Genomic DNA, 55,933 nt, shown 5'->3' on the forward strand with positions numbered 1-55,933 from the left:
GCTCCCACCCCGGCGCGACGTGGTGATGCTCATGGCAGTGGAATCGCCTGTTGCAGAAGCGATCTCCCGTATCCCAGATCCCGAGGTTCCCGTGATCAGCATCGCCGACCTCGGCATCCTGCGATCCGTCGCGGTCGACGACGACGCCCACACCCTCGTGGCGACGATCACGCCCACCTACAGCGGCTGCCCGGCCATCGAGGCGATCGCGTCGCGCATCGTCTTCGAGGCCGGCCGACGGGGGTATTCCGCCGACGTCCGCACGCAGCTGTCACCCGCCTGGACGACCGACTGGATGACCGACGAGGGCCGGGCGGCGCTCGAGCGGTTCGGCATCGCGCCACCCGGCGCGGTGGCGGGGGAGACACGTGGGCCGGTGGCGGTGAGCCTCAGCAGGCACGTCGTGGCCTGCCCGCGGTGCGGCTCCACCGACACGAGCGAGATCGCCCACTTCGGCTCGACGGCGTGCAAGGCCCTGCGCCGGTGCAACGCGTGCCTCGAGCCCTTCGACGAGTTCAAGGCCATCTGAATGACCGACGTGACGACCCCGCCTGCCGCCGTGCCCTCCGCGACGACCTCCGAGACGCCCGGCACCGCGCTCGCCTCGGCGTCCGCGCGGCACCGGGCGCGCTTCCACCCGCTCACCGTCGCCTCCGTCGAGCGCCTGACCGACGAGTCCGTCGCCGTCACGTTCGAGGTGCCAGCCGAACTCGTCGACGAGTTCGCCTTCGAGCCCGGTCAGCACCTGACGCTGCGGGCCACGATTCTCGGCGACGACGTCCGCCAGTCCTACTCGATCTGCCAGTCGCGGCGCGCCGACCCCACCGGGCGCCGTCTGCGAGTGGCGGCTGCCCGCGTGCCCGAGGGCCGGATGTCCAACTGGCTCAACGACGTCGTCAGCGCGGGCGACGTCGTCGACGTCATGACCCCGCAGGGCTCGTTCACGTGCCCGACCCAGCCGGACGGCATACGTCATCACGTCGCGATCGCGGCGGGCTCGGGCATCACGCCCGTGATCTCGCTGCTCACGAGTGCGCTCGAGGAGGAGCCCGGCTCCCGGGCGACGCTGCTCTTCGGCAACCGGCGGACGAGCTCGATCATGTTCCTCGAGGAGCTCGAGGACCTCAAGAACCGCTTCCCCGGGCGCTTCCACCTCGTCAACGTGCTCTCGCGGGAGGCCCAGGACGTCGAGCTGTTCCACGGCCGCCTCGACCCTGAGCGGCTCACGGCGATCTTCGCCGCGCTGCTGCCCCTGGAGTCCGTCGACGAGTGGTACCTGTGCGGCCCGTTCGGCATGGTCACCGGGGCCGAGGCGCTGCTCAAGGAGCGCGGGGTCGACGAGCACCACATCCACCACGAGATCTTCCACGTCGACGACGGCACGGAGCCCAGGCGCAAGGTCGTCGTCGACGACTCGGCGCCGCCGGAGGCCACCGTGACCGTCAACCTCGACGGCCGCACGACCGTGATCCCGATGCCCAGCCGCGAGGAGACGATCCTCGACGCGACGCTCCGTGCGCGGCCCGACGCGCCGTTCTCCTGCACCAACGGCGTGTGCGGCACCTGTCGGGCCCGTCTCGTCTCGGGAGAGGTCCGGATGGATCGCAACTACGCCCTGGAGCCCGAGGAGGTCGAGGCCGGCATCGTCCTCGCCTGCCAGAGCCACCCGGTCACCGACGAGGTCAGCCTGGACTACGACGCCTGAGCCGTTCGCGGGCTCGCCGCCGTGACGGGCGACGGTGCCCGCCGACATCCCTGTGCACTGCGGCGTGGAACACGGGCGGCAGCAGGCGTGTTGGACGGGGCGTGGACGTGGTCGAGGTCGTGGTCATCGGGGCTGGGCAAGCCGGTCTCTCGGCAGCGCACCACCTGAAGCGGCTCGGAGTCTCGCCGTTCGTCGTGCTCGACGCCAACGAACGGCCGGGCGGCGCCTGGCAGCACCGGTGGGACAGCCTCACGATGTCGGACGTCCACGGCATCGCCGAGCTGCCCGGCATGGCCGTCCCCGAGCACACGCCGGCGGACCGGGCCAACGTCATCGTGCCGCGCTACTTCGCGGAGTACGAGCGGCACTTCGACCTCCCGGTCGTGCGGCCCGTGCGTGTCACCTCGGTCGCTCCCGTCGACGACGACCCGGATGGCCTGCTGCGGGTCGAGACGACCCGAGGCACGTGGCTGACCCGGTCGGTCGTCAACGCGACCGGCACCTGGGAGACGCCCTTCATGCCGTACTACCCGGGCATGGGGAGGTTCCGGGGCAGGCACCTGCACACCGTCGACTACCGAGGGCCCGACGAGCTCGCCGGCAAGCGTGTCGTCGTCGTGGGTGGGGGAGCGTCCGCGGTGCAGCTCCTCGGCGAGCTCACGCCGGTGGCGCACACCATCTGGGTGACACGACGTGAGCCGGTCTGGCGCACGGTGGAGTTCACGCCGGACGTCGGCCGCCGGGCCGTCGCACTCGTCGAGGAGCGCGTGGCTCAGGGCCTGCCACCCCGCAGCGTCGTCAGCGTCACCGGCCTCGTGCTCCGCCCCCAGGAACAGCGCGCCGCCGAGCTCGGCGCCTATGAGCGGCGCCCCATGTTCGCCCGCATCGAGCCGGACGGCGTGCGGTGGTCGAGCGGGTCGTTCGAGCCGGTGGACGTCATCATCTGGGCCACCGGCTTCCGCCCGACGGTGGGGCACCTGGGAGCCCTCCACCTCAGGAGCGAGCACGGCGGCATACGCCTCCTCGCACCCTTCGACCAGCACACGTTCACGACGTCGACCGCTGACCCCCGCATCCACTTCGTCGGTTACGGACCGTCGGCGTCGACGATCGGAGCGAACCGTGCCGGGCGGACGGCCGCCCGCGCCGTCCAGCGGCAGCTCACGGGCGGCCGAGAGGCCGTCGCCTAGATCGCCGAGTGCCGTGGGCGTGACAGCAGGAAGTAGGAGAGTGCCGGGCTCGCCGTGACGTCCTTGCACGGGTAGCCGAGGTCCTCGACGTGCCGGCGGAAGTCGTCGGCCTCCGCGGGGTTGTCGTCGACGCCCTCGAAGGCGCAGAGCATGCGCCCCGAGTCGGCGCCGTGGCTGCGGTAGTGGAACATCGTGATGTTCCAGCGAGTGCCGAGCTGGGTGAGGAAGCGCAGCAGGGCGCCCGGGTACTCGGGGAACTCGAACGAGTAGACGCGCTCGCGGCACTGTGGTGGATGCCCGCCGATCATGTAGCGGACGTGGGTCTTGGCGGTGTCGTCGTCGGAGAGGTCGATCACCTCGTAGCCGGCCCCGGCGATCTCGGCGATGATCTCCGCGCGCTCGGCGAGCCCCCGAGTCAGCTGCACGCCGACGAAGATCCGTGCCTCGAACGTGTCGTCGAGGCGGTAGTTGAACTCCGTAACGGCCCGCCCGGCGAGGGCCCGGACGAACGTCAGGAACGAGCCCTGCCGCTCCGGGATCGTCACGCCGAGCAGGGCCTCACGGTGCTCCCCGACCTCCGCGCGCTCGGAGATGTAGCGCAGCGTGTGGAAGTTGACGTTGGCGCCCGAGAGGACGTGGGCGAGGCGCTCGCCGTGGATGTCGTGCTCTTCGACGTACTTCTTGAGCCCGGCGAGGGCGACGGCTCCGGCCGGCTCGGCGACGGCCCGCACGTCCTCGAAGATGTCCTTGATCGCCGCACAGATCTCGTCAGAGCTCACGGTGACGACGTCGTCGAGGTGCTCGCGGCACAGCTCGAAGGTCCGGTCACCGATGCGCTTGACGGCGACGCCCTCCGCGAACCTGCTCACCTCCGGCAGCTCGACCGGTCGCCCGGCGGCCAGGGCCGCGGTGAGGCACGCGGCGTCGTCGGGTTCGACCCCGATGACCTGCACAGCCGGCATGAGGTACTTGACGAGCGTGGCCACGCCCGCAGCGAGCCCGCCGCCACCGACGGGGACGAAGATGCGGTCCAGGTGAGCGTCCTGCTGGAGCAGCTCGAGACCGAGCGTGCCCTGTCCGGCGATGACGAGCGGGTCGTCGAACGGCGCGACGTAGATGCGTCCGCGCTCGTCGGCGAGTCGCAGTGCCTCGGCCTTGGCCTCGTCGAACGTGTCGCCGTGGAGGACCACCCGAGCCCCGTGCGCGCGGACCGCGTCGACCTTGATCGGGGCCGTCGTGACCGGCATGACGACGTCGGCCTCGATGCCGAGGAGAGCGGCCGAGAGCGCGACGCCCTGCGCGTGGTTGCCGGCCGACGCGGCCACCACGCCCCGGGCCCGCTGCGCGTCGTCCAGCTGCCGCATGAACGTGTAGGCGCCGCGCAGCTTGAACGAGTGGATCGGTTGCCGGTCCTCCCGCTTGACCTCGATCGTGTTCCCGAGGCGCGTCGAGAGCGACTCCATGACCTCGAGCGGCGTCACCACAGCGGCCTCGTAGACCGGGGCGCGCAGGACCTCACGCAGGTGCTCCGCGCCTGCTGCCGCCGCCGCCGCGGTGCCGCCCTCGACGGACACGGTCGCCATGCCTCCGAGACTAGGGCCGCCCCGCTGCTCCCGTCCGCTGGGACCAGTGCACGAGACGCGCCCGCGCGCCCGGCGGCATACGCCTGCGTGCCTGGGCGGGACTGTCGGGCGCCGGGGTTAGGCTGCGGGCGTGCGGCAGTACCTTGACCTCCTCGACCACGTCCTGACCCACGGTCAGGAGAAGTCCGACCGGACCGGCACGGGCACCCTCAGCGTGTTCGGCCACCAGATGCGCTTCGACCTCGCCGACGGCTTCCCGGCCCTGACGACGAAGAAGCTGCACCTGCGCTCCATCATCGGCGAGCTGCTGTGGTTCCTCCGCGGCGACACCAACGTCCGCTGGCTGCAGGAGCGTGGCATCTCGATCTGGGACGAGTGGGCCGACAAGGACGGCGACCTGGGCCCGATCTACGGCTACCAGTGGCGCTCGTGGCCCACGCCCGACGGCCGCCGCGTCGACCAGATCGCCAAGGTCATCGAGCAGATCCGCACCAACCCCGACAGCCGCCGGCTCATCGTGTCGGCGTGGAACGTCGCCGACGTCGACGACATGGCGCTGCCGCCGTGCCACACGATGTTCCAGTTCTACGTCTCGCCGCCCGGGCACGACGGTCGGCGCCGGCTCTCGTGCCAGCTCTACCAGCGCAGCGCGGACATCTTCCTCGGCGTGCCGTTCAACATCGCGTCCTACGCGCTGCTCACCCAGATGGTCGCCCAGCTGACCGACCTCGAGCCGGGCGAGTTCGTCCACACCCTCGGCGACGCGCACCTCTACCTCAACCACCTCGAGCAGGCCCGCACGCAGCTCACTCGCACGCCCCATGCGCTGCCGACGATGCGGATCAACCCGGACAAGCACGACATCGACGAGTTCGACCTCGACGACTTCGAGCTGCTCGACTACGTCGCCGAGCCGGGCATCAAGGCACCCATCGCCGTCTGACCTCACCCGTCTGCGATTCTTGCCCGCATGACCGAGGTGATGCACAACGTCACGCTCATCGCCGCCGTGGGACGCAACGGCGTCATCGGCGACGGCCTGAGCATGCCCTGGCACCTGTCCGAGGACCTCAAGTTCTTCAAGCGCACGACGATGGGCCACCCGATGGTCATGGGTCGGCGCACCTTCGACTCGATGGGCGCGCTGCCGGGCCGGCGCAGCGTCGTCGTGACCCGCCAGCGCGACTGGAGCCATCCCGGCGTCGACGTCGCGCACTCGCTGCCCGAGGCCCTCGCCCTCGTCGGCGACGCCGACGAGGTCTTCGTCGTGGGTGGGGGAGAGGTCTACCGACAGGCCATCCCGTATGCCGCCCGCCTCCTCGTCACCGAGGTCGACCTGTCCCCGGAGGGCTCGGTGACCTTCCCGCACATCGACCCGGCCGTCTGGGTCGAGACGGCCCGAGACGATCGCGACGGCTTCGCGTGGGTGACCTACGAGCGTCGGGACTGAGCTCACCGCGGCCGCATGGTGCCTCGCACGAAGAATCTTGCTACTCGCGTGTAACACCGCCGGAGCGCGTGCGATGTAGGGGGTGGCGAGGCACTACTCGGACCCCCGAGCGAGTAGTGCCTCGCCTTCTGCATGCCGGGGGCCCCCTTTTCGCGCGCTCATGCCTGGAGCGCGCGATCCGCCGCCGAGGCGCGCGAGATGGCGCGCGCTCGACCTCACGAGCGCGCGTTCCGAGTGCGAGCGCGCGAAACATCCCAGGTCCGGCGGGGCTGCCGGTGGGCGCGCCGGGATGATCGCCGGACACTGGCGCTAACCTTGGCCCCATGGCTGCCGCACCCGTACTCGGACGTGTTCTCTCGGCGATGGTCACGCCCATGCGGGCTGACGGGTCGGTCGACCTCGACGCGGCGCAGCGAGTGGCGACGCATCTCGTCGACGCGGGCCACGACGGCCTCGTCATCTCCGGCACGACCGGTGAGTCGCCGACCACGTCCGCCGACGAGAAGGACGAGCTCCTCCGGGCTGTCATCGAGGCCGTCGGCGACCGCGCGGTCATCATCGCCGGTGCGGGCAGCAACGACACGGCCAAGAGCATCGAGTCGGTGCGTCTGGCGCAGAAGGCCGGCGCCGACGCCGTCCTCGCGGTCACCCCGTACTACAACAAGCCTCCGCAGGCGGGCCTCGTCGCCCACTTCACGGCGCTCGCCGACGCGAGCGACCTGCCCGTCATGGTCTATGACATCCCCGGCAGGTCCGGCATCGCGATCGCCCGCGAGACCTACCTGCGCATCGCCGAGCACGAGCGCATCGCTGCCGTCAAGGACGCCCGCGGCGACCTGTGGTTCGCGAGCGAGATGATGCAGGCGACCGGCCTCGACTGGTACTCCGGCGACGACGCGATGAACCTCGCCCACTTCGTCAACGGCGCGGTCGGCTTCGTCGGCGTCACCTCCCAGGTGGCGCCCACGGCATACCGGGAGATGGCCGACGCCGTCCTCGAGAGCCGGTGGGAGGACGCCCGAGCCGTGCACCGGCGTCTGACGCCGATCGTCAACGCCGTCATGAACGTCACCCAGGGCGCGATCATGGCCAAGGCCGGTCTCCTCGCCCAGGGCCTCATCGAGTCGGCGGCCGTTCGCCTGCCTCTCGTCGAGGCCGACGACGCGCAGGCCGCGCTCGTCCGCGAGGCCCTCTCGGCGGTCGGATGACCGCCCCATGACCTCTGACCGGAGCCCGCGACGGCCCGGCAGCACCACCGAATGACAGGACACCTGTGAGCCACCCCCATCCTGAGCTGACCACGCCCCCCGCCCTCCCCGACAACGGCCTGAGGGTCGTCGCGCTCGGCGGGCTCGGGGAGGTCGGACGCAACATGGCCGTCCTCGAGACGAAGGGAAAGCTCCTCGTCATCGACTGCGGCGTGCTCTTCCCCGAGGACCACCACCCGGGTGTCGACCTGATCCTCCCGGACTTCACCTACATCGAGGACCGCCTCGACGACATCGAGGCCATCGTCCTGACGCACGGGCACGAGGACCACATCGGCGCCGTGCCCTACCTGCTCCGCCTCAAGAGCGACATCCCGCTCATCGGCTCGACCCTGACCCTCGCCCTCGTCGAGGCCAAGCTCAGGGAGCACCGCATCCGGCCGTACTCCATGGCCGTCAGGGAGGGGCAGCGAGAGCGGGTCGGCGTCTTCGACCTCGAGTTCGTCGCGGTCAACCACTCGATCCCCGACGCGCTCGCGGTGTTCGTGCGCACCGAGGCCGGCACGCTGCTGCACACGGGCGACTTCAAGATGGACCAGCTGCCGCTCGACGGCCGCCTCACCGACCTGCGCGCCTTCGCGCGGCTCGGCGAGGAGGGTGTGGACCTCTTCCTCACGGACTCGACGAACGCCGACGTCCCCGGCTTCACGACCCCCGAGCTCGAGATCGCCCCGGCCATCGACAAGGTGTTCCGCCACGCGCAACGCCGCGTCATCGTCGCCTGCTTCAGCAGCCACGTGCACCGTGTGCAGCAGGTCCTCGACGCCGCGGAGAAGGCAGGCCGCAAGGTCGCCATGGTGGGTCGCTCGATGGTGCGCAACATGGGCATCGCGGCCGAGCTCGGCTACCTCAAGGTGCCCGACGGCATCCTCATCGACATCAAGAAGATCGAGAGCCTGCGCGACGACGAGCTCGTCCTCATCTGCACGGGCTCGCAGGGTGAGCCGATGGCTGCCCTGTCGCGGATGGCCAACCGCGACCACCGCATCGACGTCGGCCCCGGTGACACGGTGCTCCTCGCGAGCAGCCTCATCCCGGGCAACGAGAACGCCGTCTACCGCATCATCAACGGCCTGATGCGCCTCGGCGCCAACGTCGTGCACAAGGGCAACGCGAAGGTGCACGTCTCGGGCCACGCGAGCGCCGGCGAGCTCCTCTACTGCTACAACATCGTCAAGCCGCGCAACGTGCTGCCCGTACACGGCGAGTGGCGCCACATGTACGCCAACGCCCAGCTCGCGGTCGCGTCGGGCGTCCCCGAGCGCAACGTCGTGCTCGCCGAGGACGGCGTCGTCGTCGACCTCGTCGACGGCCAGGCGTCCGTGGTCGGGGTCGTCGACTGCGGCTACGTCTACGTCGACGGCAGCAGTGTCGGCGGCGCCGACGAGGCGCTGCTCAAGGACCGCCGCATCCTGCGCGACGAGGGCTTCATCACGTGCATCGTCGTGCTCGACGCCGCGACCGGCAAGATCGCGAGCGGGCCCGAGATCACGGCTCGCGGCTTCGTCGAGGACGAGGAGATCTTCCAGCAGGTCATCCCCAAGGTCGAGCGGGCCGTCGAGGAGGCCGTCGCCAACGGGGTGCGCGACGACCAGCAGCTCCAGCAGGTCGTGCGCCGGGCCGTCGGCTCGTGGGTCGGTGGCAAGGTCCGCCGTCGGCCGATGATCATCCCGGTCGTGCTGCAGGCGTGACGTGATCGTCCAGACGGCCCCGGGGGAGGCCGGTCCAGACCGCACCGGGGACACTGGTGATTCCGAGGTCGACGACTCCCTGCGAGACGAAGACGCGGCCGCGGACACCGCACTGGTGGCGCGCCGGCGGCGGCGGCTCCACCGGCTGGCGGACGTCACCATCGGGCTCGCCCTCGCCGTGCTCGCGGGTGTCGGGGCGCTGCGCTGGCTCGACTCGACGGCCTACGTCGTGGTCGTGCTCCAGACGGCAAGCCCGTTCGTCGCCGTCGGGCTGGGGCTGCTCTGCGTCGCGACACTGCTGCTGCGGCGCTGGTGGCTGCTGCTGCCGGTCGTCGTCGCGCTCGCCGTCGCAGCCACCGTCGCGGCACCGGCGTTCCGGGCGTCATCGCAGCCGAAGGCCGACCGTGACCTCACCGTCATGTCGGCGAACGTCTGGTCCGGCCGCGCCAACGCGAACCAGCTCATGGATGCCGTCCGCTACCACGCCGTCGACGTGCTCGTCGTCGTGGAGGCGACGCCGGCGATGTTGCGCCGGCTCGACGCGGCCGGCGCGGGCGACTACTTCATGGTGCGCGAGGGCATCGCGCGCGCCGACACCTTCACCGGCACGATGGTGCTGTCGCGCTACCCGTTGTCGGTGCGCAGTCTCGGCACCGACCCGGCGGTCGAGGGCACGCCGAGCGTCCAGCCCGAGCTCGACATCACGGTGCCGAACGGCTCGGTGCGTCTCAAGGTCGCCCACCCGACGGCGCCGCTGCGCGGCGACACGGACGAGTGGCGCGCGGGGCTCAGGTCGCTCCAGACGTGGAAGCAGCGGCTCGACGGCGACGAGCTCGTCGTCATGGCCGGCGACTTCAACGCGGGCTTCGACCACCCGGGCTTCCGCGACCTGGCCTCCGGGCTCGCCGACGCGCAACGCTCCGACGGGCAGGGCTGGGTGCGCACGTGGCCCTTCGCCGGCAACCGGCTGCCGCCGTTCGTGCAGATCGACCACGTCCTGGCCCGCGGCCTGACCCTCGTCTCGGCCGGACAGGTGGCCTTCAACGGCACCGACCACGCCGCGGTGTGGGCCAGCTACTCGCTGCCCACCCGCTGACGCGGGTCACTCGCCGGGATTCACCAGGGCCGCTCGACCTCGACGTCGCGGGGGTCGCTGCCCTCGACGGCCCACCCGGTCTCGGTGAGCGTCCACGTGGCGTCGGTGCCCTGCTCCACGAGGCGATTGACGGCCGCGACGAGGCGGTCGACGCCCTCGAGGGTGCTCCCGAGGCCGATGCTGGCGCGGACCGCGGTGGACGAGCGCTCGCCCCACGGGTCCTCGAGCAGCTCGTCGACGAGCAGGTGAGCGCAGAACTTGCCGTCGCGCACTCCGATGCCGTGCTCGACCGAGAGCACCTGTGACACGAGCGAGGAGTCCCAGCCGTCGATGGTGAACGCGATGACGCCGACGCGGTCGCTGTCGTCACCGAAGATCGAGAGGACCTCGACGCCGGGGACCTCGCCGAGGCCCTGCTGCAGGCGCTCGAGGAGCCGGGACTCGTGCGCCTCGATGACCTCGCGATGGCGGCTGATCGTCGCGCACGCGGCGGCGAGGGCGATCGCGCCGATGACGTTGGGGCTGCCGCCCTCGTGCCGCGCCGGGCCGGTGGCCCACGTCGTGCCCTCCTCGCTCACCGAGCGCGTGGCCCCGCCGCCGAGCAGGTAGGGGTTGCCGGCGTCGAGCCAGTCGGACCGGCCCGCGAGGACGCCCGCACCGTAGGGTGCGTACGTCTTGTGCCCGGAGAACGCGACGTAGTCGGCGTCCCAGGCGGCGAGGTCGATGGTGCGGTGCGCGGAGAGCTGTGCGGCGTCCACGGCGATCCGGGCGCCGTGCTCGTGGGCGAGGGCTGCGAAGCGCTCGACCGGCCAGACCTCACCGGTCACGTTGGACGCGGCCGCGATGACGACGAGGCGGTTGCGCGACGGATGGTCGGCCAGGGCCTCCTCGAGGAGGGCGCACGCGTCCTCGACGGTCTGCGGGACGGGCAGGCGAACCGTGCGGTAGCGGCCCCACGGCAGGAGCGTCGAGTGGTGCTCCGTGCCGAAGACGAAGACCGTCGTGCGGCTCGGCAGGGCCTTGGACAGCAGCGCCCACGAGTCGGTCGTCGTGCGGGTGAAGACGACGGTGTCGTCCTCGCGTGCCCCCACGAAGGATGCGACCTCGGCCCGGGCCTGCTCGTACCAGGCGCTCGTGAGACGAGAGGCGAAGCCCGCGCCACGGTGCACCGACGAGTACGTCTCGAGCGCGCGGTCGACCGCGGCCTTGACCGTCTCCAGCGCCGGCGTCGAGGCCGCGTGGTCGAGGTTGGCGTAGCCCACCTCGCCGTGGAGCGTCGGCACGGTGAGGTCGGCACCGACGACCGCCGGGAGCGCGCGGGCCTCGGGCACGACGTGCAGGGCGCGGGTGCGCACGACCGGCGCAGGCGCGCCGCCGCAGAGGGACGTGGTGGGAAGAACCGACATGACACTGCTCCTGGGTCCTGGGGACCCACCGGATGCGGGTCCGCGCTTGCCGGCCTCGATCGCATGAGCGGTTTCGAGGTCGACCTGGTCGTCACCCGGAGCACCCCACCGCGGAGGAGGGTTGCTGGCCAGCGAGCCGGGGCTTGTCACTGGCACTCATGACCTGGCCATGACGATAGGGCGCGTCCAGCGGAACTGTCCACCGAAGGGTCCGGGGGTGTCGCGATCTGAGACGCGGGCAGGACGAGCACGCCGCCACCTGCTGCGTGGCGGCGCAGCTGGTCGGCGCTGTTGCGCGTGTGACACGTGAGTTCAGGGGTGCGTTGACGTACGGTGCGAGCATGGGGTCACGTCCGTCCAGCAGCCAGCGACCGAGCACCGCCGCGGCCACACGCGCCAAGGCGCCCACGGGGGGTGCCTCGTCGCGCCCGCCCGCCGCACGCTCGACACGGCCCGCGCAGCGCAAGCCCGCGGCACGCAAGCCGGCGTCCAAGACGGCCTCCAAGACCCGCGACGGCGGCCTTCCCTTCCCGCTCAACGCGATGCGCAACACGTGGATGGGCGTCTCCCACATGGCCGGGGGAGCGGTCCGCCGTGTCGGACACAGCGCCGCCGACCTCGAGCCGGAGCACCGCCGTGACGGCATCGGCTTCGCCCTCATCGCCCTGGCCGTCGTCGTCGCCGCGCGTGAGTGGTGGGGCGTGTCCGGCACCTTCGGGCAGGTCGTCCACGCCGTCTTCGCCGGCACCTTCGGACGCGTCGCGTATGCCGTGCCGCTCGTCCTGCTGGCCCTGGGCCTGCGCATGCTGCGGGCCCCGCAGGACGAGGCGACGACCAACCGCATCGTCGTCGGCACCATCGCCCTGACCTTCGCGGCCTGCGGTCTCGCGCACCTCGCCGACGGCATCCCGAACCCACCCGACGGCGCCGACGGCATGCGCGCGGCGGGCGGCATCCTCGGCTTCCTCGCCTCGAGCCCCCTCGCGGCGGCCGTCTCGACGTACGGCGCGCTCGCCCTCCTCGTCCTGCTCGGCCTCTTCGGCCTGCTCGTCATCACTGCCACGCCCGTCAACATGATCCCGACGCGGCTGCGTCAGCTGCGTGCCTTCGTCATCGACCGCGGCCACCACGACGAGCCTGCTGCTGACGTCGACGACGCCGATGCCCCCGCGGCCGCGGTCAAGCGTGCGCGGCGCAAGGCCGTCGACCTCTCCGAGCGTGAGGGCGACGAGGCGTTCCGCCAGGCGGCGCAGAAGGCGCTCGAGGACGAGGAGACCACGCGCCTGCGCCCCGGCGAGAAGCGTCCGACCGCTCCGGGCCTTCTCGCGCCGCGTCCCGCCGGTGAGAAGGTGATCGACGCCACGGACCCGAAGACTCTCGGTGCCCCCGACACGGGCAGGGTCGGCCCCAAGGCCGAGCTCATCCCGCCGCCCATGTCGGAGATGCCGGCGCGCGTCGAGCAGCTGAGCCTCGGCGGCGACATCACCTACCGCCTGCCCGACCAGGCGATGCTGACACCCGGCGCCCCGCACAAGACCCGCAGCGAGACCAACGACCGCGTCGTCGACTCGCTGACCGGCGTCTTCGACCAGTTCGACATCGATGCCGCGGTCACCGGGTTCACCCGCGGACCGACGGTCACCCGCTACGAGGTCGAGCTCGGCTCGGGCACCAAGGTCGAGCGCGTCACCGCGCTGTCCAAGAACATCGCGTATGCCGTCGCGTCGGCCGACGTCCGCATCCTCAGCCCCATCCCGGGCAAGTCGGCCATCGGCATCGAGATCCCCAACCTGGACCGCGAGAACGTCGCGCTCGGCGACGTGCTGCGCAGCCACACGGCGCGCAGCAACGAGCACCCGATGGTCATGGGCGTCGGCAAGGACGTCGAGGGCGCCTACGTCATCGCCAACCTCGCGAAGATGCCGCACCTGCTCGTCGCGGGGGCCACCGGCTCGGGCAAGTCGAGCTTCGTCAACTCGATGATCACCTCGATCCTCATGCGCGCGACGCCGGAGGAGGTGCGCCTCATCCTCGTCGACCCGAAGCGCGTGGAGCTCACGGCATACGAGGGCATCCCGCACCTCATCACGCCCATCATCACCAACCCGAAGAAGGCCGCGGAGGCCCTCGCCTGGGTGGTCAAGGAGATGGACCAGCGCTACGACGACCTCGCGGCCTTCGGCTTCAAGCACGTCGACGACTTCAACAAGGCGGTCCGCGCCGGCAAGGTCAAGCCGCTGCCCGGCTCGGAGCGTCAGATCACGACCTACCCCTACCTGCTCGTCGTCGTCGACGAGCTCGCCGACCTCATGATGGTCGCCCCGCGCGACGTCGAGGAGTCGGTCGTGCGCATCACGCAGCTCGCCCGCGCCGCCGGCATCCACCTCGTGCTCGCCACGCAGCGGCCGTCCGTCGACGTCGTCACCGGTCTCATCAAGGCCAACGTCCCCTCGCGCATGGCGTTCGCGACGAGCTCGCTCGCCGACAGCCGCGTCGTGCTCGACCAGCCCGGCGCGGAGAAGCTCATCGGGCAGGGCGACGCGCTCTTCCTGCCGATGGGAGCGAGCAAGCCGATGCGTGTGCAGGGCGCGTGGGTCAACGAGTCGGAGATCCACGAGGTCGTCAAGTTCGTCACGACCCAGCTCAAGCCCAACTACGTCGAGAACGTCACCGTGGCGGCCCCGAAGAAGCAGATCGACGACGACATCGGTGACGACCTCGACGTGCTGCTCCAGGCGACCGAGCTCGTCGTCACGACGCAGTTCGGCTCGACGTCGATGCTCCAGCGCAAGCTGCGGGTCGGTTTCGCGAAGGCCGGCCGCCTCATGGACCTGCTCGAGTCGCGAGGCATCGTCGGCCCGAGCGAGGGCAGCAAGGCGCGCGACGTCCTCGTGCGGCCCGACGACCTCACGCAGACGCTCGCGCTGCTGCGCGGCGAGGACGTCCCGCACCCGAACGAGCCCGCCGACATCGACGACATCGTCGAGCCCGCTGAGCCGTATGCCGCCCCGCCGGTCGTCGTCGAGCCTCCCGACACGTCGGCGGCGTACGAGCCCGACGACGTGGCCCCGGCGCCGCCGCGGACCGCATCGATCGTCGCGGAGCGTGGCGAGCGCCGCCTCGACGAGGACGAGACGACGGCCGTGCCCACGGCGTCGTGGACGCCGGGAGACATGACGCGCACGGTCGACGAGGACGACGAGGAGTCCGAGGATGCCTGGAACCTCACCGACCGCGGCGGCCGCGAGCGCTACTGACGCTCCTGACGCGTTCAGGACAGCGTCGGCACTAGAGTCCCAATCGTGAGTGCGTCGCTTGAGCTCTGGCCGTCATCGCCGCGTCGAGCGGGTCCACCGACGCGGCTGGAGCGCCTGCGGCGCAAGATCATCGAGCTGCCGTGCGCCCTGCTCCTCTTCGCCCAGCTCGCGGCGCTGCTGGCCTACCCCTTCATCGAGACGCGCAGCGACGACGTCCGCGAGACCGGCAGGGCGATCTTCGGCCTGATCGGGCTCGTCGTGCTCTTCCTCGCCGTGCGCGCCGTCCGGGCCACACCCGCCCTCACCTGGGTGGCGGTCGTGCTCGGTGGGCCCGTCGTGGCGTTGACCGTGGCCGAGGCCGTCTGGCCGGAGAACAACGTCGTCGCGTTCTGGAGCGCCCTGCTCCACGCCCTCTTCTACATCTACACGGGCTACGGCCTGCTCCGGTACATGTTCGCCGACAACTGGGTGACCCGCGACGAGCTCTACGCGACGGGCGCGACCTTCACCATCGTTGCGTGGGGCTTCGCCTACCTCTACGTCGCCGTCCAGCTCATCTGGCCGCACTCCTTCACCATCTACGGCGAGGTCAACCCCGGCACCCGCTCGTGGTTCGAGCTGCTCTACCTCTCCATCACCACGATGACCTCGACGGGCCTGTCGGACATCTACGCGGTCGAGCCGCACGCGCGGGCGTTCGTGCTGCTGCAGCAGATCGCCGGCATGCTCTACGTCGCACTCGTCGTCGCCCGCCTCGTCGGGCTCACCATCGCGCGCTTCCGCCAGTAGGCCAGCCGGCCGCAGGAGGAATGCCGTGTGGCCGCCTCGCGCTCAGGCCGTGCCGTCGAGCTCGGCGAAGGTCCGCAGGCTCGGCCCCCGCGTCGTCTGGAGGTCGCGGGCGACCGCCTCGACGTCACGCATGACGCGCAGGGTGTTGCCGCGCACGAGCCGCGCCACGTCGCGCTCCGACCACGAGCGCTCGAGGAGGGCGGCGACGAGGCGGGGGTAGCCGCTGACGTCCTCGAGACCGATCGGGAAGGTGTCGGTGCCGTCGTAGTCGCCGCCGATGCCGACGTGGTCGATGCCGGCGACCTCGCGCACGTGCTCGACGTGGGCGACGACCTGCTCGATGGTCGCGTCCGGCTTGGGGTGCTCGCGCTGCCACGTGGCCGTGAAGCGTCCGAACGCCTCCCAGTCCTTGGCGTCGACGCCGAGCTCGGCGGCCGCCGCCGCGGCCTCGACGCGCCACTCGGCAGTCGGGGGAGAGACGAACTCGGGCACGAACGTCACCATGCAGATGCCACCGTTGTCCGTGAGGGCCGCGAGCACGTCGTCCGGGACGTTGCGCGGTGTGTCGCACAGGGCGAGCGCCGAGGAGTGGCTGAAGATGACGGGGGCGTCGGCCGTCTCCAACGCCGTGCGCATCGTCCTCGCGGCGACGTGGCTGAGGTCGACCATCATCCCGAGACGGTTCATCTCGCGCACGACCTCGCGGCCGAACTCGCTGAGCCCTCCGACGACCGGGACGTCGGTCGCGGAGTCGGCCCACGGCGTGTTGTCGTTGTGCGTCAGGGTGAGGTACCGGACGCCGAGGACGTGCAGCAGGCGCAGCGTCGCGAGCGAGCAGCCGATCGAGTGCCCGCCCTCCGCACCGAGGAGCGAGGCGACGCGTCCCGACGCGGTGGCCCGCTCGACCTCGTCTGCGGTGCGGGCGAGGGCCAGCCGGTCGGCGTACGTGCCGATCATCCGGTGCACGGCGTCGACCTGTTCCAGCGTCGCCGTCACGGCCGAGTCGCCCTGGAGGGTGCTCGGCACGAACACCGACCAGAACTGCCCCCCGACACCGCCTTCCGCGAGGCGTGGCAGGTCGGTCTGCGTCGTCGTCAGCCGACTCCCGACGTCGAGCGCCTCGAAGTCGTAGCCGGCCAGCTCGCGAGCAGCCCACGGGAGGTCGTTGTGCCCGTCGACGAGGGGGTGCTCACGCAGCAGCGCCCGGGCCCTCGCGAGCGGGTCGGCCTGTCCGAGGGGGGCGCTTGCGAGCATGTCGGCCATTGAACACCCCGCCATCTAGAGTGGACGCATGACCCCACCCCACCCGAGCGTCGACAAGAGCGTCGCACTCGTCACCCTCGGGTGCACCCGTAACGAGGTCGACTCCGAGGAGCTCGCCGGCCGTCTCCTCGCAGAGGGGTGGCGCCTCGTCGACGACGCCGCCGAGGCCGACGTGGCGGTGGTCAACACGTGCGGGTTCGTCGAGCAGGCGAAGAAGGACTCGATCGACGCACTGCTCGAGGCCTCCGACCTCAAGGGCGACGGCAGCCGCACCCAGAAGGTCGTGGCCGTCGGCTGCCTCGCCGAGCGCTACGGCAAGCAGCTCGCCGACCAGCTGCCCGAGGCCGACGCCGTGCTCGGCTTCGACTCCTACCGCGACATGAGCTCGCACCTGCAGACGATCCTGGCGGGCGGGCACGTCGAGAGCCACGTGCCCGGCGACCGGCGCGCGCTGCTTCCGTTGACCCCCATCGAGCGCCAGCAGGGGGCCGCCGGTGTGGCGCTGCCGGGCCACGGGGACGCCGACCGAGCGGACGGGCTCGGAGTGCCGGCGTCCGGGCCGCGGGTCATCCGTGCACGCCTCGACGGCCGCCCGTGGGCGCCGCTCAAGATCGCCTCCGGCTGCGACCGCCGCTGCTCGTTCTGCGCGATCCCGATGTTCCGGGGTGCCTTCGTCTCGCGCCGTCCCGCCGACGTCGTCGCCGAGGCCCGGTGGCTCGCCCAGCAGGGCGTCAAGGAGCTCTTCCTCGTCTCCGAGAACTCCACCTCCTACGGCAAGGACCTCGGTGACCTCGGGCTGCTCGAGAAGCTGCTCCCCGAGCTGACCGCCATCGAGGGCGTCGAGCGCGTCCGGGTCTCCTACCTCCAGCCGGCCGAGATCCGCCCCGGCCTGCTGCGCGCCATGGCCGACACTCCGGGTGTCGTCCCGTACTACGACATCTCCTTCCAGCACGCCTCCGAGCCGCTCCTGCGCTCGATGCGCCGCTTCGGCTCACGCGCATCCTTCCTCGAGCTGCTCGAACGCGTGCGCGCCGACGCCCCCGAGGCCGGTGTCCGCTGCAACGTCATCGTCGGGTTCCCGGGCGAGACGGAGGCCGATCTCGACGAGCTCGAGGCCTTCCTCACCGAGGCGCGCCTCGACGTCGTGGGCGTGTTCGGCTACTCCGACGAGGACGGCACCGAGGCCGAGTCGTATGCCGGCAAGCTGGCCCCCGAGGTCGTCGCCGAGCGGCTCGACCGCTTCACCCGCCTCGTCGAGGAGCTCAACGCCCAGCGCGCCGAGGAGCGTGTCGGCGAGCGGGTGGAGGTGCTCGTCGAGGAGATCGACGAGGAGGACGGGTCGGTCGTGGGACGCGCGGCGTTCCAGGGTCCGGACGTCGACGGCGTGACGACCGTCCGCGTTCCCGACGGCGCGCCCAGGCCACGGGTCGGTGACCTCGTGGCCGCCGTCGTCGTCGGCACCGAGGGGATCGACCTCGTCGCGGAGCCGCGATGACGCCACAGACCTTCCACCGGGGGGAGGGGCCGGCGCCGCGGCCCACCGACTGGAACCTGCCCAACGCCCTCACGGTGCTGCGGTTCCTCCTCGTGCCGGTCTACGGCGTGCTGCTCTTCCAGGACGGCGGTGACGAGCCGTGGTGGCGGTTCTGGGCGTGGGTGGTCTTCGCGCTCGCCGCGGTGACCGACGGCGTCGACGGCAAGCTGGCACGGCGTCGCGGTGAGATCACCAACTTCGGCAAGGTCGCCGACCCCATCGCCGACAAGGCGCTGACCGGCACCGCCTTCATCGGGCTGTCCGCGCTCGGGGTGATCTGGTGGTGGGTGACGGTCGTCATCCTCGTGCGCGAGATCGGCATCACGGTGCTGCGCTTCGTCGTCATCCGACACGGCGTCATGCCCGCCGGCCGCGGCGGCAAGCTCAAGACGATGCTCCAGACCCTCGCGCTCGGCTCGCTCACGCTCCCGTTGTGGGAGTGGCCGTTCGGCGACGTGCTCACGACGGCGGCCCACGTCCTGCTCGGGGCGGCGCTCCTCATGACGGTGCTGAGCGGGGTCGACTACGTCTTCAAGGCCGCCCGGCTCCGCGAGACCAGCGAACGCACGAGGGCACGCCGGGCCGCACGCGCCGCACGCGCCGCGCAGCGCGAGACCCGCGCCGCTCGAGCGTCAGGCCAGCCCACGCCGACGCCGGCCGACGACGCTCCAGCACATGCGACGTCGACCGAAGCCGCTCCCACCGAGACGACCCTGAACCGCGACTGACGTGGTCACGGACGGCATCGGCACGAGCGACGCGTCGGCGACGCCGGGGGCGACCCTCGTCGCGCACCTGACGACCCGCGGCGAGACGCTCGCGTGCGCCGAGTCGCTCACGGCCGGGCTCGTCGCTGCGACGGTCGCCGACACGCCCGGTGCGTCGGCGGTGCTCCTCGGCGGCGTCGTCGCGTACTCCGCCGACGTCAAGGTGGGGCTCCTCGACGTGTCGGCCCGGCTCCTCGCGCGCGTCGGTACCGTCGACCCGCGGGTCGCCGTCGCGATGGCCGAGGGCGTTCGTCGGCGACTGGGCGCGACCTGGGGCGTCGCGACCACCGGCGTCGCCGGTCCGGGCCCCTCGGAGGGCAAGCCGGCCGGCACGGTGCACGTCGCCGTCGCCGGCCCGTCGGGAACAGCGACGCGCTCCCTGGAGTTGAACGGGACCAGGGCCGCGATCCGGTCGGCGTCCGTCGCCGCGGTGCTCCGGCTCGCGGTGGAGGAGACGGGCGCCACGTCCCCAACTCCTGCGCCAGCGGCGGACCCTAGGGGTACGGTAGGGCTGTCGGATCCGCTCGATGGCGACCCGGCACCCGGACGCACAGGACCAGCGACCTGAAGGAGGACGGCATGACGACACTGTTGCGACGCGAGCTCGGTGACGTCCTTCGGGAGCGCCGGCGCGCCCAGGGCCGCACCCTCCGTGAGGTCTCGGCGACGGCGTCGGTCTCGCTCGGCTACCTCAGCGAGGTCGAGCGCGGCGAGAAGGAGGCCTCCTCCGAGCTGCTCGCCTCGATCTGCGGCGCACTCGACCTGCCGCTGTCGCAGGTCCTCATCGACGTCTCGAGCCGGATGGCCGAGAGCGAGGGCCTGGCCCTCACCGTCGCGCTGCCCGTGCCGTCCGACGTGGTGTCTGCCTCCGCGGCCTGATCGTCTACCGTTCGAGGGTGCGCTCGCCGTTCTCGGACCTCGACTCACGCCTCGACCGGGCCGCCCTGGACGGCGGTGACGGCATGGCCCTCTCGGTGTGGCTGGGAGGGCTCGACGGCCGCCCCCGCTACGAGCACGACGCGCGCGCTCCCCACTACGCCGCCTCCACGATGAAGCTGCCGCTCGTCATGGCGGCCTTTCGTCGCGTCGCGAGAGGTGAGCTCCACCTCGACATGGAGGTCCCGGTCCGCGGCACCTTCGCGTCGGTGCTCGACGGCTCGCCGTTCGACCTGGACGAGACCGACGACCAGGACCCCGTGACCTGGGCGGCGCTCGGCGGCACGCGGACCCTGCGCCAGCTGGCCGAGCGGGCCATCACCCACTCGAGCAACATCGCGACCAACCTGCTCGTCGACGTCGTCGGCCTCGACGAGGTCGCCGCCGTGCTCCGCCTCGCAGGCTGCTCGTCGACGACCGTCGTCGGGCGTGGCATCGAGGACGCGCGTGCGCGAGAGGCCGGCATCACCAACACGGTGACCGCCGCGGACCTGGGCCTGCTCATGGCAGCGGTCGGCGGGCGCGCGCCCGACCTCGGCGGTGAGGCCGTGCTCGGCCCCGTCGAGGAGCTGCTGGCCGGCCAGGTGCATCTCGACCAGGTGCCGGCCGGCCTGCCGGCCGGCACCCCGACAGCGAGCAAGTCCGGCTGGATCCCCGGTGTCTCCCACGACGTGGCGCTCGTGCGGCCGGAGGGGGAGGAGCCGTTCGTCCTCTCGGTGTGCACGACGATCGACCTCGGCGAGGCCGACGCTGCGGCCTTCGTCGCCGGCATCGCCCGCGACGTGTGGCGCGCCACGCATCCCGACGAGGCGATCGAGCCGTATGCCGGCGCGCACGATGACGTCTCGACGACTCGTTCGAGCGGGGTGGACGGGGCGTGACCACGATCGAGCGCGTCAGCACGACCGCCTCATCGGTGCCGCTGCACACGCCCTTCGTCACGGCCCTGCGCCGCACGGAGACCACCGACACCGTCATCGTGACGATCACCGACAGCGACGGCCGCACCGGCTGGGGAGAGGCGCCACAGGTCTGGCAGGTGACGGGGGAGTCGCTCGCCGGTGCCACGGCCTGCATCGAGGCGATGCTCGCCCCGACGATCACCGGGCGCCCTCTCGACGACCGCGACGACCTCGCCGCTGCGAGCCGTCTGGTCCAGCGATGCGTCGCCCGCAACTTCGGCGCCAAGGCGGCCGTGGACGCGGCCCTGCACGACCTCGTGGCCCAGGCGGAGGGCGCCTCGGTCGCGGCCCTGCTCTCGAGCCGACCGGACGGCATACGTGATCGGCTGACCACGGACGTCACGCTCTCCGCGGGGGCCGCCGAGGCCCTTGCCGACACGGCGCGCGAGCGGGTGTCGGCCGGCTTCCGCACCCTCAAGATGAAGGTCGGCACCGACGCGAGCACCGACGTGCAGCGGGTGGCCTCGGTGCGTGACGCGGTCGGACCCGACGTCGCGATCCGGCTGGACGCCAACCAGGGCTGGTCGCGCGAGGAGGCCGTGCAGGTCATCCGTGCGCTCGAGGTGGCCGACCTCGGCGTCGAGTTCGTCGAGCAGCCCGTGGTCGCCGACGACGTCGAGGGCCTCGCGTGGGTGCGCGAACGCGTCGGCCTGCCCGTCATGGCCGACGAGTCCTGCTACGGCCTCTACGACCTCGAGCGGGTCATCCGGCTCGGCGCGGCCGACCTCGTCAACGTCAAGCTCGCCAAGTGCGGGTCGCTCACCGTCGGACGCGACATGCTGCGCCGGGCGCACGACGCCGGGCTGGGGACCATCGTCGGCTCGATGATGGAGAGCCACGTCGGCGTCGGTGCGGCTGCTGCCCTCGTGGCGGCCGAGCCGACGACCGAGGTGAGCGACCTCGACGCCGCCTGGTGGTCACGTCGGTCACCAGTGGTCGGAGGAATCGCTTACTGCAGCAATGAGATCAGCCTCCCCAGCATCGGGGGGTTCGGCATCTCCGGATTCGCCCCGGAGAGCTGACCACCCACCTGAACGAGGGCCCCGCCGTAGCGGGGCCCTCGTGTCGCCTGGTGCCGATGTCAGTTGGCGAGCACCCGTAGCGTGAACGCGGACTCGCCGTTGCCCGTGCTCGAGCTGTTGAGACCGACCGCGCGCATGCCCTCCACGACGGCCCTCTCCTCGCCCTTGAGCTCGCCGACGTAGGTCTTCTCCAACTTGTCGAGGTCGAGGAACAGGACGGCGTTCGAGCCGGTGACGTCGCCGACCGCGGCCTTGAAGGTCTCCGCGTCGACGAGCCTGCCGCCGGCCTTGAGGTCGTCGGCGTAGTCGGGAGTCGTCGCGACGTAGACCTTGTCGCCCTCGACGCGCGTCGTGAGCGCGTCGCTCCCGCCCATGGCGGCGCCGGTCAGCTGACCGACCAGCTTGGCCGCGCGCTTGGCGTCGCTCGAGACGACCTTGGCGCCCATGACGAAGGCGTCGCTCTTGAAGTCCTGCTGGGGCACCGCGACGGTGAACGAGCGTCCGAGCAGGACCTTGAGGTCGTCCGGCAGCTTGACGCCGAGCTCGCGCTCGATCTCGGCGAGCACGTCCGTCTGGCCGGCGCCCATGGCCCCCAGGGTGTTCAGCTGCTTCTCGAGCTGAGGCCAGGACGCGTCGATGGCCTGGTCCGCGCCCGAGATGTGCAGCGCTGCCATCGTGTTGGCCGGGAGGTTGGCGACCTCGGCGCCGTCGCCCTTGGGCATCACCTTCGGGTCGCCGCCGCGGACGACACCCGCGAGCTCGAGGTACTCGGCGTCGAAACGCAGCGCTGCAGCGACCCGGCCCTTGGCGTCGCCGACGGGTGCCGGACTCGCGTCACCGCTCAGCTTCTGGATCTCCTTGAGGCCGGTGCCCATGTCGAACCACGCCGACAGGACGCCCTGCTCGCCGAGGGCGGCCATGTCCTCGGTGAACCCGGTGTTGTGGGAGAGCGTGCCCTTGGCCGCTGCGGCCAGGGTGGCATCACCGACACCCGGAGGCGTGATGATCGCGTAACCGTCCTTCATCCGCAGCTCGGTGTCGTCGCTCTTGTCGCACGCGAAGAGCCGGGTCAAGGTGTCCTTGGCCGCGGCCTCGTCCTTGACCTGGACGGCGATGGCGACGTTGGGCTTCTCCTGGGTGCCACCGGGGCGCAGGGCGGCGCCCACGCGGTCGCCGAGCCAGGGCGCGATGTCCGTGTCGTAGGCGAACTTCGCGACGCAGTCGTTGCCGGCATCCTTCGTCACGAGCTCCCACAGCTTCTTGCGCGGGTCGTCGCTGCCGAGGGTGTTGCGCACGTCCTTGAGCTTGCCGAGGAAGCGGACGGCAGCGACCTTCTGGCCGGCCGACGGGTCGATGTCGAGGCGGACGTACGCGTACGCGTCGCCCGGCAGCACGTCGGAGGGCTGGGAACCGCTGCCGCTCAACGACTGGTAGGCGAAGGCGCCGGCGCCACCGACCAGCAGTGCCGTGACGAGGGCCCCGACGAGGACGCCGGTGCGCTTGCGGCCACCAGGCGCGGGAGGCGGCGGCTCGTCGGCCAGCGGGACACCCGCGGCGCCCGGAGCGGTTGCCACTCCCGTGGCGGCCGGGTAGTCGTACTGCGGGACGGGCGTCGTGGGTCCGCTGGCGGACCCGTGGCCGGGACCGAGAGAGGGTCCGTTGCTGGCGTCGGTCATAGTGTGCTCCCCTGAAGAGTTCGGCGTCCGAGGTCGGTGGACGGTCGAGAGGACGATACCGGCCTTGTCGGATGTTCGCGGGCGGTTGCGACAACGCTCCGACGACGCTCTCGCGCGAAGGGGTTCCGGCCTGGTCGATGGCAGACTACTGGGGTGCGGATGAGCCACTTCTGGACCTTGATGGAGGACGAGTTCGGCGCGGCCTACGCCGGGTCGCTCGCCCGCGACCACGTGCTCGGTGCCCTCGGCGACCGGACGGTGCTCCAGGCGCTCGCCGACGGCGACCCGCCGCGCGACGTGTGGGACGCGCTGTGCGTCGACATGGACGTGCCTCCCGAGCGTCGGCTGGGACGTGACTCGAAGGTTGCGCGCGGCGCGCAGGGCGGCCAGGCAGGACGTCCGTGACCTTCGCGCCAGCGCGAGTCACCCTGCGACGCGGTGACATCACGACGGACGACACCGCCGACGCGATCGTCAACGCGGCCAACAGCTCGCTCCTCGGAGGAGGCGGCGTCGACGGGGCGATCCACCGCGCCGCGGGGCCGGACCTGCTCGCCGAGTGCCGGCTGCTCGGAGGGTGCCACACCGGCGACGCGAAGATCACCGGCGCCGGTCGGCTCCCCGTCCGCCATGTCATCCACACCGTCGGTCCGGTCTGGCGCGGGGGAGGCCACGGTGAGGCTGACCTCCTCGCCAGCTGCTACCGCCGCTGCGTCGAGGTCGGCGACGAGGCGGGGTGTGCGGTTCTCGCCTTCCCCGCGATCTCGTGCGGCGTCTACGGCTACCCCCTCGAGGAGGCCGCCGAGGTCGCCGTGCACGCCCTGGTCGAGGCGCTCGAGCGTCACCCGGGCGTGCGGGAGGCACGCTTCTGGCTCTTCTCCGAGCAGGCGTACGCGGCCTTCCACCGGTCCTTGGCGGACGCTGCTGCGACGCAGTGAGGTTGGTTCGACGACGGGTCGGCGTGTCGCGCCGACGTCGAACACCTGTTCGGTAATGTTCTCCACAGGTCCTGCGCCACCACCCACATCATCCACAGGCCGTCTCGTGGTTCATCCCGATGTCGGCGCCGGCACCTAGCGTCTGACCCGACAGCGGATCTCTCAGGACGAGCCGTCACCCGGGTCGAAGGTAGACGACCGCAGCGCAGACGGCAGATAGGTGACCGACATGGCATCGGTGCAGGAAAAGGACAAGGACAAGGCCCTCTCCTCGGTGATGGGCCAGATCGAGAAGAGCTACGGCAAGGGCGCCGTCATGCGACTGGGCGACGACATCCGCCCGCCCATCGAGGTCATCCCCACCGGGTCGATCGCCCTCGACGTCGCGCTCGGCATCGGCGGTCTGCCGCGTGGTCGGGTCGTCGAGATCTACGGCCCGGAGTCCTCGGGCAAGACGACGGTCGCGCTCCACGCGGTCGCCAACGCGCAGAAGGCCGGCGGCATCGCGGCCTTCATCGACGCCGAGCACGCCCTCGACCCCGACTACGCCAAGAAGCTCGGCGTCGACACCGACGCGCTGCTCGTGTCCCAGCCCGACACGGGGGAGCAGGCGCTCGAGATCGCCGACATGCTGATCCGCTCCGGTGCGATCGACATCATCGTCATCGACTCGGTGGCCGCGCTCGTGCCCCGCGCCGAGATCGAGGGCGAGATGGGTGACAGCCACGTCGGCCTCCAGGCCCGGCTCATGAGCCAGGCGCTGCGCAAGCTGACCGGCGCGCTCAACAACACCGGCACGACCGCGATCTTCATCAACCAGCTGCGCGAGAAGATCGGTGTCATGTTCGGCTCGCCCGAGACGACCACCGGTGGCAAGGCGCTGAAGTTCTATGCCTCGGTGCGCCTCGACGTGCGTCGCATCGAGACCCTCAAGGACGGCACCGACCCCGTCGGCAACCGCACCCGCGTCAAGGTCGTCAAGAACAAGGTCTCCCCGCCCTTCAAGCAGGCGGAGTTCGACATTCTCTACGGCCATGGCATCTCCCGTGAGGGCGGCCTCATCGACATGGGCGTCGAGCACGGCTTCGTCCGCAAGGCGGGCGCTTGGTACACCTACGAGGGCGACCAGCTCGGCCAGGGCAAGGAGAATGCCCGCAACTTCCTCAAGGACAACCCCGACCTCGCCGACGAGATCGAGAAGAAGGTCAAGGAGAAGCTCGGCGTCGGGCCGCGCGTCGACCAGCCCGCCGAGGTCGCGGACGTGCCCGTCGACTTCTGATCATGGGCGCCTCCGACCAGGAGACCGTGAACGACCGCCTGGCTCGCGCCGCGGCCGCCCTCGCCGAGGCAGAGGGCCTCGCCGGGGCGCGGGCCGGCGGTGCTTGGGGCTCGCAAGCGGTGGAGCGGCCCGACTGGGCGCCCCCGCCCGACGATCCGCAGGCCGTGGCCCCCGAGGCCGACGCCGACGCGGTGGCGAAGGCCATCGTGCTGCGTCAGCTGAGCATGGCCCCTCGCAGCCGGGCCCAGCTCGAGAAGAAGCTGCGGCAGCGTGGCTGTGACGACGAGGTCGCGGCTCGTGTGCTCGACCGGATGACCGAGGTCGGGCTCATCGACGACGAGGCGTACGCGCAGATGCTCGTGCGCTCGCGACAGTCCGGCAAAGGGCTCGCGCGGCGAGCGCTGGCTCACGAGCTGCGCAAGCAGGGCATCGACCAGGAGGTCGCCGACGAGGCGCTCGGGCAGGTGGGCGCCGGCGACGAGCGCGTCAAGGCCGAGCAGCTCGTCGCGAAGAAGCTGCGCACGATGCGCGGCCTCGCCCCCGACGTCCAGGCCCGGCGCCTCGCCGGCATGCTCGCGCGCAAGGGCTATCCGGGCGACCTGGCATGGCGGGTCGTCCGCGACGCGATCGACGGGCTGCCCGAGCACCAGCGCGACTGAACGGCGCGCCCGAGCGTGGCAGGAAGGTCCCGGGAACGTCGCGCGATGGTCGTGTCAACGCAGCGGAGACCGCGAGGGGGTGAGGACCGTGTGGTCCTCACCCCCTCGGGTGCTTCGGTCGCGCTCAGGCCTGGGACGGGACCAGAGCGATCGCCGAGACATCGAACTCGAGCTTGACCTTCTCGCTCACGAGGACGCCGCCCGTCTCGAGCGCAGCGTTGAAGGAGAGGTTCCACTCGGTGCGGTCGATGGTGACGCCGCCCTCGAAGCCCACACGGGTGTTGCCGAACGGGTCCTTGGCCGAGCCGGTCTCCTCGAACGGAACCGTGACGGACTTGGTGACGCCGTTGATCGTCAGGTCACCGGTGATGTCCCAGTCGGAGCCGTCGCGCTCGACGTTCGTCGAGACGAACGTGATCTGCGGGTGGTTGGCGATGTCGAAGAAGTCAGGGGTCTTGAGGTGGCCGTCGCGCTGCTCGTTGCCGGTCGTGACGCTCGCAGCCTGGATCGTGACGGTGACCGAGGAGTTGGCCGGCGTCGTCGTGTCGACGTGCGCGCTGCCCTCGAACTCGTCGAAGTGGCCGCGGACCTTCGTGACCATGGCGTGGCGGGCGGAGAAGCCGATGCGCGAGTGGCTCGGGTCGATCGTGTAGTCGCCGGAGATGTCGTCGACGGCGACAGAGCTGGTCTCGGCGGGAGCCTCGGTGACGGCCTGGTCCTTGGTGCGGTTGAAGAGTCCCATGATGTGTCCTTCGTGCTGGTGGCTGGAGTAGTGGTTGAACTTTCAACAACTATGATGGATGCAAGTTGTTGAATTGTCAAGCATGCTCGTCAACGGCGCTCGGCTGGAACCTATTCCCCGGCCAGGTCGTCGGCTGGCCGCGGCGCCGGTCCGCACGCCGTACCCTTGTCGGTGCCATGACAACGCAGAACTCCGCGCAGATGCCCGCCGCGACCGGGCGCAGGACCTACGACGTGCGCACCCACGGGTGCCAGATGAACGTCCACGACAGCGAGCGCCTCGCGGGCCTGCTCGAGACGGCCGGCTACGTCGACCTTGCCAGCCTGCCGGCGGGGGAGCGGCCGGAGGTCGCCGACGTCGTGGTCTTCAACACCTGTGCCGTGCGCGAGAACGCCGACAACAAGCTCTACGGCAACCTCGGCCAGCTCCGTCCGGCGAAGCAGAAGAACCCAGACATGCAGATCGCCGTCGGCGGCTGCATGGCCCAGAAGGACCGCGGCACCATCGTCCAGCGCGCGCCGTGGGTCGACGTCGTCTTCGGCACGCACAACATCGGCTCGCTGCCGGCCCTGCTCGACCGCGCTGCGCACAACAAGCGTGCCGAGGTCGAGATCCTCGAGAGCCTCGAGGTCTTCCCGTCCACCCTGCCCACCCGCCGTGACTCCGCCTACAGCGCCTGGGTGTCGATCTCCGTCGGCTGCAACAACACGTGCACGTTCTGCATCGTGCCGAGCCTGCGCGGCAAGGAGCAGGACCGCCGGCCGGGCGAGATCCTCGCCGAGATCGAGGCTCTCGTGGCCCAGGGGGTCGTCGAGGTGACCCTGCTCGGCCAGAACGTCAACACCTACGGTGTCGAGTTCGGCGACCGCCTGGCGTTCGGCAAGCTCCTGCGCGCCTGTGGCGAGATCGAGGGTCTCGAGCGGGTGCGGTTCACCAGCCCGCACCCGGCCGCCTTCACCGATGACGTCATCCTCGCGATGGCGCAGACCCCGAACGTCATGCCCAGCCTGCACATGCCCCTGCAGTCGGGCTCCGACAAGGTGCTCAAGGACATGCGCCGCTCGTACCGCAGCGCGAAGTTCCTCGGCATCATCGAGAACGTCCGCCGGCACATCCCCGACGCGGCGATCACGACAGACATCATCATCGGCTTCCCGGGCGAGACCGAGGAGGACTTCCAGGACACCCTCGACGTCGTGCGCGAGTCACGCTTCTCCAGCGCCTTCACGTTCCAGTACTCCATCCGGCCCGGCACGCCCGCCGCCACGATGGACGGCCAGGTCCCCAGGCCGGTCGTGCAGGAGCGATTCGACCGGCTCATCGCCGTCCAGGAGGAGGTCAGCTGGGCCGAGAACCGGGCGCTCGAGGGCCGCGAGGTCGAGGTGCTCGTCGCCCCGTCCGAAGGGCGCAAGGACTCCGAGACGAAGCGCCTGTCGGGTCGGGCCCGCGACAACCGTCTCGTCCACTTCGCCGTGCCGATGGGTGCGGACGTCCCCCGCCCCGGCGACATGGTCACCGTGCAGGTCACCTACGGCGCCCCGCACCACCTCGTCGCCGACTCCGGCATCGAGGGTGGCACGTACGCCGTCCGGCGCACTCGCGGCGGTGACGCGTGGTCGGCGCTCCAGGACGCACCACAGGGCACCGGCAAGCCGGCGGTGAGCCTCGGCATGCCGTCCATCGGCCGCCCGGCAACCGCATCGGTCGCCCCGGGCTGCGCGGCGCCCTGACCCGCAACGGCTGCGCCGCAGACCCCGTACGCGGGGCGTTCGGGGCGCGTCGCGCAGGGCCCGACCGGCTCAGGCCGATTCGGGAGAGCTCGAGCCCCCGTGCTTGACTTGGCGCATGACCGTGCGCCCCATCGTCATCTCCGGTGAGCCCGTGCTGCACCGGGCCGCCGCCCTCGTGACGCAGTTCGACGACGACCTGCGCACCATCGTCGACGACATGTACGAGACGAACATCGCCGCCAACGGTGTGGGCCTCGCGGCCCCCCAGATCGGCGTCGGGCTGCGTCTCTTCGTCTGGAGGATGGCCAACGAGGACGGCGTGCCGGAGCAGGGGCACGTCATCAACCCGACCGTGACCACGTCGAAGGTCCCGCAGGAGCGGCCCAACCCGGACGAGGAGACCGAGGGCTGCCTCTCGGTGCCCGGCGAGGCGTTCCCGCTCAAGCGCGCCGAGCGGGCCCACGTGGTCGGGGTCGACGTCGACGGCTACCGCGTCGAGTTCGACGCGACCGGGTGGTTCGCCCGCTGCATGCAACACGAGTACGACCACCTCAACGGCACGCTCTACGTCGACCGGCTCGACGAGCGGCAGTCGAAGAAGGCGCGTAAGGCGGTCAAGCGCAACGGGTGGGGCAAGCCCGGCAGCTCATGGCTCCCGGGCGTCGACCGCGACCCGTTCGGTCACGATGACGACAGTGACGAGCACGCCGACGAGCTCGTCGGCTGAGTGCCGCGGCCGCTGTCGACGTCGTGCCCCTGCCCAGGTCCCGTGGTCCTGCCGTGAGCGCTGAGTCGCTCGCCTCGGATGCCCCGCCGATCGTCGCCGTCGTCGGTGCGACCGCCACGGGCAAGTCCGAGCTCGCGCTGGACCTCGCCGAGCGCCTGACCGGTGAGGTCGTCAACGCCGACGCCATGCAGTTCTACCGTGGCATGGACATCGGCACGGCCAAGCTGTCGGTCGCAGAGCGACGAGGGATCCCGCACCACGAGCTCGACGTGCTCGACGTGACACAGGAGGCCAGCGTGGCCGCCTACCAAGGCGCGGCACGCAACGACTTCGCCGCCATCACGGCGCGGGGCCACCGTCCCGTCCTGGTCGGTGGATCGGGCCTCTACGTGCGCGCGGCGCTCGACCGGCTCGAGATCCCGCCCACCGACCCCGAGCTGCGGCGCCGGCTCGAGGCGGAGGCCGAGATGATCGGCCCCGCGGCCCTGCACGACCGGCTGCGCCGGGTCGACCCACAGGCGGCGGCCGTGATCCTGCCGGGCAACGTCCGACGTGTGGTGCGCGCCCTCGAGGTGGTCGAGGTCACCGGGCGTCCGTTCAGCGCCTCCATGCCAAAGCGTGAGTTCGCTTCTCCTGCAGTAGTCCTCGGGCTCAGGGTGGAGCGAGACGTGCTGGACGAGCGCATCGTGCGTCGCGTCGATCGCATGTGGGACGACGGTCTGCGCGCAGAGACCGAAGGGCTGCTGGGCGCCGGCCTGCGCGACGGCGTGACGGCGAGCCGAGCGATCGGCTACAACCAGGCCATCGCCGTGATCGACGGTCTCATCGACGAGCACCAGGCACGCAGCGAGACCGCGCAGGCCACGCGTCGCTACGCCCGACGCCAGGAGTCCTGGTTCCGCCCCGACCCACGCATCGTCTGGCTCGACGCCCTCGCGGACGACCTGGTCGACCAGGCCCTGAACGCGGTGCGTGGGGCGGATGCGACCGCGCGACACGGCATACCGGAGAATGGCTGACATGACGCGCTTCACCAAGGGCCACGGCACCGAGAACGACTTCGTCCTCGTCCCTGACCTCGAGGGCTCGCTCGAGCTCACCCCCGCCCAGGTGCAGCGCATCGCCGACCGGCACGCGGGTCTCGGCGCCGACGGCGTCATCCGCGTCGTGCGCACCGCCTACGCCACAGACGACGCCGTTCGCGCGCAGGCGCATGAGGCGGAGTGGTTCATGGACTACCGCAACGCGGACGGGTCGCTCGCGCAGATGTGCGGCAACGGCACCCGCGTCTTCGCCGAGTACCTGCGCCGCGAAGGCCTCGCCTTCGGGCCGACGTTCGCCATCGCCACCCGTGCGGGCGTCAAGACGGTCCGCGTCCTCGAGGACGGGTATGCCGTCGACCTCGGCCCGTGGCGGCTCGTCGACGAGGAGGGGGCCCGCCGCGACGGCTTCGACGTCATGGTGAAGCCGCGCCACGGCAAGCCCGTGCCGGCCCTCTCTCTCGACCTCGGCAACCCCCATGCCGTCGTCATGCTGCCCGAGGGCATCACCCTCGAGAACCTCGACCTCGGCGAGGCGCCGCAGCTGCACCCTGAAGCCTCCGACGGCGCCAACGTCGAGTTCGTGCGGGCGGTCGGTGCCGGGCACATCGCGATGCGCGTGCACGAGCGGGGGGTCGGCGAGACCCGGTCGTGCGGAACGGGTGCGGCGGCTGCTGCACTCGCGACCCGCTTCTGGTCCGGCGTCGAGGACGACTCGCCGTGGACGGTCGACGTGCCGGGCGGTCGCCTCACCGTGACGCCCCTGCCCGGTCAGCGCGTCGAGCTCGCCGGCCCCGCGGTCCTCGTCGCCGACGGCGACTTCCCGCTCTGACCCCTGCCACGGTGCAGGGCGTCCTGGTCGGCGCCGGACGCGGTCGCGGGATCGGTGCCGGCGAGCCGGTGACCCTCGAAGAGCGGGCCGCCGTGCTGGGCGAGCACGTCGTCGGCGAAGGCCAGGAGCGGTGACACGTCGCCGGCCGCGGCCGTGACGAGCGCCTGCTCGTGGCGCGGGCGCCAGTCGGTGCCGTCCCGCGCGTCGAGGTCGGCGAGCTCGCGGGCGACCCACTTGCCGCGGCCCCACCAGTGCCTGGCCCCGTGCAGGAGCAGGTGTGCCGCCTCGTCGGCGAGCATCGTCGCGGTGACGAGGCGCTCGTGGGCGTCGTGCGCGTGCGTCACGTCGTCCATGGCGTCCGTGACGGCGTACCTGAGGGATGCGAGCTCGTCACCGGCGAGCCGCGGCGGTCCCGCGGACAGCAGGGCCCGTGCCGTCGCCTGCCACTGCAGGCCCGATCCGTCGGTGTCGAGGAGCACCTCCGAGCAGCCGAGGAGGCGAGTCATCGTCGGCCGTCCACTGCTCGCGTCACGCCGGACGTAGAAGTCGAGCGAGGTCTCCGTGTGGACGAAGAGCTCGACGGGCCAGCCGCGGTAGCGCCTCGAGTCCCGGAACGGCGCAGGCGGACCCTCGAGCAGGACCGTGACGTCGAGGTCGGAGCCGGGTGTGTCCTGGCCGAGGACGACGCTGCCACCGAGCCACGCCGCTCGGGCGTCGGCGAACCACAGGGCGACGAGGGCGCGCGCGTCCTCCACGGCGGTCGCGACGTCAGGCACGACGCACCTCGAGGATGCGGAAGGCCCTGGCCGAGGACCGGCGCGTGCACCTCAGACCCCAGTCCTGCGCGTTGACCCACTTCTGGAGCGAGTCGGACCCGAGGTGCTTCTGCACGACGAGGTACGCGACACCGTCGGCGGTGAGGCGGGGGAGCCACCGCTCGAGGATGCCGTGCAGCGCCGCCTTGCCCACATGGATCGGGGGGTTGGACCAGATCGTCGCGAAGCGCACGGCGTCGGGGACGGCGTCGGGCTCGCAGAAGGTGGCCGTGCTCACCCCCGCGGCCGCGGCGTTGGCGCGCGCCAGGTCGAGGGAACGACGGTTGACGTCGACGCCCCAGACGCGCGCCCGGGGGGAGCGGAGCGCGAGCGCGATCGAGATCGGGCCCCAGCCACAGCCGATGTCGAGCAGGTCGCCGGCCGGGCTCGGGTCGGGTGCACCCGAGAGGAGCACCGCCGTGCCCGGGTCGAGCCGGTCCGGGGAGTAGACGCCGCGCGCCGTGGTGACGGTCAGGCGCCTTCCGTCGAGGGTCACCTCGATGGTGCGGCGTTCCTCCGGCGTGGCCGGCTCCGCGCTGAAGTAGTGGTCGGTCGGCTTGCTCATCACCGTCACCGTATCGGCCTCCAGCCCTCGACGCGTCCGGCACCATCGCACCTGCCGGCCCCCTCCATGACACCTCGAAGGCGGCCTTTCGGGCACAAACGAGTGGCTCGTGGCGTTGAACGAGTGGGACCATAGGGAGAACATGACGAGCAACCACACGAACCACCCCAGCGACACCGCTCGCGGCGCAGACCGCGAGCGCGACCTCTTCGCCACCCGCGCCCACGCGCTGGCCGCGGGACTGGACGAGACCGACGAGACGGCATACCCCCTCTACGACGGCGAACAGCTGGACCGCGAGGAGCGCGCCGCGCTGCGTCGCGTCCAGGGCCTCTCGACCGAGCTCGAGGACATCACCGAGGTCGAGTACCGCCAGCTGCGCCTCGAGCGGGTCGTGCTGGCCGGCGTCTGGACCGAGGGCACGGCCTCCGACGCGGAGAACTCCATCCGTGAGCTCGCGGCGCTCGCCGAGACGGCCGGCTCGACGGTCCTCGAGGGCGTCATCCAGCGACGCCAGCGCCCCGACCCCGCGACGTGGCTCGGCAAGGGCAAGGCGCTCGAGCTGCGCGACATCGTCGTCGCAGAAGGCGCCGACACCGTCATCTGTGACGGCGAGCTCGCCCCCAGCCAGCGCCGCGCCCTCGAGGACGTCGTCAAGGTCAAGGTCATCGACCGCACCGCGCTGATCCTCGACATCTTCGCCCAGCACGCCAAGAGCCGGGAGGGCCGCGCTCAGGTCGAGCTGGCCCAGCTCCAGTACCTCCTGCCGCGCCTGCGTGGTTGGGGTGAGTCGATGTCGCGACAGGCCGGTGGCCGCGTCGCCGGCGGTGAGGGCATCGGATCACGCGGACCCGGTGAGACGAAGATCGAGCTCGACCGCCGCCGCATCAACACGAAGATCGCCAAGCTGCGCCGTGACATCAAGGGCATGAAGACGAGCCGCGACACCCGTCGTCAGTCGCGCCGTGTCGGCGGTGTGCCGTCAGTCGCGATCGCCGGCTACACGAACGCCGGCAAGAGCTCGCTGCTCAACCGCCTCACCGGCGCCGGCGTGCTCGTCGAGAACCAGCTCTTCGCGACCCTCGACCCGACGGTGCGCCGCACCGAGACCGAGGACGGCCGCGTCTACACGCTGGCCGACACCGTCGGCTTCGTGCGCAGCCTGCCGCATCAGCTCGTCGAGGCGTTCCGCTCGACGCTCGAGGAGGTGGCCGACTCCGACCTGCTGCTGCACGTCGTCGACGGCTCGCATCCCGACCCCGAGGGCCAGATCACGGCCGTCCGGGAGGTGCTCGCCGAGGTTGGCGGCGACCAGATCAAGGAGATCATCGTCGTCAACAAGGCCGACATCGCCGACCCGGAGGTGCTCGACCGGCTCCGCCGCCACGAGAGGCACTGCGTCACCGTGTCGGCCCGCACCGGTGCCGGGCTCGACGAGCTGCGCGTCCTCATCGACCAGGAGCTGCCCAAGCCGGACATCGAGGTCGAGGTGCTCGTCCCCTACGACCGGGGCGACCTGATCTCGCGCCTGCACGACGAGGCCGAGATCCTCGAGAGCGAGCACGTCGCCGACGGCACCCGGGTGCGTGCCAAGGTCACGCCGACCATCGAGGCGGACCTCACGGCATACGTCGTCATCGCGAGCTGACGGCACGTCCGTCGCCGACCGGCCCACCAACGTGGGGCCGGTCGGCATGTCGAGGCAGGGCTGTCGGTGACGTCGACGAGGATGGTGCCATGGCCCTGGAGATCCCGTGCCCGTACTGCGGCACCCAGATGTACGCCGAGCAGGCGCACAACCGCTGCCCGAAGTGCCTCTACATCGAGCCCTGCTGCGACGGCGCACCCCAGGCGGTCTGCGAGACGCGCGCTCCCGAGCGACAGAAGCAGTGAGCGACCAGATCCCCGAGCCGGACGCCTGGATCGTCACCAACCGCCTCGTCCTGCGTCGTCCGAAGCCTGCTGACCTCAGCGACTACATCCGCCTGCACACCGACCCGCGGACGTATGAACATTCGCCGGGGAGCATGCCGAGCCCCGAGCGCTGCCGACAGCGACTGGCCGACGACCTCACCGACTGGGAACACGAGGACCTCGGGTATGCCGGCGTCGTCGACCGCGTGACGGGCGAGGTCGTCGGCTGGGCGGGCTTGCGGCACAAGGACTCCGACAGCGGCCTCCTCAACCTCTACTACCGTCTCGCGCACGACCGGCTGGGCGCCGGGCTCGGTCGCGAGATCTCCCGCGCCGTGGTCGCATGGGCTGCCGAGCATCGCCCAGACGCCCTCGTGACGGCCATGGTCGACACCGTCAACGCGGCGTCACTGCGCACCGCCGCGGCGGCCGGGCTGGTCCAGATGGGGACGCGACTGGCCAAGGACGAGCCCGACGGCGAGCCGATGGCGTACTTCGAGGCGCCGAGCGTCCACGCCGTGCCGTCGCAGGCGGTCGACGCGACCATCCGCGAGGCGGTCGTCGACCTCTGGGTGCGCGTCAACGACGCGGGCGGCTCCGTGGGCTTCCTGCCCGGCGCGCCGCGTCGTGACGTGGCAGCCGCCCTCGACCGGCACCTCGACGACGTGCACGAACGCCGTTCCCTCCTGTGCGTGCTCCGCGACCCGGGCGGCAAGCTGCGCGGGATCGGCCTGTGGGAGCACTCCCGTGGGTTCCCGTACGACCACGCCGCCGGGTTGAAGCGCCTCATGGTCGATCCCGGCGCGCAGGGCCGCAACCTCGGCCGCCTCCTGCTCGGCGGCATGGTCGGCATCGCGCGACGAGAGCTGCCGTGGGTCGAGCTGCTGCGCCTCGACTACCGCGACGGTCTGGGGCTCGGCGACTTCTACGGGCGCGCCGGCTGGACCGAGGTCGGGCGCGTCCCTCGGGGGCTACGGCTCAGCGCGACGGACTACCGCGACGACGTCGCGATGGCCCGCCGCGTCGACGGCACGCCCCTGCGGTAGCGGATGTCCGGCAGGGCAACGGCCTCAATCGAGAAGTACAAAGCCGGCGATCTGGAGCACCGTCAGGCGTTGGGAGCCCAGTGCGGGTCGCGGCCGAGGTGGCGCAGCAACGCGTCGAGGGCGTCGCCGTCGTCACCGGGCAGGGCATCTGCGTAGGCGAACCCGCGCAGGGGCTCGACGATCTGCAGTGCGACCTCGTGGAGCTGGCCCGCCAGCGCGGAGTCGACCGGCGACGGCTGACCCGTCGCGACGGCGATGTCCCACGCGTGCACCGCCGCGTCGAGCGCGGCGGCCCCGACGGCCACGGGTGCGGCGAGCGAACCCTGGGGGAGCGGAACCGGCACCGCCGCGTCGTCTGTCCCGACCTTCGAGAACGCGAGCCATGCGGCGGCGAGGGGCGGTTCGACCAGTGCGAGGGCATCGTCGTCGAGCGTGCCCGACGGGGCGAACGGGTCGTAGGACGGGAAGCCACCCTCGCCGAGCACCGCTGCATACGCCTGCTGGTCGCCCGCAGCGTGCTGGAGCACCTGCGCCACGGTCCAGTCAACGCACGGGGTGGGGCGCGTCCAGTCGTCGTCACGGACTCCGGCGACGGCGGAGCGCAGGGCGGTGTGGGCCGAGGCAAGAATCGTCCAGGTGGTCTGCATGGTCGGGCCTTTCGATTCGGAATGGAGCGTTCCGTCAAAGGTTAACGGAACGCTCCATTCCGATCAAGTGCTAACCTCGGGCCATGACGAGCGAGACGCCGCAGCCCGCCCCGACCGCACGCCCGCGCCGCGGGCGTCAGGCCGAGGCCGCCCGCAACGACGAGGCGATCCTCGAGGCGGCACGCGCCGTCCTGCTCCGTGACCCCGCAGCCTCCATGGCGACGGTCGCGCAGGCGGCCGGGGTCGGCGTGGGTGGTCTCTACCGGAGGTATGCCGGCCGCGACGAGCTGTTGCAGCGCATCTGCGGCGACGGGCTCCGTCATTTCGTCGCGCTGGCCGAGACGGCGCTCGCCGACGAGGGCGATGCCTGGGGTGCCTTCGAGACCTTTGTCCGTGGCGTCGTCGAGGCGGACGTCCATGCGCTGACCGCGCGCCTGGCGGGCACCTTCACGTCCACCGACGAGCTGCGCCGACTCGCGACGCGCAGTGGCGGGCTCGTCGACGAGATCGTCCACCGGGCCCAGGAAGCCGGGGACCTGCGCCCCGACGTGAGCTCGGCCGACCTCCCCATGCTCTTCGAGCAGCTGACCGCCGTACGCGTTGACGACCATGGCCGCACCAGCGCGCTCCGCCGGCGCTACCTCGCCCTCCATCTCGACGCCCTTCGGCCGGGTGGCACGCCGCTGCCCGACGTCCCACCTCCGACGAGCGCCGAGCTGCGCGAACGCTGGGACCGCAGTCACTGACAGCCGAGTCAAGCAGACACCGGGGACACGTGGCACGCGCCGTGGGTGGTGCGGCATACCCTGACCCAATGGCCCAGCGACCCGCGCTCGACGACCTCCTCCACGCCGCGGTGTCGGGAGTCGGTGGCGTGGAGCGGCCCGGGCAGGTCGAGATGGCCAAGGCCGTCGCCACGGCGATTGATGCGGGGGAGCACCTGCTCGTGCAGGCCGGCACCGGCACCGGCAAGTCGCTCGCCTACCTCGTCCCGGCCGTCGCGCACGCCTTCGAGGCCGGCAAGCCGGCCGTCGTGGCAACGGCCACGCTCGCGCTCCAGGCGCAGATCGTCGACCGCGACATGCCACGCGTCGCCGACGCGCTCGCCCCCGTCCTCGGTCGCCGCCCGACCTACGCCCTCGTCAAGGGACGCCGCAACTACGTGTGCCTCAACAAGCTCGAGGGTGGCTTCCCCGACGAGGAGGACGGGCTGCTGTCCGTGGGGCAGGTCGACGCCTCGGTCGGCCGACTCGGGCAGGAGGTCGTGCGGTTGCGCGAGTGGGCGTCGACCACCGAGTCCGGCGACCGCGACGAGCTCGTGCCGGGAGTCTCGGAGCGAGCCTGGCGCCAGGTGTCCGTGTCGGCGCACGAGTGCATGGGCGGCAAGTGCCCGCTCGTCGGCGAGTGCTTCGTCGAACGTGCGCGCGAGGCGGCCAAGGACGTCGACGTCGTAGTCACCAACCACTCCTTCATGGCGATCGACTCGTTCGAGGGTCGCCAGATGCTTCCCGAGCACGACGTCCTCGTCGTCGACGAGGCGCACGAGCTCGTCGACCGCGTGACCGCGACGATCACCGACGAGCTGACCGGCGCGATGGTCATGACGGCGGCCAAGAGGGCCGGTCGCATGTCCGAGAACACCGCGGCGCTCGACGAGGCGGGAGAGCTGCTCGCGGCCGCGCTCGAGCCGATCGAGGAAGGGCGCATGCTCGGCGTCCCCGACTCCGTCGGCCTCGCCCTGGCGCGCGTCCGCGACACGGCCCGTACGGTCCAGAGCGACCTCAAGCCGCCACCCGGCCAGGAGGCCGACGGAGCCCGCCAGGTCGCGCGGGCCGCCGTCGACGAGGTCCACGAGAACGCCGAACGCATCCTCGAGGAGCGCGAGCTCGACGTCGTCTGGCTCAACCGTGACCCCAGGCGTGGTCCCGTGCTGCGCGTCGCCCCGATGAGCGTCGCCATGCTCGTGCGCGACAAGGTCTTCGAGGAGCGCACCGTGGTCCTGACCTCGGCGACGCTCGAGCTGGGCGGCACCTTCGACGCCGTCGCCGGCACGATCGGGCTGCGCGGCGACGGCGCACCGTCCTGGCAGGGCCTCGACGTCGGGAGTCCCTTCGACTACCCGAAGCAGGCGATCGCCTACGTCGCCGCCCACCTCCCGCCACCTGGCCGCGACGGCGCGGGCGACGACACCCTCGACGAGATCGAGCAGCTCGTCCGGGCGGCAGGCGGCCGCACCCTCGGTCTCTTCTCGTCGACGCGCGCGGCGCAGACGGCGGCAGAGATCATGCGGGCCCGGTTCGGCGACGACATACCCGTGCTGTGCCAGGGCGAGGACCAGATCACGACGCTCGTTCGCCAGTTCGCGCGCGAGCCCCGCACCTGCCTCTTCGGCACGCTCACGTTGTGGCAGGGTGTCGACGTGCCGGGGTCGTCGTGCCAGCTCGTCATCATCGACCGCATCCCGTTCCCCCGGCCCGACGACCCACTGGCGTCAGCGCGCTCGCAGGCCATCGCGCGCATGGGCGGCAACGGATTCATGGCGGTCTCCGCCACCCACGCCGCGCTCCGCCTCGCCCAGGGCGCCGGACGGCTCGTACGCCGGGCTGACGACCGTGGAGTGGTGGCCTTCCTCGACTCGCGGATGATGACGGCGCGGTATGCGGGTTTCCTCCAACGCTCCCTGCCGCCCTTCTACCCGACAACCGACAAGGCGATGGTGCTCGCGGCGCTCGCGCGCCTCGACGCCATTGCTCCGCCGCCCGTCGCCGTCGAGGAGCCGGCGCTCCGCTCGCTCACCGGTGCCCGAGCCGACACCGACGGCACCGAGCACCCGCGGCCGGTCGCCGTCCCGCCGCCGGTCATGGCCTCGTCACGCAGCGCGGTCACGTCCGGGCATGCGTGGACCGACGAGCAGGACGAGGAGCTGCGCGACGCTGCCGAGGCCGGCATGCAGCTCGACGAGCTCGTCGACCACTTCGAGCTGCCCGAGGAGACCATCTCGGCCCGGGTGGAGCAGCTCGGACTCAGGCTCGCCTCGGGCGCGCTCTTCGACTGACCCGCGTCACGCGCCGACCTCTCCCTCGTCACGCGGCGCCCCTGCGCAACACACCGAGAAAGACGCAACACACCGGCATCCGATCACGGTGTGTTGCGTCCTTCTCGGTGTGTTGCGGGGTCTTGGTGTGTGGCTGGTCCTACTGCTTGGCGGACGAGCCGGGCACGGCCGGGAGCTGGAGCAGGTTCTCGGTGCCCTGCGGGACGACGATGAGCGAGTCGCCGTGCTCGCGGAGCATGTCGATGTACTTGCTCATGAGGACTTGTTCGTTGAGGCGGTTCTGGCACTTGTCGGACGTGACGGGCACGACCTTGACCGCCGTCACCTCCTTGCCGTTGATGACCTCCTTGACCTGCGTGGAGGTGGCGCCGCAACGGATGATCTGGTCGGCGTCCGACGTCGCCTGGGCCTCGGTCTTCGTGATCTCGGCCTTGGCGAGGGCCGTCTGGAGATCCGCCTTGGCGGCCTCGGCGTTGGCCAGGGAGCTCTGCACCTTGTCGTAGTTGGCCTGGACGTTCTGGTCGAGAGTGATCGCGCGCGGGTCGACCTGCTCGACCGTGACGCCGACCTCGCCGAGGCGCTTCTCGAGACCCTCGGTGATGCGCTGGGCGAGCAGCGCGCGCGACTGGCGGACCGTCGCCGCGGTGAAGGTCGTCGGCGCGTCCCTCGTCACGGACGAGACGCCGGGCAGCACGGCCCGCGAGATGAAGGTGTCCTGGTCGGGGTACTGGCGCACGATCTCCGGCAGCTTGCCGGGGTTGAGCGAGTAGCGGATCGTCACGTCGTAGGCGACGGTCGCGTTGTCGCTCGTGACGGTCGAGACGCGGCCGCCGTCCTCGTCGAAGGAGATCGTCTGGTTGCGGATGTCGAAGGTGATGAGGTCCTGCCATGGCGCCTTGAGGTGGATGCCGGTGGCGCTGATCGCGTCGTCGCCGACGGTGCCGAAGGTCTTCGTCACGGCGGCCTCGCCTGCGTCGAGCCGGAAGTAGGAGGCGCCCGCGACGAGCACCACGGCGACGCCGAACGGTGCGACGGCCCAGCGGCTGAGCTTCTTCGGGTGCTCCTTGAGGCGGAGCAGGACGACACCGGCGACGACGAGCAGGAGGGCGAGGACGAGGGCGAACATGACCTTCACTTCCAAGGGGGACGGGGCGGGCGCGGCTGTCGGGCCCGCATGGCACAGTTGACGCCATGACCGACCCGGCCGTTCCGCCTCTCGTCCTCGTGACCGGCCCCGAGGAGGTCCTAGTCGAGCGCGCCGTCGCCGCGGTGCTCACCGCGGCCCGCCAGGCCGACTCCGAGGTCATCCGCATCGACCCAGCGACGTACGAGTCCGGCGCTCTCCAGCTGCACGCGAGCCCGTCCCTCTTCGGCGGAGCGAAGTGCATCGTCGTGCGCGACCTCCACGAGTCGCCCGACGAGCTCCAGCTCGACCTTCTGTCCCTCCTCGATACGCCCGATCCCGACGTCAGCCTCGTGGTCGCCCACGGTGGCGGCATGAAGGGCAAGAAGGTTCTCGACACGATGAAGAAGGCCGGTGCCCGCGTCATCGAGTGCCCGGCGGTCAAGTCCGACCGCGACAAGACCGACTTCGTCATGAAGGAGTTCGCCGCGGCCCGGCGCAAGATCACGAGTGACGGGGTCCGGGCGCTCATCGAGGCAGTGGGCAAGGACCTGCGCGAGCTGGCGGCGGCCTGCTCGCAGCTCGTCTCGGACACCGAGGGCACCGTCGACGACGCCGTCGTCGACACCTACCACGGCGGCAAGGTCGAGGCCACGGGCTTTCGGGTCGCCGACGCGACCATCGCCGGCCAGTCCGGGGAGGCGCTGCGCCTGCTGCGTCATGCCATCGCGACGGGACTCGACCCCGTTCCGATCGTCGCCGTCATCGCGTCACAGCTACGACAGCTGATCAAGGTCGGCGCGGCCGGCCGTGGCAGCTCGGCGCAGCTGGCAAAGACGCTCGGCATGGCGCCGTGGCAGGTCGACAAGGCGCGCCGCGCGGTCGGGCACTGGAGCGCCGACGGCCTGGCCGTCGCCGTCCAGGCCGTGGCCGCGGCCGACTTCGAGGTCAAGGGCGGCGGGCGTGACCCCGTGTATGCCGTCGAGCGGGCGATCCTCACCATCTCCCGCGCGCGTGCGGCTCGCTGAGGTCCTACCGCGGTGATCGACGCGCCTGACCGCCAGGTTGACCGAGCGAGTCGAACGGACACGTGAGGGTCCGGTGAGGTGGCGCGGGACGGCATACGGCCGGTTTGGTCGCGGGTGCCCGCCGCTGGTAACTTTGACCTTCGCGTGCGCGCTCAGGTCGTGCGCGCATGCAGCACCATCCAGAGCTGCTCACGCAGGGTGTCCCCACGCCCGGTCCCGAGCAGCTTTGCCGCCCTCTAACGGCAACCATCCGACCGAACGAAAGAACACACGTGGCAAACATCAAGTCGCAGCTCAAGCGCATCAAGACGAACCAGACGCGCACCGAGCGCAACAAGGCCGTCAAGAGCGAGCTTCGCACCTGGATCCGCAAGGTCCGCGAGGCCACGGCCTCCGGCGACAAGGACGCGGCCGCCGACGCCCTCAAGACCGCCTCGAAGAAGCTCGACAAGGCTGTCTCGAAGGGTGTCATCCACCAGAACCAGGCCGCCAACAAGAAGTCGGCCATGGCGAAGAAGGTCGCGTCGCTCTGACGCACCAAGCTCTCGCGTGAACGGGCCCGTCACCTCACGGTGACGGGCCCGTTCTGCATCCCGGATCGAACGAGCTCAGCGCCCGTCGAACGCGCGGGCTGCAGCGATGACCTCGTCGTAGCGCTCCCGCCCCAGCACCGCGCCCTCTCGGCGCACCCCGTCCGGGTCCACGCGCACGAGCCGGTCGACCCGCACCTCGCTCGGTCTGCCCCGCCGGTCCCACGAGCCGGAGCCTATGTCGACCCACTCACGTCCGGAGCGGCGCTCCTGCAGCGCATCGCGGTCATGGTCCTTGCTCGTGAGCGGCAGGCCGACGAGCCAGTCGCCGTCGCGGCCGACGATGAGCACCGGGCGGTCCTTGCCGCGGCCGTGGTCCTCCTCGTAGGGCACCCACGCCCACACGATCTCGCCCGGGTCGGGCCGTCCGTCGGGCTGCGGCGCGTAGGTCGTGTCGGGCAGCGTCGTCACGTCACCCGGGTATGCCGCGCCGCCACCACCCGAGCCCGCCCCACGGCCGGTCGGGGCCCGAACGGGATGGGTGCCTGGGGGTGGCTGCGACGGCGAGGTCGGGCTCGACGCGCTGCGCACGAGACCCCGCAGCCGGCCGACGATGCGGTCGAAGGTGCTGGGCATGGGAATCACCGTAGTCGCAGCACCGTTACCGTTGTGGTCCGAGACCGGGTCGACGGCGATCCGCACCACGCCAGCTCGGCGCAGCCACCCTGCCGAACGCCGACCATCGACCGAACCCGGAGAACAGCTCGTGAGCCCCGCCGCCAGACGTACGACCCTCGCCATCCTCGCGCTCGCCGCCGGCGGTTTCGCGATCGGCACGACCGAGTTCGTCACGATGGGCCTGCTGCCCCAGATCGCCGATGGCACGGGGGTCGACATCGCGACGTCCGGTCACTACGTGTCGGCATACGCGCTCGGCGTCGTCGTCGGGGCGCCACTCATCGCGGTCATGGCGGCGAAGGTGCCGCGCAAGGGCCTGCTCATGGGCCTCATGGCGTTCTTCGCCGTCGCGCACCTCGCCATCCTCGCCGCCAACACGTACCCGACCGTGATGGCCGCCCGCTTCCTCGCCGGTGTGCCGCACGGCGCGTTCTTCGGGATCGGTTCGGTCGTCGCTGCCTCCCTCGTGTCGCACCAGCGCCGCACGGCCGCCGTGGCCGCCATCCTCGGTGGCCTCGGCGTCGCCAACGTCGTCGGCGTGCCGGTCGCCACGCTTCTCGGACAGCGGTTCTCGTGGCACCTGCCCTACGTGCTCGTCGGCGTCGTCGCCGCGGCCACGGTCGCGGCCATCGCGATCTGGCTACCGCACCAGCCGCCGAGCGGACACGAGTCCATGCGCTCCGAGATGCGCGCCCTGCGGCGCGTCCAGGTGTGGCTCGCACTGCTCATCGGGACCGTCGGCTTCGGCGGCATGTTCGCGATGTACTCCTACATCACGCCGACGATGACCGAGCTCGCCGGCCTCGAGGATCGCTACATCCCATGGGTCCTCGCGGCGTACGGCGTCGGCATGGTGTCCGGCATGGTGGTCAGCGGACGCGTGGCCGACCGGGTCGGCGTCCTCAAGGGAATCATCGTCTCGCTGGGCCTCATCGCGGTCCTGCTCGCCGTCTTCGGCACGGCTGCGCGCACGCTCTGGCTCGCGGTCGTCCTGGTGTTCGTCCTCGGCCTGCTGCCCTCGATCGTCGTGCCGCTGCTGCAGACCCGCCTGATGGACGTCGCCCACGAGGGGCAGTCCCTGGCAGCGGCGCTCAACCACTCGACGCTCAACACGGCCAACGCCCTCGGCGCATGGCTCGGTTCGATCGTGCTCGCTGCCGGCTGGGGCTACGGCGCCCCGAGCCTCGTCGGTGCAGGGCTCGCCGTCCTCGGGGTCGGCGTGGCGCTTGCCTCGGCCGTCCTCGAGCGGCGCGGGCCGACCGGCACCGCGGCGGACCGGTCCACGTCGCCCGTCGGGGCGGCCTCCGTCGTCTGAGCCGTCCGTCATCGGGATTTGTCGGCACGCCGGTTCTCCAAATAAGGTGAGGCTTGCCTAAGAGGGCCACGGGTCGGCGCAACTCACACCTGCACAACCACGACGGCCCGCTTGACCGATCTACTTGGCTGACCTACCGACCCACCGACCCACGGAGCCCCTGGTGAACCGCCGTCGCCGCCTGCCTCTAGCTGTCTCCGCTCTCACCGCCGCGGCCCTGCTCGCCCTCACCGCCTGTGGCGGCGGCAGCACCGTCGTCGACAAGACCGAGGGCGCGGACCTCGTCATCTACAGCGGCCGCAACGAGACGCTCGTCAAGGGTCTGCTCGACGACCTCGCCAAGGAGACCGGGGTCAAGGTCGGGGTGCGCTACGCGACCTCCGCCGAGCTCGCCGCCCAGCTGCTCGAGGAGGGCGACGGCACGCAGGCCGACCTCTTCTTCAGCCAGGACGCCGGGGCGCTCGGTGCCCTCGCGGCCGCCGGACGTCTCGACACGCTGGATGCGTCCGTCGTCGGCAAGGTCCAGGACGGCTTCGCCGACAAGAGCAACCGCTGGGTCGGCACCTCGGCCCGCGCGCGCGTCATCGCCTACGACCCGCGGAAGGCGCCCGAGGTCGAGCAGATGACGACCATCGATGCCGTCCTCGACCCGAAGTACAAGGGTCGGGTGGGCTTCGCGCCGACCAACGCGTCGTGGCAGGCGTTCGTCACGACCCTGCGAGTCACACGCGGCGAGGACCAGGCCCAGGCGTGGCTCGAGAAGTTCAAGGCCAACGAGCCGAAGTCGTACGACAACAACATCGTCGCGCTCGACGGCGTCGAGAAGGGCGAGGTCGCCCTGGCGCTCATCAACCACTACTACTGGTACGAGCGGGTCGCCGAGAAGGGCGCGGCCGCAGTCGCGTCCAAGCTGCACTTCCTCCACGGCGACGACCCGGGTGCCCTGATCAACGTCGCAGGCGTCGGCATCCTCAAGGGCACGGACCAGAAGGCCGCTGCCGTCAAGGCCGTCGAGTACCTCCTCGGCCCGAAGGCGCAGTCCTACTTCGCCTCGAAGACCTTCGAGTACCCCGTCGTCGAGGGCGCCGAGGTGCCGAGCGAGCTGCCCCCGCTCGAGGACCTCGACGGGCTCGCCCTCGACCTCAACCGCCTCGAGTCCCTGGACAAGACGCTCGAGCTGCTCGACGAGGTCGGACTCAGCTGACCCTCGCGTCCGTCCGCGCGCGCACGGCGGACCGGACCGCACGCACCGGCGGCCGGCCACCGGCGTGGCTCGTCGTCCCCGCGCTAGCCGGGGCGCTGCTCGCGCTGCTGCCGCTCGGCTACCTCGTGGTGCGGGCTGTCGAGGCGGGAGACCGCGTCGGACGGATCCTCTTACGCCCCAGCACGATCGAGCTCGTCGGGCGAAGCCTCGGGCTCGTCGTGGTCGTCACCGGTCTCTGCCTCGTCATCGGTGTCGGGGTGGCCGCGCTCGTGACGCGCACGTCGCTGCCGGGGCGGCGTTGGATCGGGGCACTCGCCGCGTTGCCGCTCGCGGTCCCGAGCTACGTCGCGGCGTTTGCCTGGATCGCGGCGGTGCCCTGGGCACGCGGCTTCGTCGGTGCCGCGACCGTGCTGACCCTGTGCACCTACCCGTACGTCCTGCTGCCCGTCGCGGCCGCCATGCGCGCCGTCGATCCTGCGCAGGAGGAGGTGGCGCGCAGTCTCGGCAGGAGCCCGTGGCGCACCTTCTGGTCGGTCACCGTCCGCCAGGTCTGGCCGGCCGCTGCCTCGGGAGCTCTGCTCGTCGCGCTGTACACGCTGAGCGACTTCGGCGCCGTGTCGCTGCTGCAGTACGACGTGTTCACCCGCGCCATCCACACGTCATACCGCGCAAGCTTCGACCGCACGCCGGCCGCAGTCCTCTCGCTGTTTCTCGTCGTCCTCACGGTCCTCATCGCCCTGGGGGAGCGCCGCTCCCGTCGCGGGCTCGAGCAGGCACGCATCGGCTCGGGAGTCTCGCGTCGCGCCGACCCGATCCGCTTGGGCCGTTGGGCGGCCGCCTCCGCGTCGGTCGCCGTGCTCGCGGTGCTGGGGCTCGCCCTCGTCTTCCCTGTCGTCTCCCTGCTCTACTGGTTCGCCACCGGCCTGTCCGCAGGCATCGACGCCGAGCGGCTGGTGTCCAGCGCGGGCACGACGGTCCTGTTCGCGGTGCTCGGGGCCCTCGTGACGATGGCGCTCGCGGTGCCGGTCGGGGTCCTCGTCGCGCGCTACCGTTCCCGCTCGTCGTCGGCGATCGAGCTCGCCGCGTGGGCGGGGCACGCGTTGCCCGGCATCGTCGTGGCGCTGGCGCTGGTGTTCTTCGGCGTTCGCGTCGCGCAACCCATCTACCAGCGCACCCCTCTCCTGCTCATCGCGTATGCCGTCCTCTTCCTCCCGGCAGGCGTCGGCGCGGTGCGTGCGGCCGTCGCGATGAGCTCGCCCCGCGTCGAGGAGGTGGCCCGGTCGCTGGGCAGCAGCCCGCTCGACGTCCTGCGGCGGGTCACGCTACCGCTCGCTGCGCCGGGCATCGCCGCCGGCACTGCCCTGGTCGTCCTCACGATCATGAAGGAGCTGCCGGCGACGCTCCTGCTGCGGCCCACGGGCACCAACACGCTCGCGACGAGTCTGTGGACCGAGACCGGTGTCGCGGCATACGCCGCTGCCGCGCCCTACGCACTCGCCCTCGTCGTGCTCGCCGTCGTGCCGACGCTCTGGCTCATGCACGCGCAGGGCCGTTTGGCTGCGACGGAGGGACCTGTGAATGGCATGGTGCTCAAGCCGATCCGAGGAGTGGCCGATGAGTGACGTGACCCTGAGAGGCGTGACGAAGTCCTTCGGTGCGACCACCGCGCTCGACGAGGTCGACCTCGACCTTGCCTCCGGTCGGCTCACCGCGATCCTCGGACCGTCCGGCTGTGGCAAGACGACGCTGCTGCGCGTCGTCGCCGGTTTCGCCCGTCCCGACCGCGGCACCGTCTCCGTCGACGGCCGGCTCGTCGAGGGCCCCGGCAAGCACGTGCCGCCCGAGCGGCGAGGCGTGGCCATCGTGCCCCAGGAGGGCGCTCTCTTCCCGCACCTCGACGTCGCGGCCAACGTGGGCTTCGGCCTGGGCGTGGGACGTCGAGGCGGGCCTCGAGGGAGCCTGAGCCACGCGGCTGCGCGAGAGCGCGTGGCCCAGATGCTCGACCTCGTCGGGCTCGCCGGTCACGGAGACCGTCGGCCGGACCAGCTCTCCGGCGGGCAGCAGCAGCGGGTGGCGCTGGCACGGGCCCTCGCCCCCAGCCCGGAGGTCGTCGTGCTGGACGAGCCGTTCTCCGCACTCGACGCCGGCCTGCGCGCCCAGGTGCGCGGCGAGGTGCGCTCGGTGCTGCACGCCATCGGTGCCACGGCGGTCATCGTCACGCACGACCAGGAGGAGGCCCTGTCGATGGCGGACTCCGTGGCCGTCATGGACCACGGAAGGGTGCTCATGCACGCGAGCCCCGTCGAGGTCTACCAGCGCCCGCTCGACCTCGACGTCGCGCGCTTCGTCGGTGACCTCGTCGAGCTGCCGGGGACGAAGTCAGGTGACGTCGTCGAGACGCCGCTCGGCCGGCTGCCGCTGCACGGCCCGGTCGCGGCCGACGGGCCGGTGCTGGCGGCGCTGCGCCCGGAGCAGATCCGGGTCGACGCGCGACTCGAGCGCGACGGCCATCGGGCCCACGTCGACGACGTCGTCTTCCACGGGCACGACGCCCTCGTCCGGCTGACCCTGCTCGAGGCCGACCCGGCGGTGCGCGTGTACGCCCGCACGGTTGCTCCGCTCCGGCCCGGCGACGACGTCGCAGTGCGCGTCATCGGCCCGGCCCTCGCCTACGCCCGGTGACCCTCGCGGACGTCTGACCGTCGCCGGCCCCGCCTGGACTCCACGACAGGCACGACGGATGGCGCGACACCTCCCGCGCGGTCAGCCTGGCGACGGAGCGGACGGCATACGCCGGGTCACTCGAGCCATTCGGTGACGAAGCGCTCGTTGGCGTGGATGTGCACGGCCTCGTAGCCGTCGCGTCCGGTGCGGAAGCGGTGCGGCGTCTCGGCCGGGACGACGAGCACCTGCCCGGCCCGCCCCACGAGCTCTCGCGCCCCGTCGCCCGCGCCGACGGTGAACGTCGCCCACCCGCGCCGGATGACGAACGTCTCCGCGTACGGGTGCTGGTGCAGCCGCGGCCCGACGCCCTCCTTGGTCGTCGACTCGAGGATGATGCTGACACCGGCGCCGCCGGGCAGCTGCTCGTAGTTCTCGGTCCAGTCCTCGCCGTCCTCGCGCCCGTCGGCGCGGCTGATCAGGGTCTCCATCGCTCGTCCTCTCTCGTCGGGATGGTCGGGTCGGGCCGGGTCGCGTGAGGCTCCTGGCCCTCGCTGTCACGTCGAACGGGCACGGCCGAGTGCGACAGGGGTGTCAGCGCCGGTGGAAGCGGGACGTCCGGCAGGGCGGCCTCCGGCATGGGGGTGGGGGAGAAGCCGATCATGGCAGGCAGGGCGTAGGCACCCGGCGCCGACGCCGGCCCCCACAGCCAGGGCTCTCTCGGCCGCCAGAGCAGCCTGCCGGGCCGACGCCGGTCGCGCAGGGCGTGCATGCGCCAGAGCAGGACCGGGTGGGTGCCCGCAGCGTTGGAGATCCACACGAAGAAACCCGGCTCGGTGACGGCCCGGTCGGCCATCGCGTCGACATCGACCGACCGGCCGAGGTACTTGCCGCCGGCGAGGGTCGCCATCGCCGACCGTGCTCCGTGCGGGACCAGGGCGTGGGCGTAGTTGTCTGCGGTGTACTCCTGCGCGCGGCTCAGGGTGGAGCCGACGAGCGGGATCCACTGCGACGCGAAGGTGCCGAGGATGCGCCAGTAGCTCGTGTGGCCCGCCGCGATGTGCCCCACCTCGTGCGCGATGACGAACCGCAGCGCGTCCGGCTCACGCGCCGCGCCACCGACCTCGAGCAGGTCGCTGTGCACGACGACGAACCGACGGAAGCCGTGTCCCGAAGCGGCGGCGTTGATGACCCCGTTGCCGAGCACGACGTAGGCGTCTGGCACGTACGACATGCCGGAGCGTCCTGCGGCGTCGACGAGCATCGCGTGCGCCTCCGGGAACTGCTCGGCCGTCAGCTTGATCCCGTTGAGACGCTGGAGCGCCCAGAGCTGGCCGCGAGCGAACCACACGAGCAGCGGCGCGAAGACCAGGGCGAGGGCGTAGACGTCGGGTGCACGCTCCTGGTCGATCGCGACCGTGACCTCGTTGACCGCCGCCAGGAGCAGGAGCAGGGAGACGATGATCGCGATGACGAGGGTGAGGATCTCCCGAGGGTGCCGCACGTGGCGGCGCAGCGGCACGTGCGACCCGGGGGCCACGGGGAGGACCTGCATGGGTTGGGCTCGCATGGGCGCCATTGTGCGTCACAGCGGCGCTCGCCGAGGCGTACGGAGGGGCGAAGGACGTGAGCGGCAGACCCTCAAAGCATGGGAGACTGTGCTGGTCGCGGCGGGGCCCAGCAGGCCGGCCCGACCACAGACCAGCACCACCGACCCGTCACCCTGACTCTGCGAGGTTCGTCCCACCGTGTCGCCCATGGCCCGTACCGCGCTTGCCCCGCACGCAACGCCGCCCGAGCTGATCCGCAACTTCTGCATCATCGCGCACATCGACCACGGCAAGTCGACCCTCGCCGACCGCATGCTGCAGCTGACCGGGGTGGTCGACTCGCGCGCGATGCGCGCGCAGTACCTCGACCGGATGGACATCGAGCGCGAGCGCGGCATCACGATCAAGAGCCAAGCCGTGCGCATGCCGTGGGAGGTCGACGACACGACCTACTGCCTCAACATGATCGACACCCCGGGGCACGTCGACTTCACCTACGAGGTGTCGCGCTCGCTCGCTGCGTGCGAGGGCGCCGTGCTCCTGGTGGACGCCGCGCAGGGCATCGAGGCGCAGACCCTCGCGAACCTCTACCTCGCGATGGAGAACGACCTCACGATCATCCCGGTGCTCAACAAGATCGACCTTCCCGCCGCGCAGCCGGAGAAGTACGCCGAGGAGCTGGCCAAGCTCATCGGTGGCGATCCCGACGACTGCCTCCGGGTGTCGGGCAAGACCGGAGAAGGGGTCGAGCCGCTGCTCGACACGATCGTCGAGAAGCTGCCGCACCCGGTCGGTGACGCCGACGCGCCGGCGCGGGCGATGATCTTCGACTCGGTCTACGACACCTACCGCGGCGTGGTCACCTACGTGCGCGTCGTCGACGGCAACCTCAACCCGCGCGAGCGGATCGTCATGATGTCGACGCGTGCGACGCACGAGCTGCTCGAGATCGGCGTCATCAGCCCCGAGCCGGTGCCCTCCAAGGGCCTCGGCGTCGGCGAGGTCGGCTACCTCATCACCGGCGTCAAGGACGTCCGCCAGTCGCGCGTCGGCGACACCGTCACCAACGCGAGCAAGCCGGCCGCGAAGGACCTCGGCGGGTACCGCGACCCCAAGCCGATGGTCTTCTCCGGCCTCTATCCCATCGACGGCTCCGACTACCCCGACCTGCGCGAGGCCCTCGACAAGCTCAAGCTCAACGACGCCGCGCTCGTCTACGAGCCCGAGACGTCTGCCGCGCTCGGCTTCGGCTTCCGGTGCGGCTTCCTCGGCCTGCTCCACCTCGAGATCGTCCGCGAGCGGCTCGAGCGCGAGTTCGGGCTCGACCTCATCTCGACGCAGCCCAACGTGGTCTACGACGTGACGATGGACGACGGCAAGCAGATCCACGTCACCAACCCCAGCGAGTTCCCCGAGGGCAAGATCGCCGAGGTCAGTGAGCCGATCGTGCGAGCCACGGTCCTCGCACCGTCGGAGTTCGTCGGCGCCATCATGGAGCTGTGCCAGACGAAGCGCGGCACGCTGCGCGGCATGGACTACCTCTCCGAGGACCGCGTCGAGATGCGCTACACGCTGCCCCTCGCCGAGATCGTCTTCGACTTCTTCGACCAGCTGAAGTCGCGCACCCGCGGCTACGCCTCGCTCGACTACGAGCCCGACGGCGATCAGGTCGCCGACCTCGTCAAGGTCCAGATCCTGCTCCAGGGCGAGTCCGTCGACGCGTTCTCCGCGATCGTGCACAAGGACAAGGCGTACGCGTACGGCGTCATGATGGCGGGCAAGCTCAAGGACCTCATCCCGCGACAGCAGTTCGAAGTGCCGATCCAGGCGGCCATCGGCTCGCGCATCATCGCCCGCGAGAACATCCGGGCCATTCGCAAGGACGTCCTTGCCAAGTGCTACGGCGGCGACATCAGCCGCAAGCGCAAGCTGCTCGAGAAGCAGAAGGAGGGCAAGAAGCGCATGAAGATGGTCGGTCGGGTCGAGGTGCCGCAGGAGGCCTTCGTGGCGGCACTCTCCAGCGACGGCGACACCGGCAAGGCCAAGAAGTAACGCCGGCGCCGGCCGACGTCGTCCTCTCGTTACCGGGCGGTAACCTGTGCGCATGGTCGACACGTACGCGCTGTACCGCCGCCTCGAGCACCGCCCCTTCGGGAAGCGCGTGTTCGCCCTCGCGTTCTGCGCTGCCGCACCCTACTTCCGCTCGGTGCGTCCCCGGGTGGTCGAGGTGGCACCGAACCGCGCCGTCGTCGTCGTGCCCAAGCGGCGCCGAGTCCGCAACCACATCGGTACCGTGCACGCCATCGCCGCGTGCAACGGTCTCGAGGCTGCCATGGGCCTGCTCGCGGAGGCGAGCGTCCCTGCGACGCATCGGTGGATCCCGCGCGGCATGGACGTGCGCTACCTCGCGAAGTCGACGACGGGCCTGACCTGTACTGCGTCGACGGAGCCGGAGGCGTGGACCGACGGCCGGTCCGACGTGCCGGTCACCGTGACGGCGACCGGCGCCGACGGGGTCGTGACCGTCGAGGGGACGATCCACCTCTACGTGAGCCCGCGGAACTGACGCTCGGGAGCGAGCGGCCGGTCGACGTTCAGTCCGCGAGCAGCTTGCGGCGCAGCCGGTCGGTGTCGCCCGGGGTCCATCCCTGTGCGCCCAGCCAGCCGAGCGGACCACCGTGGCGCTCGTCCAGGGTCGCGAGCAGCCTGCGCATCGTGTCGGTGGTCGGGGACTGCTGTGCCACCGTCTTGTCCTTGAGGTTCTCGGCGTACGCCGCCTTCGCCCGGAGGCGGCCCATGATCGCCTCGACGCGCTCGGCGGATGCCGCGTAGTCCGCCACGACGAGCTCGTCGGGGACGCCGACCACCTTGAGCGCCAGGCCGACGACGGTCCCCGTGCGGTCCTTGCCGGCGGCGCAGTGGACGATGGCTGCGCCCTCGCTCCCGGCGATGGCGTGCAGGGCCGCGACGACGGAGTCCGGGCGCGTCGCGAGGTAGGACAGGTAGTGCTCGGACCAGAACTCGTCGTGGCTCGGGCGGTGCTCCTCGTCGAGCGCCTCCGCGGCCGCCGACTGTCGTCGCTCGTCGGTCTCCCAGGGTAGGGCCCGCTCGGCGGCCGGGATCCCGGACTCGCTCGTGTCCTCGCGGTAGAGCGTGTGGTGGTGGTGGTGGATGCGCTCGACCGCCCACAGCGGACCCTCGCCCTCCTTGGCCACCTCGACGTGGGTGCGGAGGTCGATGACGTCGCTGACCCCGTAGCGGCTCACGAGGGCCTCGACGGCCGCCGGCGTGAGGTCCTGCAGGTTGTCGGAGCGCAGCAGCCGGTGCGGGCGCACGATGTCACCGTCGGCCGTGACCATGCCTCCCAGGTCGCGCATGTTGACGACGCCGTCGAGCTCGATCCAGTTGGGGCGGTACACCCCTCCAACCCTAGGCGACGCCGGAAAACGACTTGTCGTGACCCGCGTACCGTCAGATATCTTGATGTCAAGAGAGCTGCCGAGCCCAGGAGCGTGCCGTGTCCGCGACGACGACGAACCCACCGCTGACCCGACGAGGGGTTCCGGTGGACCGCGACCTGCGGATCCTCGCGCTCAGCTCCTTCGCCAACCGCTTCGGCGCCGGCGCCGTGCTCACGACGAGCGCCCTCTACTTCACACGGCAGGTGGGCTTCAGCGCGACCGAGGTGGCGCTCGCCATGTCGGTCTCGGCGGTCGTCGGGATCATCGTCCAGGTCCCCGCCGGGCACCTCGGCGACACCCGCGGGCCGCGCCAGGTCCTGACCGGTTTCATGGTCGGGGCCGCGCTCTTCAGTGCCCCGCCCGTCTTCGCCCGCAGCCCGTGGGCGCTCGCCCTGCTCCTCGGCGTGCTCGCGTTCTTCGAACGTGGCGCCGGCGCCGTCAACCAGGGCGTCATCGCCCAGCTCGCCACCGGCGGTCGGGGAGTGCTCTTCAAGGCCTACCTCCGCGCCGTCACGAACACCGCGCTGGGGCTCGGCTCCGTCTTCGGCGGTGCCGCCCTCGTCATCGACGAACCCTGGGCCTACGTCAGCGTCTTCTTCCTCAACGCCGCCTTCACCGGCTTCGCCGCGTGGAACACGACCCGCCTGCCGCACATCGCCCCCCACGAACGCACGGCCGGCGAGCCCCGACTCGCGGTGATCCGCGACTGGCCCTACGTCGTCATCACCGTGATCACGGGCCTCTTCTCGCTCCACTTCTTCGTCATGGAGCTCGGCCTCGCGCTCTACATCTCGGCGCGCACGTCGGCGCCCACCGTCATGGTCGCGGTGCTGCTCATCATCAACACCGCCGCCGTCGCCCTCTTCCAGGTCCGGCTGTCGCGTCGCGCCGACTCCGTCGAGGCGGGGGCGCGTGCGCTCGTCCGAGGCGCATGGTGGATCGCGGGTGGCTTCGCCCTCGTGGCCCTGGCCGACCGCGGCAGCCCGTGGCTCGCGGTCACCGCCCTCGTCGCCGGTTCACTCGTCCACGTCGTCGGCGAGATGATCGGCTCGGGTGGCCAGTGGGGCCTGCAGATCGGCCTCGCTCCGCACGAGCGGCAGGGCCAGTACCAGGGCTTCGCCGGTCTCGGCTTCAGCGTCCTCGCCGTCGTCGCCCCGCCCGTCGTCACGTACTTCTGCGTCGACCTCGGCGAGACCGGGTGGTTGGCCCTGGCGGCCTTCATGGTCGTCATCGCACTCGGATCGGTCCCGGTCGCCCGTTGGGCTCTCGCCTCCCGGGCCCGCTACGGCGTGACGACGCATTCAGGCTGAGCGGGCGTGGACGTGGCACGTCGTCACGGCTGAGACAATGGGCGTATGCCGCCCTCCGCCCTTCCCGACGGCGACCCGGCACCCACGTCGGGCGAGATTCCCGTAGCGGCGCTCGCCGACCTTGCGTCGACGGACCTCGGCATCTACGTCCACGTCCCGTTCTGCACGGTGCGCTGCGGCTACTGCGACTTCAACACCTACACGCTGACCGAGCTCGGGGGTCCCGGGGCGAGCATCGGGATCGACACCTATGCCGATGCCGCCGGGCGCGAGCTCGATCTCGCGCAGCGGGTCCTCGGCGACGGGGCGCCGTCCGTGTCGACGGTCTTCGTCGGTGGTGGCACCCCGACGATGCTGCGGTCCCGTGACCTCGTGAGGGTGCTGGACGGCATACGCCAGCGGTTCGGCCTGGCTCCCGGTGCCGAGGTGACGACCGAGGCCAACCCCGACTCGGTGACGCCGCAGTCGCTGGGCGAGCTCGCCGAGGGTGGGTTCACCCGCGTCTCCGTCGGGATGCAGTCAGCCGTGCCGCACGTGCTGCGCACCCTCGAGCGCACCCACGACCCCGACAACGTCGCGCGCGCCGTCGCGGCGACGAGGGAGGCCGGCATGCAGGTGAGCGTCGACCTCATCTACGGCACGCCGGGGGAGACGCTCGAGGACTGGCGGCGCAGCCTCGAGGCGGCCGTGGCGCTCGAGCCCGACCACGTGTCGGCGTACGCCCTCGTCGTCGAGGAGGGCACGAAGCTCGCCGCCCAGGTCCGTCGCGGCCTCGTTCCGGCGCCGGAGGACGACGACGAGGCGGACAAGTACGAGCTCGCCGACGAGCTGCTGTCGGCGGCCGGATTCGGGTGGTACGAGGTGAGCAACTGGGCGCGGTCCGAGGACGCCCGCTGCCGGCACAACGTCGCGTACTGGTCCGGCACCAACTGGTGGGGCATCGGCCCCGGCGCACACAGCCATGTCGGCGGCGTGCGGTGGTGGAACGTCAAGCACCCCAGCGCGTATGCCGCCCGGCTGGCCGCGGGCGAGTCGCCCGCGCACGCCCGCGAGACCCTCACCGACGAGCAGCGCTACGACGAGCGTGTGCTCCTCGGCACACGCCTCGCAGACGGGCTGCCGGTCTCGGATCTGCGAGGATCGGGACGCACGGCCGTGGCCGGCCTCATCGCCGACGGGCTGCTCGACGGCCCGTCCGCGCTGCGCGACGCACGGCTCGTGCTGACCCGCCGCGGCCGGCTGCTCGCGGACACCGTGGTGCACCGTCTGCTCGCCGCCTGAGCGCAGGCAGGAGCCGCGCCGAACCGATCAGGAAGGGCCCCATGAGCCGAACCGTGTCGACGACCACCGATGACGAGGCGAGCGACAGGACAGTCGAGCCCGCGCCTGCCCCGGACGCAGCGGCACCCGCCGCAGCGACGCCTTCGGCTGTGCCCGGGCGGCCGAGCGTGGGGGAGGTCGTCGCGCTGGCACGACGTACGTTCGACGC

At 71.4% G+C, this 55,933-nt stretch carries 54 protein-coding genes and 1 riboswitch (2 of these 55 cut by a window edge); of the genes, 41 read left to right on the forward strand and 13 right to left on the reverse strand.

What is annotated here, in order from left to right; genetic code table 11:
• From paaC to ACFQU3_RS01670, 4 genes are all read left to right on the forward strand, one after another.
• A protein-coding gene (paaC, locus tag ACFQU3_RS01655) for a 1,2-phenylacetyl-CoA epoxidase subunit PaaC (protein WP_385905530.1) crosses the window boundary here: on the forward strand, positions 1-26 show its end. Its footprint begins 826 nt before the window's first position; the window shows 26 of its 852 coding nt (coding positions 827-852); its start codon lies beyond the left edge, outside the window; its stop codon occupies positions 24-26.
• The gene (gene paaD, locus ACFQU3_RS01660; RefSeq protein ID WP_385906581.1) at positions 26-529 is read left to right on the forward strand and encodes a 1,2-phenylacetyl-CoA epoxidase subunit PaaD; all 504 of its coding nucleotides are present in this window, start codon (positions 26-28) and stop codon (positions 527-529) included. The genes paaC and paaD overlap by 1 nt, the downstream gene beginning before the upstream one ends.
• Positions 530-1,705, forward strand: coding sequence for a 1,2-phenylacetyl-CoA epoxidase subunit PaaE (gene paaE / locus ACFQU3_RS01665; RefSeq protein WP_385905532.1), 1,176 nt, complete (start codon positions 530-532; stop codon positions 1,703-1,705). It abuts the gene before it with no gap.
• A gap of 101 nt (positions 1,706-1,806) precedes the next feature.
• Positions 1,807-2,895, forward strand: coding sequence for an NAD(P)-binding domain-containing protein (locus tag ACFQU3_RS01670; RefSeq protein ID WP_385905534.1), 1,089 nt, complete (start codon positions 1,807-1,809; stop codon positions 2,893-2,895).
• Here ACFQU3_RS01670 and ilvA read toward each other — a convergent pair.
• The gene (gene ilvA, locus ACFQU3_RS01675) at positions 2,892-4,478 is read right to left on the reverse strand and encodes a threonine ammonia-lyase, biosynthetic (RefSeq protein ID WP_385905537.1); all 1,587 of its coding nucleotides are present in this window, start codon (positions 4,476-4,478) and stop codon (positions 2,892-2,894) included. The genes ACFQU3_RS01670 and ilvA overlap by 4 nt on opposite strands.
• 130 nt (positions 4,479-4,608) lie before the next feature.
• On the opposite strand from ilvA, the gene ACFQU3_RS01680 reads away from it, so the two are divergent.
• From ACFQU3_RS01680 to ACFQU3_RS01700, 5 genes are all read left to right on the forward strand, one after another.
• Positions 4,609-5,421, forward strand: a complete 813-nt coding sequence (locus tag ACFQU3_RS01680; RefSeq protein WP_385905540.1) for a thymidylate synthase — start codon at positions 4,609-4,611, stop codon at positions 5,419-5,421.
• A gap of 27 nt (positions 5,422-5,448) precedes the next feature.
• Positions 5,449-5,928: a dihydrofolate reductase gene (locus ACFQU3_RS01685; RefSeq protein ID WP_385905543.1), complete on the forward strand. Its 480-nt coding sequence runs from the start codon at positions 5,449-5,451 to the stop codon at positions 5,926-5,928.
• 323 nt (positions 5,929-6,251) lie between these two features.
• Positions 6,252-7,136 (forward strand): 4-hydroxy-tetrahydrodipicolinate synthase, encoded by an 885-nt coding sequence (dapA, locus tag ACFQU3_RS01690; RefSeq protein ID WP_385905546.1) that lies wholly within the window; start codon positions 6,252-6,254, stop codon positions 7,134-7,136.
• Positions 7,137-7,201: 65 nt separating this feature from the next.
• Positions 7,202-8,887, forward strand: coding sequence for a ribonuclease J (locus ACFQU3_RS01695; protein ID WP_385905548.1), 1,686 nt, complete (start codon positions 7,202-7,204; stop codon positions 8,885-8,887).
• A gap of 1 nt (position 8,888) precedes the next feature.
• Entirely contained in the window at positions 8,889-9,983 is a 1,095-nt protein-coding gene (locus ACFQU3_RS01700; RefSeq protein ID WP_385905551.1) for an endonuclease/exonuclease/phosphatase family protein, read from the forward strand.
• A 20-nt stretch (positions 9,984-10,003) separates the two neighbouring features.
• Here the strand turns inward: ACFQU3_RS01700 and ACFQU3_RS01705 are convergent, their stop codons facing one another.
• Positions 10,004-11,389 (reverse strand): aminotransferase class V-fold PLP-dependent enzyme, encoded by a 1,386-nt coding sequence (locus ACFQU3_RS01705; RefSeq protein ID WP_385905554.1) that lies wholly within the window; start codon positions 11,387-11,389, stop codon positions 10,004-10,006.
• Between the two features lie 37 nt (positions 11,390-11,426).
• Positions 11,427-11,553: riboswitch (SAM riboswitch) on the reverse strand.
• Between the two features lie 177 nt (positions 11,554-11,730).
• Between ACFQU3_RS01705 and ACFQU3_RS01710 the strand changes: the two genes are divergently transcribed.
• The gene (locus ACFQU3_RS01710; protein ID WP_385905557.1) at positions 11,731-14,646 is read left to right on the forward strand and encodes a DNA translocase FtsK 4TM domain-containing protein; all 2,916 of its coding nucleotides are present in this window, start codon (positions 11,731-11,733) and stop codon (positions 14,644-14,646) included.
• A gap of 45 nt (positions 14,647-14,691) precedes the next feature.
• Positions 14,692-15,435: an ion channel gene (locus ACFQU3_RS01715; protein WP_385905560.1), complete on the forward strand. Its 744-nt coding sequence runs from the start codon at positions 14,692-14,694 to the stop codon at positions 15,433-15,435.
• Between the two features lie 42 nt (positions 15,436-15,477).
• Here ACFQU3_RS01715 and ACFQU3_RS01720 read toward each other — a convergent pair whose 3' ends face one another.
• Positions 15,478-16,698 (reverse strand): dipeptidase, encoded by a 1,221-nt coding sequence (locus ACFQU3_RS01720; RefSeq protein WP_385905563.1) that lies wholly within the window; start codon positions 16,696-16,698, stop codon positions 15,478-15,480.
• Positions 16,699-16,726: 28 nt separating this feature from the next.
• Here ACFQU3_RS01720 and rimO point away from each other — a divergent pair, with 28 nt between their 5' ends.
• From rimO to ACFQU3_RS01750, 6 genes are read left to right on the forward strand one after another with little or no spacing between them, the layout of a single operon-like run.
• Positions 16,727-18,193 carry a 30S ribosomal protein S12 methylthiotransferase RimO gene (rimO, locus tag ACFQU3_RS01725; protein ID WP_385905566.1) on the forward strand — a complete coding sequence of 489 codons (1,467 nt, stop codon included), beginning with the start codon at positions 16,727-16,729 and terminating at the stop codon, positions 18,191-18,193.
• Positions 18,190-18,960 carry a CDP-diacylglycerol--glycerol-3-phosphate 3-phosphatidyltransferase gene (gene pgsA, locus ACFQU3_RS01730; RefSeq protein ID WP_385905569.1) on the forward strand — a complete coding sequence of 257 codons (771 nt, stop codon included), beginning with the start codon at positions 18,190-18,192 and terminating at the stop codon, positions 18,958-18,960. Before rimO ends, pgsA begins: the two co-directional genes overlap by 4 nt.
• 1 nt (position 18,961) lies before the next feature.
• Positions 18,962-19,567 (forward strand): CinA family protein, encoded by a 606-nt coding sequence (locus ACFQU3_RS01735; RefSeq protein ID WP_385905572.1) that lies wholly within the window; start codon positions 18,962-18,964, stop codon positions 19,565-19,567.
• A gap of 11 nt (positions 19,568-19,578) precedes the next feature.
• Complete coding sequence (locus tag ACFQU3_RS01740; protein WP_385905575.1) at positions 19,579-19,878, forward strand: helix-turn-helix domain-containing protein; 300 nt, start codon at positions 19,579-19,581, stop codon at positions 19,876-19,878.
• 17 nt (positions 19,879-19,895) lie between these two features.
• Complete coding sequence (locus ACFQU3_RS01745; RefSeq protein ID WP_385905578.1) at positions 19,896-20,816, forward strand: serine hydrolase; 921 nt, start codon at positions 19,896-19,898, stop codon at positions 20,814-20,816.
• On the forward strand, positions 20,813-21,919 hold the full coding sequence (locus tag ACFQU3_RS01750; RefSeq protein WP_385905581.1) for a dipeptide epimerase: 1,107 nt from the start codon (positions 20,813-20,815) through the stop codon (positions 21,917-21,919). Before ACFQU3_RS01745 ends, ACFQU3_RS01750 begins: the two co-directional genes overlap by 4 nt.
• Positions 21,920-21,978: 59 nt before the next feature.
• On the opposite strand, the gene ACFQU3_RS01755 is transcribed toward ACFQU3_RS01750, so the two are convergent.
• Positions 21,979-23,595: a DUF3352 domain-containing protein gene (locus ACFQU3_RS01755; RefSeq protein ID WP_385905584.1), complete on the reverse strand. Its 1,617-nt coding sequence runs from the start codon at positions 23,593-23,595 to the stop codon at positions 21,979-21,981.
• A 159-nt stretch (positions 23,596-23,754) separates the two neighbouring features.
• Between ACFQU3_RS01755 and ACFQU3_RS01760 the strand changes: the two genes are divergently transcribed.
• From ACFQU3_RS01760 to ACFQU3_RS01775, 4 genes are all read left to right on the forward strand, one after another.
• On the forward strand, positions 23,755-24,000 hold the full coding sequence (locus tag ACFQU3_RS01760) for a DUF3046 domain-containing protein (RefSeq protein ID WP_385906584.1): 246 nt from the start codon (positions 23,755-23,757) through the stop codon (positions 23,998-24,000).
• Positions 23,997-24,533: an O-acetyl-ADP-ribose deacetylase gene (locus ACFQU3_RS01765; protein WP_385905586.1), complete on the forward strand. Its 537-nt coding sequence runs from the start codon at positions 23,997-23,999 to the stop codon at positions 24,531-24,533. The genes ACFQU3_RS01760 and ACFQU3_RS01765 overlap by 4 nt, the downstream gene beginning before the upstream one ends.
• A 229-nt stretch (positions 24,534-24,762) precedes the next feature.
• Positions 24,763-25,812, forward strand: a complete 1,050-nt coding sequence (gene recA / locus ACFQU3_RS01770; protein ID WP_385905589.1) for a recombinase RecA — start codon at positions 24,763-24,765, stop codon at positions 25,810-25,812.
• 2 nt (positions 25,813-25,814) lie between these two features.
• The gene (locus ACFQU3_RS01775; protein ID WP_385905592.1) at positions 25,815-26,471 is read left to right on the forward strand and encodes a regulatory protein RecX; all 657 of its coding nucleotides are present in this window, start codon (positions 25,815-25,817) and stop codon (positions 26,469-26,471) included.
• Positions 26,472-26,595: 124 nt separating this feature from the next.
• Here the strand turns inward: ACFQU3_RS01775 and ACFQU3_RS01780 are convergent, their stop codons facing one another.
• Positions 26,596-27,213, reverse strand: coding sequence for a YceI family protein (locus ACFQU3_RS01780; protein ID WP_385905595.1), 618 nt, complete (start codon positions 27,211-27,213; stop codon positions 26,596-26,598).
• A gap of 176 nt (positions 27,214-27,389) precedes the next feature.
• On the opposite strand from ACFQU3_RS01780, the gene miaB reads away from it, so the two are divergent.
• The 4 genes from miaB (at position 27,390) to dapF (ending at position 31,542) form a co-directional block, all read left to right on the forward strand.
• Complete coding sequence (miaB, locus tag ACFQU3_RS01785) at positions 27,390-28,943, forward strand: tRNA (N6-isopentenyl adenosine(37)-C2)-methylthiotransferase MiaB (RefSeq protein ID WP_385905598.1); 1,554 nt, start codon at positions 27,390-27,392, stop codon at positions 28,941-28,943.
• A gap of 115 nt (positions 28,944-29,058) precedes the next feature.
• Positions 29,059-29,670 carry a peptide deformylase gene (gene def, locus ACFQU3_RS01790; protein WP_385905601.1) on the forward strand — a complete coding sequence of 204 codons (612 nt, stop codon included), beginning with the start codon at positions 29,059-29,061 and terminating at the stop codon, positions 29,668-29,670.
• A gap of 53 nt (positions 29,671-29,723) precedes the next feature.
• Positions 29,724-30,689, forward strand: coding sequence for a tRNA (adenosine(37)-N6)-dimethylallyltransferase MiaA (gene miaA, locus ACFQU3_RS01795; protein ID WP_385905604.1), 966 nt, complete (start codon positions 29,724-29,726; stop codon positions 30,687-30,689).
• 1 nt (position 30,690) lies between these two features.
• Positions 30,691-31,542, forward strand: coding sequence for a diaminopimelate epimerase (gene dapF, locus ACFQU3_RS01800; RefSeq protein ID WP_385905607.1), 852 nt, complete (start codon positions 30,691-30,693; stop codon positions 31,540-31,542).
• Here the strand turns inward: dapF and ACFQU3_RS01805 are convergent.
• The gene (locus ACFQU3_RS01805; protein WP_385905610.1) at positions 31,482-32,318 is read right to left on the reverse strand and encodes a hypothetical protein; all 837 of its coding nucleotides are present in this window, start codon (positions 32,316-32,318) and stop codon (positions 31,482-31,484) included. The genes dapF and ACFQU3_RS01805 overlap by 61 nt on opposite strands.
• Positions 32,311-32,922 (reverse strand): class I SAM-dependent methyltransferase, encoded by a 612-nt coding sequence (locus ACFQU3_RS01810; RefSeq protein ID WP_385905613.1) that lies wholly within the window; start codon positions 32,920-32,922, stop codon positions 32,311-32,313. Before ACFQU3_RS01810 ends, ACFQU3_RS01805 begins: the two co-directional genes overlap by 8 nt.
• Before the next feature lie 142 nt (positions 32,923-33,064).
• Between ACFQU3_RS01810 and hflX the strand changes: the two genes are divergently transcribed.
• The 3 genes from hflX (at position 33,065) to ACFQU3_RS01825 (ending at position 35,882) form a co-directional block, all read left to right on the forward strand.
• The gene (gene hflX / locus ACFQU3_RS01815) at positions 33,065-34,570 is read left to right on the forward strand and encodes a GTPase HflX (RefSeq protein WP_385905615.1); all 1,506 of its coding nucleotides are present in this window, start codon (positions 33,065-33,067) and stop codon (positions 34,568-34,570) included.
• Positions 34,571-34,659: 89 nt separating this feature from the next.
• Positions 34,660-34,815, forward strand: coding sequence for a hypothetical protein (locus ACFQU3_RS01820; RefSeq protein WP_385905618.1), 156 nt, complete (start codon positions 34,660-34,662; stop codon positions 34,813-34,815).
• The gene (locus ACFQU3_RS01825; RefSeq protein WP_385905621.1) at positions 34,812-35,882 is read left to right on the forward strand and encodes a GNAT family N-acetyltransferase; all 1,071 of its coding nucleotides are present in this window, start codon (positions 34,812-34,814) and stop codon (positions 35,880-35,882) included. The genes ACFQU3_RS01820 and ACFQU3_RS01825 overlap by 4 nt, the downstream gene beginning before the upstream one ends.
• A gap of 62 nt (positions 35,883-35,944) precedes the next feature.
• Here the strand turns inward: ACFQU3_RS01825 and ACFQU3_RS01830 are convergent, their stop codons facing one another.
• Complete coding sequence (locus tag ACFQU3_RS01830) at positions 35,945-36,529, reverse strand: TIGR03086 family metal-binding protein (RefSeq protein ID WP_385905625.1); 585 nt, start codon at positions 36,527-36,529, stop codon at positions 35,945-35,947.
• Positions 36,530-36,612: 83 nt separating this feature from the next.
• On the opposite strand from ACFQU3_RS01830, the gene ACFQU3_RS01835 reads away from it, so the two are divergent.
• Together ACFQU3_RS01835 and ACFQU3_RS01840 are read left to right on the forward strand one after the other, a co-directional pair.
• Positions 36,613-37,275 (forward strand): TetR/AcrR family transcriptional regulator, encoded by a 663-nt coding sequence (locus ACFQU3_RS01835; protein WP_385905627.1) that lies wholly within the window; start codon positions 36,613-36,615, stop codon positions 37,273-37,275.
• Positions 37,276-37,343: 68 nt separating this feature from the next.
• Positions 37,344-39,584 carry an ATP-dependent DNA helicase gene (locus ACFQU3_RS01840; protein WP_385905630.1) on the forward strand — a complete coding sequence of 747 codons (2,241 nt, stop codon included), beginning with the start codon at positions 37,344-37,346 and terminating at the stop codon, positions 39,582-39,584.
• A gap of 139 nt (positions 39,585-39,723) precedes the next feature.
• Here ACFQU3_RS01840 and ACFQU3_RS01845 read toward each other — a convergent pair whose 3' ends face one another.
• Positions 39,724-40,710: a prohibitin family protein gene (locus tag ACFQU3_RS01845; protein ID WP_385905633.1), complete on the reverse strand. Its 987-nt coding sequence runs from the start codon at positions 40,708-40,710 to the stop codon at positions 39,724-39,726.
• Positions 40,711-40,775: 65 nt separating this feature from the next.
• On the opposite strand from ACFQU3_RS01845, the gene holA reads away from it, so the two are divergent.
• Together holA and rpsT are read left to right on the forward strand one after the other, a co-directional pair.
• On the forward strand, positions 40,776-41,735 hold the full coding sequence (holA, locus tag ACFQU3_RS01850) for a DNA polymerase III subunit delta (RefSeq protein ID WP_385905636.1): 960 nt from the start codon (positions 40,776-40,778) through the stop codon (positions 41,733-41,735).
• A 272-nt stretch (positions 41,736-42,007) separates the two neighbouring features.
• Entirely contained in the window at positions 42,008-42,268 is a 261-nt protein-coding gene (rpsT, locus tag ACFQU3_RS01855) for a 30S ribosomal protein S20 (protein WP_385905639.1), read from the forward strand.
• A 75-nt stretch (positions 42,269-42,343) separates the two neighbouring features.
• Here the strand turns inward: rpsT and ACFQU3_RS01860 are convergent, their stop codons facing one another.
• Complete coding sequence (locus ACFQU3_RS01860) at positions 42,344-42,901, reverse strand: type II toxin-antitoxin system PemK/MazF family toxin (RefSeq protein WP_385905642.1); 558 nt, start codon at positions 42,899-42,901, stop codon at positions 42,344-42,346.
• 130 nt (positions 42,902-43,031) lie between these two features.
• Between ACFQU3_RS01860 and ACFQU3_RS01865 the strand changes: the two genes are divergently transcribed.
• The 4 genes from ACFQU3_RS01865 (at position 43,032) to ACFQU3_RS01880 (ending at position 48,144) form a co-directional block, all read left to right on the forward strand.
• Entirely contained in the window at positions 43,032-44,258 is a 1,227-nt protein-coding gene (locus ACFQU3_RS01865; protein ID WP_385905645.1) for an MFS transporter, read from the forward strand.
• 163 nt (positions 44,259-44,421) lie between these two features.
• A complete protein-coding gene (locus ACFQU3_RS01870; protein ID WP_385905648.1) occupies positions 44,422-45,462 on the forward strand; it encodes an extracellular solute-binding protein in 1,041 nt (346 codons plus the stop codon).
• A 128-nt stretch (positions 45,463-45,590) separates the two neighbouring features.
• Positions 45,591-47,084, forward strand: a complete 1,494-nt coding sequence (locus ACFQU3_RS01875; protein WP_385905651.1) for an ABC transporter permease — start codon at positions 45,591-45,593, stop codon at positions 47,082-47,084.
• Positions 47,077-48,144 carry an ABC transporter ATP-binding protein gene (locus ACFQU3_RS01880; protein ID WP_385905654.1) on the forward strand — a complete coding sequence of 356 codons (1,068 nt, stop codon included), beginning with the start codon at positions 47,077-47,079 and terminating at the stop codon, positions 48,142-48,144. The genes ACFQU3_RS01875 and ACFQU3_RS01880 overlap by 8 nt, the downstream gene beginning before the upstream one ends.
• A gap of 116 nt (positions 48,145-48,260) precedes the next feature.
• Here the strand turns inward: ACFQU3_RS01880 and ACFQU3_RS01885 are convergent, their stop codons facing one another.
• Positions 48,261-48,614, reverse strand: coding sequence for a cupin domain-containing protein (locus tag ACFQU3_RS01885; RefSeq protein WP_385905657.1), 354 nt, complete (start codon positions 48,612-48,614; stop codon positions 48,261-48,263).
• Positions 48,602-49,693, reverse strand: a complete 1,092-nt coding sequence (locus ACFQU3_RS01890) for a M48 family metallopeptidase (RefSeq protein WP_385905660.1) — start codon at positions 49,691-49,693, stop codon at positions 48,602-48,604. The genes ACFQU3_RS01885 and ACFQU3_RS01890 overlap by 13 nt, the downstream gene beginning before the upstream one ends.
• A gap of 187 nt (positions 49,694-49,880) precedes the next feature.
• Here ACFQU3_RS01890 and lepA point away from each other — a divergent pair, with 187 nt between their 5' ends.
• Entirely contained in the window at positions 49,881-51,725 is a 1,845-nt protein-coding gene (gene lepA, locus ACFQU3_RS01895; protein WP_385905662.1) for a translation elongation factor 4, read from the forward strand.
• A gap of 52 nt (positions 51,726-51,777) precedes the next feature.
• The gene (locus ACFQU3_RS01900; protein WP_385905665.1) at positions 51,778-52,239 is read left to right on the forward strand and encodes a hotdog fold domain-containing protein; all 462 of its coding nucleotides are present in this window, start codon (positions 51,778-51,780) and stop codon (positions 52,237-52,239) included.
• 28 nt (positions 52,240-52,267) lie between these two features.
• Here ACFQU3_RS01900 and ACFQU3_RS01905 read toward each other — a convergent pair whose 3' ends face one another.
• Complete coding sequence (locus ACFQU3_RS01905) at positions 52,268-53,092, reverse strand: tyrosine-protein phosphatase (protein WP_385905668.1); 825 nt, start codon at positions 53,090-53,092, stop codon at positions 52,268-52,270.
• A gap of 98 nt (positions 53,093-53,190) precedes the next feature.
• Between ACFQU3_RS01905 and ACFQU3_RS01910 the strand changes: the two genes are divergently transcribed.
• The 3 genes in view from ACFQU3_RS01910 to ACFQU3_RS01920 are tightly spaced (at most 45 nt apart) and all read left to right on the forward strand, a layout consistent with a single transcriptional unit that may run on beyond the window.
• Positions 53,191-54,444, forward strand: coding sequence for an MFS transporter (locus ACFQU3_RS01910; protein ID WP_385905671.1), 1,254 nt, complete (start codon positions 53,191-53,193; stop codon positions 54,442-54,444).
• 45 nt (positions 54,445-54,489) lie between these two features.
• Positions 54,490-55,725: a radical SAM family heme chaperone HemW gene (hemW, locus tag ACFQU3_RS01915; RefSeq protein WP_385905674.1), complete on the forward strand. Its 1,236-nt coding sequence runs from the start codon at positions 54,490-54,492 to the stop codon at positions 55,723-55,725.
• 41 nt (positions 55,726-55,766) lie between these two features.
• Positions 55,767-55,933, forward strand: partial view of an aldehyde dehydrogenase family protein gene (locus tag ACFQU3_RS01920; protein ID WP_385905677.1) — the start only. The gene runs 1,363 nt beyond the window's last position; the window shows 167 of its 1,530 coding nt (coding positions 1-167); it begins with the start codon at positions 55,767-55,769; its stop codon lies off the right edge, out of view.

It is taken from the genome of Terrabacter sp. GCM10028922, from assembly GCF_042666095.1.
Taxonomy (GTDB): domain Bacteria; phylum Actinomycetota; class Actinomycetes; order Actinomycetales; family Dermatophilaceae; genus Terrabacter.

Bases quoted from the DNA above. Each gene is read 5' to 3' on its own strand.
- ACFQU3_RS01890 (WP_385905660.1), bottom strand. From the start codon at position 49,693: ATGCGAGCCCAACCCATGCAGGTCCTCCCCGTGGCCCCCGGGTCGCAC.
- recA (WP_385905589.1), top strand. From the start codon at position 24,763: ATGGCATCGGTGCAGGAAAAGGACAAGGACAAGGCCCTCTCCTCGGTG.
- paaD (WP_385906581.1), top strand. From the start codon at position 26: ATGCTCATGGCAGTGGAATCGCCTGTTGCAGAAGCGATCTCCCGTATC.
- dapA (WP_385905546.1), top strand. From the start codon at position 6,252: ATGGCTGCCGCACCCGTACTCGGACGTGTTCTCTCGGCGATGGTCACG.
- hflX (WP_385905615.1), top strand. From the start codon at position 33,065: ATGACGAGCAACCACACGAACCACCCCAGCGACACCGCTCGCGGCGCA.
- ACFQU3_RS01860 (WP_385905642.1), bottom strand. From the start codon at position 42,901: ATGCCCAGCACCTTCGACCGCATCGTCGGCCGGCTGCGGGGTCTCGTG.
- def (WP_385905601.1), top strand. From the start codon at position 29,059: ATGACCGTGCGCCCCATCGTCATCTCCGGTGAGCCCGTGCTGCACCGG.
- ACFQU3_RS01885 (WP_385905657.1), bottom strand. From the start codon at position 48,614: ATGGAGACCCTGATCAGCCGCGCCGACGGGCGCGAGGACGGCGAGGAC.
- ACFQU3_RS01840 (WP_385905630.1), top strand. From the start codon at position 37,344: ATGGCCCAGCGACCCGCGCTCGACGACCTCCTCCACGCCGCGGTGTCG.
- ACFQU3_RS01760 (WP_385906584.1), top strand. From the start codon at position 23,755: ATGAGCCACTTCTGGACCTTGATGGAGGACGAGTTCGGCGCGGCCTAC.
- lepA (WP_385905662.1), top strand. From the start codon at position 49,881: ATGGCCCGTACCGCGCTTGCCCCGCACGCAACGCCGCCCGAGCTGATC.
- ACFQU3_RS01810 (WP_385905613.1), bottom strand. From the start codon at position 32,922: ATGAGCAAGCCGACCGACCACTACTTCAGCGCGGAGCCGGCCACGCCG.
- ACFQU3_RS01845 (WP_385905633.1), bottom strand. From the start codon at position 40,710: ATGTTCGCCCTCGTCCTCGCCCTCCTGCTCGTCGTCGCCGGTGTCGTC.
- ilvA (WP_385905537.1), bottom strand. From the start codon at position 4,478: ATGGCGACCGTGTCCGTCGAGGGCGGCACCGCGGCGGCGGCGGCAGCA.
- paaE (WP_385905532.1), top strand. From the start codon at position 530: ATGACCGACGTGACGACCCCGCCTGCCGCCGTGCCCTCCGCGACGACC.
- ACFQU3_RS01900 (WP_385905665.1), top strand. From the start codon at position 51,778: ATGGTCGACACGTACGCGCTGTACCGCCGCCTCGAGCACCGCCCCTTC.
- dapF (WP_385905607.1), top strand. From the start codon at position 30,691: ATGACGCGCTTCACCAAGGGCCACGGCACCGAGAACGACTTCGTCCTC.
- ACFQU3_RS01755 (WP_385905584.1), bottom strand. From the start codon at position 23,595: ATGACCGACGCCAGCAACGGACCCTCTCTCGGTCCCGGCCACGGGTCC.
- ACFQU3_RS01740 (WP_385905575.1), top strand. From the start codon at position 19,579: ATGACGACACTGTTGCGACGCGAGCTCGGTGACGTCCTTCGGGAGCGC.
- ACFQU3_RS01705 (WP_385905554.1), bottom strand. From the start codon at position 11,389: ATGTCGGTTCTTCCCACCACGTCCCTCTGCGGCGGCGCGCCTGCGCCG.
- ACFQU3_RS01710 (WP_385905557.1), top strand. From the start codon at position 11,731: ATGGGGTCACGTCCGTCCAGCAGCCAGCGACCGAGCACCGCCGCGGCC.
- ACFQU3_RS01780 (WP_385905595.1), bottom strand. From the start codon at position 27,213: ATGGGACTCTTCAACCGCACCAAGGACCAGGCCGTCACCGAGGCTCCC.
- ACFQU3_RS01820 (WP_385905618.1), top strand. From the start codon at position 34,660: ATGGCCCTGGAGATCCCGTGCCCGTACTGCGGCACCCAGATGTACGCC.
- ACFQU3_RS01830 (WP_385905625.1), bottom strand. From the start codon at position 36,529: ATGCAGACCACCTGGACGATTCTTGCCTCGGCCCACACCGCCCTGCGC.
- ACFQU3_RS01685 (WP_385905543.1), top strand. From the start codon at position 5,449: ATGACCGAGGTGATGCACAACGTCACGCTCATCGCCGCCGTGGGACGC.
- holA (WP_385905636.1), top strand. From the start codon at position 40,776: ATGACCGACCCGGCCGTTCCGCCTCTCGTCCTCGTGACCGGCCCCGAG.
- ACFQU3_RS01720 (WP_385905563.1), bottom strand. From the start codon at position 16,698: ATGGCCGACATGCTCGCAAGCGCCCCCCTCGGACAGGCCGACCCGCTC.
- ACFQU3_RS01775 (WP_385905592.1), top strand. From the start codon at position 25,815: ATGGGCGCCTCCGACCAGGAGACCGTGAACGACCGCCTGGCTCGCGCC.
- rimO (WP_385905566.1), top strand. From the start codon at position 16,727: ATGACCCCACCCCACCCGAGCGTCGACAAGAGCGTCGCACTCGTCACC.
- hemW (WP_385905674.1), top strand. From the start codon at position 54,490: ATGCCGCCCTCCGCCCTTCCCGACGGCGACCCGGCACCCACGTCGGGC.
- miaB (WP_385905598.1), top strand. From the start codon at position 27,390: ATGACAACGCAGAACTCCGCGCAGATGCCCGCCGCGACCGGGCGCAGG.
- ACFQU3_RS01880 (WP_385905654.1), top strand. From the start codon at position 47,077: ATGAGTGACGTGACCCTGAGAGGCGTGACGAAGTCCTTCGGTGCGACC.
- ACFQU3_RS01835 (WP_385905627.1), top strand. From the start codon at position 36,613: ATGACGAGCGAGACGCCGCAGCCCGCCCCGACCGCACGCCCGCGCCGC.
- pgsA (WP_385905569.1), top strand. From the start codon at position 18,190: ATGACGCCACAGACCTTCCACCGGGGGGAGGGGCCGGCGCCGCGGCCC.